The 43,834-nt window shown below is 69.0% G+C and carries 40 protein-coding genes; 19 read left to right on the plus strand and 21 right to left on the minus strand.

Features of this window, described 5'->3' with window-relative positions:
- The first annotated feature begins 130 nt into the window (after window positions 1–130).
- Window positions 131–1,129 (plus strand): small ribosomal subunit Rsm22 family protein, encoded by a 999-nt coding sequence (locus tag AB0I98_RS42205; RefSeq protein ID WP_362951230.1) that lies wholly within the window; start codon window positions 131–133, stop codon window positions 1,127–1,129.
- Between the two features lie 6 nt (window positions 1,130–1,135).
- On the opposite strand, the gene AB0I98_RS42210 is transcribed toward AB0I98_RS42205, so the two are convergent.
- Complete coding sequence (locus AB0I98_RS42210; protein WP_362951233.1) at window positions 1,136–2,479, minus strand: S28 family serine protease; 1,344 nt, start codon at window positions 2,477–2,479, stop codon at window positions 1,136–1,138.
- 106 nt (window positions 2,480–2,585) lie between these two features.
- Window positions 2,586–2,780, minus strand: a complete 195-nt coding sequence (locus tag AB0I98_RS42215) for a DUF6243 family protein (protein WP_362951234.1) — start codon at window positions 2,778–2,780, stop codon at window positions 2,586–2,588.
- 136 nt (window positions 2,781–2,916) lie between these two features.
- Between AB0I98_RS42215 and AB0I98_RS42220 the strand changes: the two genes are divergently transcribed.
- Together AB0I98_RS42220 and AB0I98_RS42225 are read left to right on the plus strand one after the other, a co-directional pair.
- On the plus strand, window positions 2,917–3,564 hold the full coding sequence (locus tag AB0I98_RS42220; protein WP_362951236.1) for a TetR/AcrR family transcriptional regulator: 648 nt from the start codon (window positions 2,917–2,919) through the stop codon (window positions 3,562–3,564).
- Between the two features lie 148 nt (window positions 3,565–3,712).
- Window positions 3,713–4,453, plus strand: coding sequence for a bifunctional DNA primase/polymerase (locus tag AB0I98_RS42225; protein ID WP_362951238.1), 741 nt, complete (start codon window positions 3,713–3,715; stop codon window positions 4,451–4,453).
- 36 nt (window positions 4,454–4,489) lie between these two features.
- Here AB0I98_RS42225 and AB0I98_RS42230 read toward each other — a convergent pair whose 3' ends face one another.
- From AB0I98_RS42230 to AB0I98_RS42255, 6 genes are all read right to left on the minus strand, one after another.
- A complete protein-coding gene (locus tag AB0I98_RS42230; RefSeq protein ID WP_362951240.1) occupies window positions 4,490–5,503 on the minus strand; it encodes a hypothetical protein in 1,014 nt (337 codons plus the stop codon).
- Window positions 5,445–6,335 carry an iron uptake transporter permease EfeU gene (gene efeU, locus AB0I98_RS42235; RefSeq protein WP_362951242.1) on the minus strand — a complete coding sequence of 297 codons (891 nt, stop codon included), beginning with the start codon at window positions 6,333–6,335 and terminating at the stop codon, window positions 5,445–5,447. Before efeU ends, AB0I98_RS42230 begins: the two co-directional genes overlap by 59 nt.
- Window positions 6,336–6,338: 3 nt before the next feature.
- Window positions 6,339–7,583 (minus strand): iron uptake transporter deferrochelatase/peroxidase subunit, encoded by a 1,245-nt coding sequence (gene efeB / locus AB0I98_RS42240; RefSeq protein ID WP_362951244.1) that lies wholly within the window; start codon window positions 7,581–7,583, stop codon window positions 6,339–6,341.
- A gap of 11 nt (window positions 7,584–7,594) precedes the next feature.
- Entirely contained in the window at window positions 7,595–8,749 is a 1,155-nt protein-coding gene (gene efeO, locus AB0I98_RS42245; RefSeq protein ID WP_362951246.1) for an iron uptake system protein EfeO, read from the minus strand.
- Between the two features lie 189 nt (window positions 8,750–8,938).
- On the minus strand, window positions 8,939–9,760 hold the full coding sequence (locus AB0I98_RS42250) for a heme ABC transporter ATP-binding protein (protein WP_362951248.1): 822 nt from the start codon (window positions 9,758–9,760) through the stop codon (window positions 8,939–8,941).
- 98 nt (window positions 9,761–9,858) lie between these two features.
- On the minus strand, window positions 9,859–10,944 hold the full coding sequence (locus AB0I98_RS42255; protein WP_362951250.1) for an iron ABC transporter permease: 1,086 nt from the start codon (window positions 10,942–10,944) through the stop codon (window positions 9,859–9,861).
- A 77-nt stretch (window positions 10,945–11,021) separates the two neighbouring features.
- Between AB0I98_RS42255 and AB0I98_RS42260 the strand changes: the two genes are divergently transcribed.
- Window positions 11,022–11,666 (plus strand): PhzF family phenazine biosynthesis protein, encoded by a 645-nt coding sequence (locus AB0I98_RS42260; protein ID WP_362951252.1) that lies wholly within the window; start codon window positions 11,022–11,024, stop codon window positions 11,664–11,666.
- A gap of 24 nt (window positions 11,667–11,690) precedes the next feature.
- Here AB0I98_RS42260 and AB0I98_RS42265 read toward each other — a convergent pair whose 3' ends face one another.
- Window positions 11,691–12,338, minus strand: coding sequence for a biliverdin-producing heme oxygenase (locus AB0I98_RS42265; RefSeq protein ID WP_362951254.1), 648 nt, complete (start codon window positions 12,336–12,338; stop codon window positions 11,691–11,693).
- Between the two features lie 136 nt (window positions 12,339–12,474).
- Entirely contained in the window at window positions 12,475–13,332 is an 858-nt protein-coding gene (map, locus tag AB0I98_RS42270) for a type I methionyl aminopeptidase (protein ID WP_210577701.1), read from the minus strand.
- Between the two features lie 58 nt (window positions 13,333–13,390).
- On the opposite strand from map, the gene AB0I98_RS42275 reads away from it, so the two are divergent.
- Window positions 13,391–13,621 (plus strand): hypothetical protein, encoded by a 231-nt coding sequence (locus tag AB0I98_RS42275; protein ID WP_362951256.1) that lies wholly within the window; start codon window positions 13,391–13,393, stop codon window positions 13,619–13,621.
- Between the two features lie 84 nt (window positions 13,622–13,705).
- Here the strand turns inward: AB0I98_RS42275 and AB0I98_RS42280 are convergent, their stop codons facing one another.
- Window positions 13,706–15,004, minus strand: coding sequence for an MFS transporter (locus AB0I98_RS42280; protein ID WP_362951258.1), 1,299 nt, complete (start codon window positions 15,002–15,004; stop codon window positions 13,706–13,708).
- Between the two features lie 42 nt (window positions 15,005–15,046).
- The gene (locus tag AB0I98_RS42285) at window positions 15,047–15,652 is read right to left on the minus strand and encodes a hypothetical protein (RefSeq protein WP_362951260.1); all 606 of its coding nucleotides are present in this window, start codon (window positions 15,650–15,652) and stop codon (window positions 15,047–15,049) included.
- Between the two features lie 111 nt (window positions 15,653–15,763).
- Between AB0I98_RS42285 and AB0I98_RS42290 the strand changes: the two genes are divergently transcribed.
- The 3 genes from AB0I98_RS42290 to AB0I98_RS42300 are packed head-to-tail and all read left to right on the plus strand — an operon-like array spanning window position 15,764 to window position 17,818.
- Window positions 15,764–16,831 carry a sialidase family protein gene (locus tag AB0I98_RS42290; protein ID WP_362951262.1) on the plus strand — a complete coding sequence of 356 codons (1,068 nt, stop codon included), beginning with the start codon at window positions 15,764–15,766 and terminating at the stop codon, window positions 16,829–16,831.
- 38 nt (window positions 16,832–16,869) lie between these two features.
- The gene (npdG, locus tag AB0I98_RS42295; RefSeq protein ID WP_301979512.1) at window positions 16,870–17,586 is read left to right on the plus strand and encodes an NADPH-dependent F420 reductase; all 717 of its coding nucleotides are present in this window, start codon (window positions 16,870–16,872) and stop codon (window positions 17,584–17,586) included.
- A gap of 4 nt (window positions 17,587–17,590) precedes the next feature.
- Window positions 17,591–17,818 (plus strand): hypothetical protein, encoded by a 228-nt coding sequence (locus AB0I98_RS42300; RefSeq protein WP_362951264.1) that lies wholly within the window; start codon window positions 17,591–17,593, stop codon window positions 17,816–17,818.
- A 2-nt stretch (window positions 17,819–17,820) separates the two neighbouring features.
- Here the strand turns inward: AB0I98_RS42300 and AB0I98_RS42305 are convergent, their stop codons facing one another.
- Window positions 17,821–18,621, minus strand: a complete 801-nt coding sequence (locus AB0I98_RS42305; RefSeq protein ID WP_362951266.1) for a site-2 protease family protein — start codon at window positions 18,619–18,621, stop codon at window positions 17,821–17,823.
- Between the two features lie 159 nt (window positions 18,622–18,780).
- Between AB0I98_RS42305 and AB0I98_RS42310 the strand changes: the two genes are divergently transcribed.
- Window positions 18,781–22,023, plus strand: coding sequence for a BTAD domain-containing putative transcriptional regulator (locus tag AB0I98_RS42310; protein ID WP_362951268.1), 3,243 nt, complete (start codon window positions 18,781–18,783; stop codon window positions 22,021–22,023).
- A gap of 19 nt (window positions 22,024–22,042) precedes the next feature.
- On the opposite strand, the gene AB0I98_RS42315 is transcribed toward AB0I98_RS42310, so the two are convergent.
- The 3 genes from AB0I98_RS42315 to panB all read right to left on the minus strand — a co-directional run bounded on the left by AB0I98_RS42315 (window position 22,043) and on the right by panB (window position 25,000).
- Window positions 22,043–22,858, minus strand: a complete 816-nt coding sequence (locus tag AB0I98_RS42315) for an ABC transporter permease (RefSeq protein WP_362951270.1) — start codon at window positions 22,856–22,858, stop codon at window positions 22,043–22,045.
- Window positions 22,855–23,871 (minus strand): ATP-binding cassette domain-containing protein, encoded by a 1,017-nt coding sequence (locus AB0I98_RS42320; protein ID WP_362951272.1) that lies wholly within the window; start codon window positions 23,869–23,871, stop codon window positions 22,855–22,857. The genes AB0I98_RS42315 and AB0I98_RS42320 overlap by 4 nt, the downstream gene beginning before the upstream one ends.
- Before the next feature lie 250 nt (window positions 23,872–24,121).
- The gene (gene panB, locus AB0I98_RS42325; protein ID WP_362951274.1) at window positions 24,122–25,000 is read right to left on the minus strand and encodes a 3-methyl-2-oxobutanoate hydroxymethyltransferase; all 879 of its coding nucleotides are present in this window, start codon (window positions 24,998–25,000) and stop codon (window positions 24,122–24,124) included.
- Between the two features lie 187 nt (window positions 25,001–25,187).
- Between panB and AB0I98_RS42330 the strand changes: the two genes are divergently transcribed.
- From AB0I98_RS42330 to AB0I98_RS42345, 4 genes are all read left to right on the plus strand, one after another.
- Window positions 25,188–26,777: an MFS transporter gene (locus AB0I98_RS42330; RefSeq protein WP_362951277.1), complete on the plus strand. Its 1,590-nt coding sequence runs from the start codon at window positions 25,188–25,190 to the stop codon at window positions 26,775–26,777.
- Between the two features lie 51 nt (window positions 26,778–26,828).
- The gene (locus tag AB0I98_RS42335) at window positions 26,829–27,461 is read left to right on the plus strand and encodes a TetR/AcrR family transcriptional regulator (RefSeq protein ID WP_362951279.1); all 633 of its coding nucleotides are present in this window, start codon (window positions 26,829–26,831) and stop codon (window positions 27,459–27,461) included.
- Between the two features lie 187 nt (window positions 27,462–27,648).
- Complete coding sequence (locus AB0I98_RS42340; RefSeq protein WP_362951281.1) at window positions 27,649–28,698, plus strand: endonuclease/exonuclease/phosphatase family protein; 1,050 nt, start codon at window positions 27,649–27,651, stop codon at window positions 28,696–28,698.
- 91 nt (window positions 28,699–28,789) lie between these two features.
- Window positions 28,790–30,007 carry an MFS transporter gene (locus AB0I98_RS42345; protein ID WP_362951283.1) on the plus strand — a complete coding sequence of 406 codons (1,218 nt, stop codon included), beginning with the start codon at window positions 28,790–28,792 and terminating at the stop codon, window positions 30,005–30,007.
- Window positions 30,008–30,025: 18 nt separating this feature from the next.
- Here AB0I98_RS42345 and AB0I98_RS42350 read toward each other — a convergent pair whose 3' ends face one another.
- Together AB0I98_RS42350 and AB0I98_RS42355 are read right to left on the minus strand one after the other, a co-directional pair.
- On the minus strand, window positions 30,026–31,627 hold the full coding sequence (locus tag AB0I98_RS42350; RefSeq protein WP_362951285.1) for a hypothetical protein: 1,602 nt from the start codon (window positions 31,625–31,627) through the stop codon (window positions 30,026–30,028).
- A gap of 314 nt (window positions 31,628–31,941) precedes the next feature.
- Entirely contained in the window at window positions 31,942–32,685 is a 744-nt protein-coding gene (locus tag AB0I98_RS42355; protein ID WP_362951287.1) for a methyltransferase domain-containing protein, read from the minus strand.
- 370 nt (window positions 32,686–33,055) lie between these two features.
- On the opposite strand from AB0I98_RS42355, the gene AB0I98_RS42360 reads away from it, so the two are divergent.
- Complete coding sequence (locus AB0I98_RS42360) at window positions 33,056–33,235, plus strand: hypothetical protein (protein ID WP_362951289.1); 180 nt, start codon at window positions 33,056–33,058, stop codon at window positions 33,233–33,235.
- A 523-nt stretch (window positions 33,236–33,758) separates the two neighbouring features.
- Here the strand turns inward: AB0I98_RS42360 and AB0I98_RS42365 are convergent.
- A complete protein-coding gene (locus tag AB0I98_RS42365) occupies window positions 33,759–34,568 on the minus strand; it encodes a hypothetical protein (protein ID WP_362951291.1) in 810 nt (269 codons plus the stop codon).
- Between the two features lie 1,201 nt (window positions 34,569–35,769).
- Between AB0I98_RS42365 and AB0I98_RS42370 the strand changes: the two genes are divergently transcribed.
- A complete protein-coding gene (locus tag AB0I98_RS42370; RefSeq protein ID WP_362951293.1) occupies window positions 35,770–39,786 on the plus strand; it encodes a hypothetical protein in 4,017 nt (1,338 codons plus the stop codon).
- Between the two features lie 344 nt (window positions 39,787–40,130).
- On the opposite strand, the gene AB0I98_RS42375 is transcribed toward AB0I98_RS42370, so the two are convergent.
- The gene (locus tag AB0I98_RS42375; protein ID WP_362951295.1) at window positions 40,131–40,796 is read right to left on the minus strand and encodes a YdcF family protein; all 666 of its coding nucleotides are present in this window, start codon (window positions 40,794–40,796) and stop codon (window positions 40,131–40,133) included.
- Complete coding sequence (locus AB0I98_RS42380; protein WP_362951298.1) at window positions 40,793–41,587, minus strand: GntR family transcriptional regulator; 795 nt, start codon at window positions 41,585–41,587, stop codon at window positions 40,793–40,795. Before AB0I98_RS42380 ends, AB0I98_RS42375 begins: the two co-directional genes overlap by 4 nt.
- Window positions 41,588–42,044: 457 nt before the next feature.
- On the opposite strand from AB0I98_RS42380, the gene AB0I98_RS42385 reads away from it, so the two are divergent.
- From AB0I98_RS42385 to AB0I98_RS42400, 4 genes are all read left to right on the plus strand, one after another.
- The gene (locus AB0I98_RS42385; RefSeq protein ID WP_362951300.1) at window positions 42,045–42,308 is read left to right on the plus strand and encodes a DUF6284 family protein; all 264 of its coding nucleotides are present in this window, start codon (window positions 42,045–42,047) and stop codon (window positions 42,306–42,308) included.
- Window positions 42,305–42,751 (plus strand): Pycsar system effector family protein, encoded by a 447-nt coding sequence (locus AB0I98_RS42390; protein WP_362951302.1) that lies wholly within the window; start codon window positions 42,305–42,307, stop codon window positions 42,749–42,751. Before AB0I98_RS42385 ends, AB0I98_RS42390 begins: the two co-directional genes overlap by 4 nt.
- A complete protein-coding gene (locus AB0I98_RS42395) occupies window positions 42,748–43,605 on the plus strand; it encodes a protein spdB (protein ID WP_362951303.1) in 858 nt (285 codons plus the stop codon). Before AB0I98_RS42390 ends, AB0I98_RS42395 begins: the two co-directional genes overlap by 4 nt.
- Window positions 43,602–43,834: DNA cytosine methyltransferase (locus tag AB0I98_RS42400; protein ID WP_362951305.1), on the plus strand; the 233-nt coding region annotated here is incomplete at its 3' end. The genes AB0I98_RS42395 and AB0I98_RS42400, both read left to right, overlap by 4 nt.

Raw genomic sequence — 43,834 nt, forward strand, 5'->3', positions numbered from 1 at the left:
GGGGTCCAGGGGGCGGAGCCCCCTGGCGGGGTTGAAGGGGCGGAGCCCCTGGGGGATGGGACGGGTAGGGGCGGCGGGGGCGAGGAAAGGCGTGGGCCGCAGGCGCGTCCGGCGCTCGTAGAATCGGTGGGTGAATGTCCCCGTGCGCCCGGCCGAGATCCTGCGTGACGCCCTCGCTGCTCTTCTGGCAGGCCTTCCGCCGCGCCAGGCCGGGCAGGCCGTCGACCGGCTGATCGCCAACTATCGCGGCGCGACGCCGACCGACACCCCGATCCTCCGGGACCGAGCCGACGTGGCGGCCTACGCGGCGTACCGCATGCCGGCGACCTTCGAGGCGACCCACTCCGCGCTGGAGGCGTTCGCGCAGGCGGTGCCGGAGTGGACACCCGGCAGCCACATCGACGTCGGCGGCGGGACCGGCGCGGCGACGTGGGCCGTCACCGCGACCTGGCCCGGCGAGCGCAGCGTCACCGTGCTGGACTGGGCCGAGCCCGCGCTCGCCCTCGGCAGGGAGATCGCCGCCGCCAACCCGGCGCTGCGGGACGTACGCTGGCAGCGCTCTCGTATCGGAGCGGCGCTCAAAATCGAGAGCACTGATCTCGTCACGGTCTCCTACGTCCTCAACGAACTCACCGCCCCCGACCGTGCCACCCTCATTGACGCCGCCGCCACCGCCGCCCAGGCCGTAGTGATCGTCGAACCCGGCACCCCCGACGGCTACACCCGCGTCATCGAGGCCCGCGACCGCCTCATCACCGCCGGATTCCACATCGCCGCCCCCTGCCCGCACAGCGCGGCCTGCCCCATCGTCCCCGGCACGGACTGGTGCCACTTCTCGGCACGGGTCAGCCGGTCCTCACTCCACCGCCAGGTCAAGGGCGGCTCCCTCGCCTACGAGGACGAGAAGTTCGCCTACGTCGCCGCCACCCGCCTCCCAGTCACCCCGGCCCCCTCCCGCGTCGTACGCAAACCACAGATCCGCAAGGGCCAGGTCCTCCTCGACCTCTGCGAGACCGACCCCGAACCCGCCCTCCGCCGGACCACGGTCACCAAGCGCCACGGGGACAAGTACAAGGCCGCCCGCGACGCCGACTGGGGTGACCCGTGGCCCCCGGACACCCAGGACTAGGACGGACTAGGACACGTCTGCCCAGCGGCGCAGGGTCGCGACGGCCGCCGCGTGGTCGGCGGGGGACAAGTCCTCCAGCCTGACGTGGTGGTTCGTGTCGGGCGCCCACAGGACGCATGAGTCGTGTGCGCCGGGACTGAAGGGCTCGGCGACCGCCGGGTCCATCGCGCCGTTGACGAACAGCAGCCGGCTCCCGCGTCGGCGGACCCAGCGGTCGATGTCCGGCATGGCGTCGGAGTCGAAGCGCAGTGGAATGTCACATGGCACGAAACTGCGGGGCTCGATGGCCCGCGGATAGCGCAGCAACCCGGCCAGGTGGGCGGTGGGGACGCTCAAGTACCCCATCTGCGTGCCGAGTTGGTACCAGTAGGGGATGTAGTGCGTCGCGATCTCGTCGGCGTACACGGGCAGCGCGGCGGTGCGCTCCAGCCACGCGTACAGCTCGTCGGTCGTGGCGGCCGGGCCGGGGATGGTGCTGCCGTCCCCCGTGCCGTTCTGCCAGAACATGAACAGCACGCGCAGGACGGCGATTTCGAGCGCCTTGTCCGCGCTGCCGACGATGCGGAAGCCGGTGCCGGTGGACGCCGCCCATGCCTCGTAGCGGGCGACCATGTCGGAACGGCGCAGCAGGATCTCCCGCTGGGCCGCCTTCAGCGCGTCGCGCGTCTCGGCGGAGCCGATGGTCTCCAGGAAGCGGAGATAGGCGGAGTCGTCCCGGTCGTCGACGTTGTTCGGCGCGGAGTAGGCGACGGTGCCGTCCACGTCGTACGGATGGAAGCGGCGGTGGTAGACGCTCGCGATGCCGCCCTTGCTGCCGCCGGTCGAGATCCACGCGCCGCCGTACAGGCGACGGAACAGGCGGACGACGCGGTGGTGGTCGTCAGCGGCCTGGCGGATCGTCAAGTGGGTGTAGTCGGGGGTCGGCGGGCGGGATGTGCCGAAGTAGCGGTGCTCGACCTGGAGTTGGTTGGCTTCGAGCAGGACGGTCGGCTCCGACCTGTATGGGGTGAGGGTCGCCTCGTAGCCCGTCGTGAACAGGACGGTCGGTCGGTCAGGCGAGGTGTGCAGCAGGGTGAGGCGCTGCTCGAAGGTACCGGCCTTGGGGTCCGTGTGGTCGACGGGCTGGCGCAGGCCGAGGACGAAGAAGCGGTACCCGGGCTCGGCGCCCGGCCGTTCCTCGATCACCCGCAGTCCGGGCAGGGCCCGTAAGGCGTCCAGTACGTCGTCGTTTCCGGCGCGGGTGCCGCCCGTTGCTGCCCGCGAGGGAACGGTGGTTGCGACGGCCAGGCCCGCTGCCGAGGCTGCCGAGGCCGTCGAGGTGAGCAGACGTCGTCTCGTCCACGTGCGCATCGTGATTCCTCCCCGGTGTCGCTGACCGCTTCAGTACAGCGGCTGGACACCGGGGGAGGATCCCGCGTGCAGGGGGGACGATCTCCCCCGGGCGGGGGAGCCGCGTTCACGACGAGGTGTCTGCGGTGCGTCCCTCCTCGCGTTTCTCCTGGAGCTTGCGCAGCAGCTCCCGCTTCTGAGCCTGGGGGTCGAGGGGACCGCCCACGCGGCGGCCCCGTGCGCCGCCGCGCAGCGCGTCGCGCCCGAGGTTCCTCCGCGTGCCGCCAACTCCGAGCATGCTTCCGGCTCCGCCTCGCGCCATGACGGGGGCCTCCCTTTCTCGATGACTCTTCGACGATTTCTCGACGACTGCATTGCACGATACGTCTCGTCTCGCTTCCAACATGGACCACTCTCCAACGAGACGTCTCGTCTTGTCAACCTGATAGATTCGATCCATGACCAAGAACTCCGCACTCGAGACGTCCGCCCCCGTCAAGTCCGCCCCCGACTCCACCCGCCGCAGCGAGAAGTCCCGTCGCGCCATCTACGACGCCGCGATCGAACTGGTCGCGGAGGTCGGCTACCCCAAGACCACCATCGAGGGCATCGCCGCCCGCGCCGGCGTCGGCAAGCAGACGATCTACCGGTGGTGGTCGTCGAAGGCGGACGTCCTGCTGGAGGCCTTCCTCGATCTGAGCGAGCAGGCGTCGCGGGAGGCGGGCGCGGAGGAGTCGTACGTCATTCCGGACACCGGCGACCTCGCCGCCGACCTCAAGACCGTGCTGCGGCTCACCGTCGACCAGCTCAAGGACCCCCGGTTCGAGGGCCCCTCCCGTGCCCTGGCCGCCGAAGGTGTGGTCGACGAGAAGCTGGGCCGGATCTTCATGGCCAAGCTCCTCGAACCGTCGCTCCAGCTGTACGTCGACCGGGTGCGGGCCGCCCAGGACGCCGGGCAGGTGCGTCAGGACGTCGACCCGCGCATCGCCCTCGAACTCTGGGTCTCCCCCCTCGCCCAGCGCTGGCTGCAGTACACGGGCCCGATCTCGTACGAGTACACGGACACCCTCGTCGACTACGCCCTGCACGGCATCGCGCCCCGGTAAATCCCCCCAAAGCAGTCGATGCCCCCCGATTCGGGAGCCGCACCCGCCTCGCCCCACCTACCCCGGATGTCAGCTCCGGCCCCCCGGAGCGCAGGATGGTGGGACCATAGGGCATGCTGTCCGCTACCACAGCGAGGCGAGGGGATAGATGAGCGCGGAGTTCGGCGGTCGTTCCGGCCGGCAGGGCAAACTCTCCCAGTGGCTGCGGGGACGCCGCCCGAAGGAGGCCGTCGGTGACGACGGCCGTGAGGCCCTGCTGCTCGCCGCCGCCGGGGCGGGCCTGCCGCTCGCGCCCGCCGCGTATCCGGCCGCCGGTTACGGCTGTTCCTGTGACCGCGTCGGCTGTCCCACCCCGGCCCGGCACCCGGTGTCGTTCGCGTGGCAGACGCAGTCCACGACCGACCGCGCACAGATCGAGCGCTGGGCCCGGCACCAGCCGCAGGCCAACTTCATCACCGCGACCGGCATGGTCCACGACGTCCTGGACGTCCCCCGGGAGGCGGGCCAGGAGGCCATGGAGCGGCTGCTGGCCTCCGGCATCGAGGTCGGCCCGGTCGCCGAGAGCGACGACGGCCGTCTGCTGTTCTTCACCCTCACCCGGGGCACCCCCGAGGAGGAGGACGAGTGGTGGCCCTGCGAGCTGGACTGCCACCCCGAGACGATGGACGAGCACCCCGGCCTGCGCTGGCACTGCCGCGGCTCGTACGTCCTGGTGCCGCCCGCCCGGCTCCCCGGCGACGACGGCCACACCGTCCACTGGCTGCGCGGCCCGGAGCATCCGCTCCCCGACCCGCTGAGCCTGCTGGAAGTCCTCACCGACGCCTGCGCCCGCTACGTCGGTGAAGACTCCAGCCACGTGACCGGGGCCGCCTGGCCCCTGCGCCACTGACCGGAGGGGCCGGAGGGGCCGGAGGGGCCGGAAGAGCTACTCGCCCTTCGCCGACGTAAGGCCCTGGATCCGCCCGAGGATCGTCACCTTGCCGGGCCCCTTCGGGTCCAGCGCCACCTCGTTGGAGACGAACTCCATCGTCAGCGACTGCTTGATCTCACCGGTCGTCAGCGCCAGCACGTCATCGCTCGGCGTCGGCACCGACGTACCTGCCGCGGCCGTCTCCTTCTCGTAGTGGCGGGTGGTGAAGAACACCAGCGCCCCGCCGTCCTTCGTGCGCACCGCCACCGGCGCGTAATCGCCGTCCGTCAGCGGCTCGTCGATGTACTGGGTGACCAGACCCGGCTTCTTGGCCTCCTGCTGCCGCTCCGTACGCCACCCGCTGGTGTGCGCGCCCGAAGCGAAGGCCGACTCCCCGCCGTTCTTGAGGTAGGTGGTGTACTCCTGGCCCAACTCGCCGGGCGCGGCGGCCAGTTCGGTGGAGTTCATGGGCACGGACTCGGCGAGACCGTCCTTGTCCTTCTTGAGCTCCGGTACGTCGCCGGGCGCGACCAGCGTCAGATAGGCCACCTCCCACGGCTCCTGGAGCCCGCCGCGGGTGAACACGAACAGCCAGCGCGCGCTGCCGCCCTTGTTTCCCGCCGCGTCGGCGATGAACCAGCGCGGCCAGCCCGCCTTCTTGACGATCGTGTACTTCACGTCCGACAGCTTCAGCGGCGCGTGGTTCGGATTGCCCTCGGGGCTGCGCGCCTGCCCGGCCTTGAGCCGTGCCGCGTCGATGTCACTGAGGGCGCCGGTCACATGGTCGGCGTCCAGGGAGCTGTCGTACGCCTTGTCGGCCGCGTTGTACGCGCTCGTGAACTGCTGGAGCGCCTTGGCGGCTTCGGCCCGGGTGGCGGCGGGGAGCACCTCGCGCTCCCCGTGCACCACCACGCACCCGCTCGCGGTCAGCGACAAAGCGGTCACGGAGGCTGCTAGCAGTGCGCTCCGGTCAATCCTGCGAAGACTGCGAAGGCTGAGCTGCCTTCGAAGGCCGCGATCCCTGCTCATCGGCTACCTTCACCTTCCCCTTCCCGGAGGCGAACCCTACCGGGGCGAAGAACAACGCGAGCGTCGGGATCAAGTACAGCAGCCACACCGTGACCTGGAGGACGGTGGGGTCCGGCTGGAAGTTGAAGACGCCCTTCAGGAGCGTGCCGTACCAGCTGTCCGGCGGGATCGTGCCGCTGATGTCGAAGGCCTTGCTGTTCAGGCCGGGCAGCCAGTCGGCCTCCTGGAGGTCGTGGAAGCCGTACGCCAGGACGCCCGCCGCCACGACGACCAGCATGGCGCCGGTCCAGGTGAAGAACTTGGCGAGGTTGATCCGCACCGCGCCCCGGTAGAACAGCCAGCCGAGCACGACCGCGGTGGCGATGCCCAGGGCCACGCCGACCAGCGGGCGCGGTGTGCCGTCGCCGGCCGCGCGCACCGACGCCCACACGAACAGGGCCGTTTCCAGGCCCTCACGGCCCACCGCCAGGAAGGCCGTCGCCACCAGCGCGCCCGTGCCCATCTGCAGGGCCGCGTCGAGCTTGCCGTGCAGGTCCGCCTTCAGATGCCGGGCGGTGCGCCGCATCCAGAAGACCATCCACGTCACCAGGCACACCGCGAGGATCGACAGCGAGCCGCCGAGCGCTTCCTGCGCCTCGAACGTCAGCTCCTGGGAGCCGAATTCGAGCGCGCAGCCGAAGCCGAGCGCGAGCGCCACCGCGACACCGATGCCGATCCAGATCGGCTTCAGCGCGTCCCTGCGGTCGGTCTTCACCAGGTAGGCGATGAGGATGCAGACGACGAGGCTGGCCTCCAGGCCCTCGCGCAGTCCGATCAGGTAGTTGGAGAACACGGGCTACGCCTCCTCGGAGAACAGCGCCCGGCCCCACCAGTCGTCCTTGTCACGGACGCCGGGCGGGATCGCGAAGATCGCCGAACCCACATGCTGGATGTACTCGTTGAGCGTGTCCGGCGCCAGGCTGCGCTGGATGGGGATGAAGCCCTTGCGGACGTCCCGCTGGTAGGCGAGGAAGAACAGGCCCGCGTCCAGGCGGCCCAGCCCGTCCGTGCCGTCGGTGAAGGAGTAGCCGCGGCGCAGGATCGTCGCCCCGTCGTTGGTGTCGGGGTGCGCGAGCCGGACATGCGCGTTGGGCAGCATCGCCTTCAGGAACGGCTCGTCGCGCTCCTTAGCCTTGCCGACCGGGGCGCCCTCGCCCTTGTCGCGGCCGATGATGTCCTCCTGCTCCTGCAGCGAGGTCCGGTCCCAGGTCTCGATGTGCATGCGGATACGCCGGGCGACGAGATACGAACCGCCGACCATCCACGCGGGACCGTCCGTGCCGGAGACCCACACGAACTTCTTCAGCCGGTCCGTCTCCGTCCCCGCGATGTTGCGGGTGCCGTCCTTGAAGCCCATGAGGTTGCGCGGGGTCTGCTCCTCGGGCGTCGTCGACGACGTCTTCCCGAAGCCGAGCTGGGACCACTTGATGACGACCTTGCCGAAGCCGATGCGGGCCAGGTTGCGGATGGCGTGCACGGCGACCTGCGGATCGTCCGCGCAGGCCTGGATGCACAGATCGCCGCCGCTGCGGTTCTTGTCGAGGTTGTCGCCGGAGAACTTCGGCAGATCGACGAGCGCCTCGGGACGGGCGTCCGCCAGCCCGAACTTCTCGAACAGGGAAGGCCCGAAGCCGATCGTCAGCGTCAGCCGCGACGGCTTGAGGCCCAGCGCCTCGCCGGTGTCGTCCGGCGGCGCCTCGGCCAGACCGCCGTACGCGCCCTCACCGACCGTCTGCCCGGCCGCCATCCGGCGCGCGGCGACCGTCCAGTCCTTCAGCATCTGGATGAACTGCGCGCGGTCGTCGGTCTTCACGTCGAACGCGGCGAAGTGCAGCCGGTCCTGCACCGGCGTGGCGATGCCCGCCTGGTGCGCGCCGTGAAAGGCGACCGCCGCGCCCGACGCGGCGCCGGCCGGGTCGACATCGTCGCCGGTGCGGGCCATCGCCACCGCACTCCCGGCCGCGGCGGCACCGAGCGCGAGCCCGGCACCGCCCCAGCCGATCAGCGCACGCCGGGACGGGGATCCCGAGGTCTCGGTCATGAGGGTGCCCCCTACTTCACGACGACTGCGGCGGCCAGCTTGGAGAGGGGCTCGGCGAGCGCGTTCACGGCGTCCGACAGCTCCTTGCGGTCGGCCTCGCCGACCTTGTCGTACGAGGTGAAGTCGTACGAGGTCTTGTCCGTCCGGTACTTGTCGAGCAGCCCGTTCAACGCGCTGAACTGCTTGTCGAGTTCGGTCACCAGGGCCGGGTTGTTCTCCTGGGCGACGGACTTCAGCAGTTCGTACGACTTCTCCGCGCCCTCCACGTTGGCCTTGAAGTCGACCAGGTCGGTGTGGGAGTAGCGCTCCTCCTCGCCGGTGACCTTGCCGGTGGCGACCTCGTCGAGGAGTTCCTTGGCGCCGTTGGCCATGGAGGTCGGGGTGATCTCGGCCTTGCCGACCCGCTTCTGCCAGTCCTTCAGGTCGGTGATGAGCTGGTCGGCGAGTGCGGAGTCGCGGGCGGTGAGCTTCTTGTCCTTCCAGAGCGAGCGCTCGATGCGGTGCCAGCCGGTCCAGTCCTTCTCCAGGTCCTGGCCCTCCTCCAGACCGTCCTCGCGCAGGTCGACCTTGGGGTCGATGTCGCCGAAGGACTCGGCGACCGGCTCGGTGCGCTCCCAGCCGATACGGGAGGGCGCGTAGGCCTTCTTCGCGGCCTCCATGTCGCCGTCCTTGACCGCCTTGGCGAACGTCTCGGCGAGCGGCACCGTCTCGTCGGCCTGGGTCTGCGCGTACTCGCGGTAGGCGGCTACGGCCTTGTCGAGACGCGGGTCGCGCTTGGCCGCCGTCCCGCCGGTGACCTTGATGTCCTGGCGGATGCCGTCGCCCTTCATGCCGGGCTTGCAGGCGATCTGGTAGTCGCCCGCCTTCACTTCGGCGGTGACGCGCTGCTTGGTGCCGGGGCCTATGTTCTCGCGCTCGGTCACCACCCGGTCGTCCGGGAAGAGGATGTAGACCTCGTTGACCTTGGAGCCCTTGTTCTCGATGGCGAGCTCGACATGCCCGGCCGGGACCTCGTTCTTCGACACCTCGCACTTGTCGTCCGTCGCGGTCACGTTGATCACGTTGTCGCCGCTGCCCGAACCGCCCTTCTCGGTGCAGCCGGTGAGAGCGGCCACCGCCGCCACGGTGGTGGCGGCGGTGATGACGGAGAGTCTGGCGGGGCGCATACAGGCTCCATGGGGGTGGCGAGAAATCGCTGACAGAGGGCACATAGCTTCGGCTAGGCTCGCCTAACTTAACCGAGCCTTACCTGCGTGATACCCGTCCGTACCGTGATTCAGCTCTCATGGACGGTGTATGAGCACGAGCCGATCACGGTGGCTCAAATCGGACCCCACGGAAGGGTCAAGGAAGCGTCAAAGGTCGCGCCTTGGGGTCACCAGGACCGCGCCCGTCCGGGGATGCGGCAGCACCTCGACCTCCTGGTCATAGACCTCCGAGAGCAGCCGGTCCGAGAACACCTCCCCGGGCGGCCCGTCCGCCACCACCTCCCCGGCACGCAGAATCGCCACCCGGTGCGCATACGCCGCCGCAAGCCCCAGATCGTGCAGCACGACCACCACCGCATCCCCGGCCCGCGCCCGCTCCCGGCACAGCCGCAGCACCAGCTCCTGATGCCTGAGATCCAGCGCCGCCGTCGGCTCGTCGAGCAGCAGCAGCGGCGCCCGCTGAGCAAGCACCCGAGCGAGCGCCACCCGAGCCCGCTCACCACCGCTGAGCGCGGAGAACGGCCGGGCGGCGAACGCGGTCACCTCGGCCCGCTCCATCGCCTCGGCCACGGCGGTGTCGTCGTCCTCGATCGCGGTTGCGGCCCAAGGTGCGCGCCCCATCCGCACCACCTCTTCGACCGTGAAGGGGAACGACAACGCCGCCGACTGCGGCAGCACGGCCCGACGCAGGGCAAGTTCAGGCGCGGACCACTCCGACGCCGGACGCCCCAGAATCCGTACGACCCCCTCCACGACCGGAAGATCAGCGGCGAGGGCACCCAACAGGGTGGACTTACCAGCCCCGTTGGGCCCGACGAGGGCAAGCACTTCACCGGCACGGGCGGCGACGGACACTCCGTGGAGGGCGACGCGAGAACCGAGCCGAACGTGGAGGGCCTGCGCTTCGGCGAGAACGTCGCCGGGCTGGGCGGGGGCGGGAGGGGCAGGACGGGGACGGAGGAGTCGCATAGGGAGGGGTCCTTATAGAGAAGGGTGACTGAAGAACGTTCAGGGGCGCGGGGAACTGCGCGACAAGCCCCCACACACCCGCAGACGGCATACGACCCCTAGGCCCAACCCCCTTGCCTGCGCCGCGTCCTGCGCAGTAGCCAGAAGAAGAACGGGCTGCCAAGAAGCGCAGTCAAGACCCCCAGCGGGAGCTCCGCGGGCGCGGCCAACGTCCGCGCAGCCAGATCCGCCCCCAGAAGCACCACCGCACCCCCCACCGCACTGCCCGGCACCAGGAAGTGGTGCCCGGGCCCCGCAGCCATCCTCAGCAGATGCGGCACGACCAGACCGACAAACCCGATGACCCCGGCGACACTCACCGCAGCCGCCGTCAACAACGCGACGACAAGGATCAACACGATCCGCAGCCGCTCCACCTCGACCCCCAGATGCCGCGCAGGCCGGTCGCCGAGCGCGAGCAGATCCAGCCGGCGCGAATACACCGGCGCCACCAGCAGCCCGATCGCCGCACACGGCAGTACCGCCAGCACCTTCGGCCAGGTCGCCTGGGAGAGGGAACCCAGCTGCCAGAAGGTGATCTGGTTCACCGCCGCGGTGTCGGCGAGAAAGATGAACAGCCCGACGAGCGCCCCGCAGAACGCGTTCACCGCGATCCCCGTGAGGATCAGCGTCACGACCTCCGTACGGCCGCCCGAGCGCGACATCCCGTACACCAGCAGCACGGTGCAGAGCCCGGCGACGAAGGCCATGGCCGGGAGCGTCCAGTTGCCGAAGAAGGACAGGCCGAGCGCGATCGAGGCCACCGCGCCGACCGCCGCGCCCAAGGAGACGCCGATCGTGCCCGGTTCGGCCAGCGGATTGCCGAACACGCCCTGCATCAGCGCGCCCGCACACCCCAGCGAGGCGCCGACGAGCAGCGCGAGCACGATCCGAGGGAAGCGGACGTTCCACAGCACCGACTCGGCGACCCGGTCCAACTCCCCGCCTCCGAGCCCGACTTTGTGCTGCACGGAGGCGAGAACGTCCCCCACCGGGATCGGGTACGCGCCGATCCCCGCGGCGACCGGAACGAGGACGAGGAGGCCGACGACCATGCCGACGGTCAGCAGCCAGCCGGTGGTGCGCCGTCTGCGGGGCGGCACGTCGGCCGCCACCTCCCGCTCCGCCTTCTCCAGTACGGTCATGCGGCTCTCCCTTTCAGTGATCGATGCTTAGGTTAGCCTTACCTCGCTCGCCACCGATGTGCTGCTTCAATGCCTCCGTGACTGATTACGACGTGCTGCGTGTCTTCTGCGGCGCCGCGGGCGGATACGGCAACGAGCTCGGCGTCGTTCGCGAGGGCTCGCTGATGCCGGAGCGGGATGAGCGGCAGGCGTTCGCGGCGAAGCTCGGGTTCAGCGAGACCGTGTTCGTGGATGACCCCGAGCGGGGAGTCATCGACATCTACACGCCCAGCACCCGGCTGCCCTTCGCCGGATATCCCTGCGTCGGTACGGCCTGGCTCCTCGACGTCCCCGAACTGGTCACGCCCGCCGGTGTCGTGGGCGCCCGGCTGGACGGGGAGTTCAGCTGGATCGAGGCGCGGGCGGAGTGGGTTCCGCCGCGCACTCTGCGCCAGTACGCCACGGCCGCCGAGGTCGACGCCCTGCCGGTGCCGTCGCCCGGCGAGTGGATCTACGCGTGGGCCTGGGAGGACGAGGCGGCGGGGCGGATCCGGGCCCGTGGCTTTCCCGGTCGCGGTGACGGTATCGAGGAGGACGAGGCGACCGGCGCGGCGGCCATGCTGCTCACGGACCGGCTGGGCAGGGCCCTCAACATCACGCAGGGGGCGGGGTCGCAGATCCTCACCGCTCCGCAGCCGGGCGGCTGGGTGGAGGTCGGAGGACGCGTGTTCCTCGAGCGCTGAACAGTCAGCGCTGATCGCTGAGTGCTACGCGCTCAGCGGAAACTCCTCGCCCAGTGCCCGGAACACCGCCGTGTTGAGTGTGAACGCCTTCTTGCACTCCGCGATGATGCGCTGCTTCTCCAGGTCGTCCGCGTGGACCCCGTCCAGCAGCTCCCGGTAACCCCGCTTGAACGCCGCCGGGTTGGCGATCTCCTCGAACACGTAGAAGCGGACGCCGTCGCCCTTCCTCGCGAAGCCCCAGGTCCGTTCCGCCTTGTCGCGGATGATCTGGCCGCCGGAGAGGTCGCCGAGGTAGCGGGTGTAGTGGTGGGCGATGTAGCCCGCCGGCCAGGTGTCGGCGCACTCGGCGATACGGCTCGCGTAGGCCTGGGTGGCCGGGAGTGCGGTGAGGGTGGCGCGCCAGTCGGGGCCGCGCAGGTGCTCCAGGTCCCGCTGCAGCGCGGGGAGCCGGAAGAGCTCGGGCTGGATGAAGGGGCCGGTCACCGGGTCCGACGCCAGCCGCTCGGTTCCGGTCTCCAGTGCCTCGTACACGAACCACAGTTGCTCGGTGTAGCGCGCGTACGCGTCGACGCCGAGCTTGCCGCCGAGCAGGTCGCTCATGAACGTCGAGGTCTCCGCCTCCACGTGCTGCTCGTGGGACGCGGTGCGGATGAGGGTCGAGAAGGAGTCCATGAGGCCTGATTTTCTATGGTTAGGCTTACCTAAGTCAACCACTTCCCGACCCCTTGTCGGGAAACTTGCCGACGTCCTGTCGGTAAAAGAGTACAAGAAAAGACCCGCCCCCAGCAGGGGACGGGTCGCGTGGGCGCTACGGCAGCGTCAGGATCTCCGCCCCCGTCTCCGTCACCACCAGCGTGTGCTCGAACTGGGCCGTCCGCCGGCGGTCCTTCGTGACGACCGTCCAGCCGTCGTCCCACATGTCGTACTCATGCGTGCCGAGCGTCAGCATCGGCTCGATCGTGAAGGTCATGCCGGGCTGCATGATCGTGGTGGCGTGCGGGCTGTCGTAGTGCGGGATGATCAGGCCCGAGTGGAAGGACGAGTTGATGCCGTGGCCCGTGAAGTCCCGGACGACTCCATAGCCGAAGCGTTTCGCGTACGACTCGATCACGCGGCCGATGACGTTGATCTGGCGGCCCGGCTTGACCGCCTTGATCGCGCGGTTCAGGGACTCGCGCGTGCGCTCCACCAGCAGGCGGCTCTCCTCGTCGACCTCGCCGACCAGGTACGTCGCGTTGTTGTCGCCGTGCACCCCGCCGATGTACGCCGTCACGTCGAGGTTGATGATGTCGCCGTCGCGCAGGACGGTGGAGTCGGGGATGCCGTGGCAGATGACCTCGTTGAGGGACGTGCACAGGGACTTGGGGAAGCCTCGGTAGCCGAGCGTCGACGGGTAGGCGCCGTGGTCGCACATGTAGTCGTGCGCCGCCTTGTCCAGCTCGTCCGTGGTCACCCCGGGGGCGATCAGCTTGGCCGCCTCCGCCATCGCCCGCGCGGCGATCCGCCCGGCGACGCGCATCGCCTCGATCGTCTCGGGCGTCTGCACCTCCGGGCCGGTGTACGGCGTCGGCGCGGGCTTGCCGACATACTCGGGGCGACGGATGTTTCCGGGCACGGGACGGGTGGGAGACAGCTCCCCTGGTACGAGCAGCGACTGGCCAGACATGCCAGCGAGTCTAGACGGCGGGCATGGGGGAACATGTCTGTGGTGAAAGGAGCCGGTCATGGCCCTGTTCAAGAAGCGGACCGTCGGAAAGCCGGGCGAGTGGTACTACTGCCTGGAGCACAAGAAGGTCGAGGAGGGCCCGGAGTGCCCCGCCAAGGACCGCTTCGGCCCGTACGCCAACCGCGCGGAGGCCGAGCAAGCGATGGCGACGGCACGCGAGCGCAACCTGGAGTGGGAGAACGACCCCAGGTGGCATGACACCCCAGCAGGCAAGACCGACGACGACTGACAAGCGCCCCGAAGGCTAGCGCCCCAAAGGGGCGCGGGGAACTGCGCGACCAGCCACGACGGCGCCGCAGCCGAACAACGGGCCTCAGGCCTCAGTCGGCGCAGCCAACCCCCGCTGCCGCACCGCGTGCTCGTTCGTGCGTTCGTCGTACGTCATCAGCTTCGGCAGACACAGCGCCAGGAGCCCCACCGCACCCACGCACAGCAGCCCGCCCGACCAGACCGACGCCCGTACGCCCCACAGCGCGGCGAAGCCGCCCGAACGGACCTGGCCGACGGTCGGGCCGACCGAGTACGACAGCAACTCGATCCCGGCGAGCCGACCCCGCAGCTCGTCCGGGATCGTCTGGTTCCACATGGCCGCCCGGAAGATCCCGCTGACCATGTCGCAGCCGCCCGCCACGGTCAGGAACAGCAGCACCAGCCATACGTCGCCGACGACTCCGGCGGCCGCGATCGCCAGGCCCCAGAGGGCCGCCGACACCACCACCATCCGGCCGTGGCGGTGGACCCGTGACGTCCAGCCGCTCGTCAGGCTCACCAGCATCGCGCCGAGCGGGACCGACGCGTACATCAGGCCCAGCGCCCACTCGGCGTCCAACTCGTCCGCGAGGAACGGCAGTACGGCCAGCGGCATCGCCAGGAACATCGCGGCGAGATCGACGGCATAGGTGCCCAGCAGCTCCTTGCGGCCCCACGCGTACCGGGCGCCCTCCGCGATGGCCTTCAGCGACGGCTTCGCCGCCTCGTGGGACGCGGGGGAGGACGCGATGCGGAGGGTCAGTACGACGGAGACGGCGAAGGTCGCGAGGTCGGCGCCGTACGCCCAGCCCAGGCCCGCATACGCGACGACCACGCCCGCCAGGGCCGGGCCCGCGACCCCGCCGAGCGTCCAGCGGAAGGCGTTCAGCGAGGCCGCCGCCGGCAGGTGCTCGTGGGCCACGATCCGGGGCCAGAGGGAGTCGAGGGCGGGCCGCTGCACGGAGAACAGGGCGGAGGACAGGGCTGCGACGACGTACAGCGGCCAGATGGCGGGGTGCGGGAGAAGCGCGTTGACCAGCAGGGCCGCGGTGAGCAGGCCTTGTCCGGCCTCGGTCCAGATGATCAGCTTGCGTTTGTCCCAGGCGTCCGCGAGCGCCCCGCCGTACAGCCCGAAGACCAGCAGCGGTATGAGTTCCACGGCCCCAATCGCGCCGACCGCCGCGGCCGATCCGGTCAGTTCCTTCAGCTGCACCGGCAGCGCTACGAAGGTGAGGAAGCTGCCGAAGTTCGAGATCAGCCCCGAGAACCACAGCCGCCGGAAGTCACGGGAGGCCCGCCAGGGTGCGAGGTCGGGTAACACTGCGCGAAGGCCGGAAGGGCGGTCGGGGGCGTCATCGGTCACGGAGGCTCATGGTTGGGGACGCCCGGAGGCGGGGCAACCGAATTACCAGGGGGTGGGGGGTGGTGCGGTCAGCTCGTCCGCCAGCCGCGACAGGCGGTCCCGAAGCCTCCGCCGTCCTCTCGGCACCGGCAGCGAACTCTCCCCGGCCGCCGCGCTGACCAGGTGCTGCACGGTGTCCAGGTCCAGCTCGGCCGACTCGGACACGGCCAGCCTCTCGTGCGCCATCGCCGCCAACTCGCCCTCGTCCGCGCCGAGCGCCAGCACCGTCGCCCCGGCCCGCCGTGCGTCGTGGACCCGCTCGAGGGTGGCGGGAGTGCAGGAGCCCGCCGGTGAGACCACCAGCAGCGTCTCGCCGCGCCGGGCCGCCGCGAGCCGGCCCAGACCCACGGCCAGGTGCGCCGGATCCGAGGGGCGCGCGTCATGTCGTACGAGAGTCGGTGACAGCTCCGGCGTGCCCGACCACGCGGCCTCGTCGACGAGATGGGCGGCGAGGTGCCAGGGCTCGTACTCCGGTGTGCCGACCAGCAGCAGGCCGCCGCCGTGCGACACGACCGAACCGCGCAGCACCCCCGCGAAGCGCCGCGTGGCGCCCAACCACTCGGTCCCGGCGAGCACTTCGCGCAGCAGCGCGACCCGTACGGCATCCATGCGACGGCATCCTGCCGCAACCCGCGACTTGTGATGTGGAGTTCACCACGAATTCGCCCATGATGGGCAGACGGCCGGATCGCCGCCGAACACGTCATGAGGAGTGCGCGCATGTCAGAGACCAGCGTCCCGTTCCGCGCGGGCGACGACGGCTACGCCAGCTACCGGATCCCGGCGGTCGTCGCCACCGCCTCCGGCACGCTGCTCGCCTTCTGTGAGGGCCGGGTCGACTCCGCGAGCGACTACGGGCACATCGACATCGTGCTGAAGCGGTCGACGGACGGCGGCCGCACCTGGGGGGCCTTGCAGGTCGCCGCCCGCAACGGCACCGACCTCGCGGGCAACCCCGCGCCCGTCGTCCTCGACACCGGCCGCGTGCTGCTCGTCCAGTGCCGTTCCGCCGCCGACGCGGCCGAGAGCGCGATCGCGCGCGGCGAGGTCAAGGACGAGGACGGGCGGCGGGTGTGGGTGCAGCACAGTGATGATGAGGGGGTGACCTGGTCGGCGGCCCGGGAGATCACCGGGCAGGTCAAGGAGGTCGGCTGGCGCTGGTACGCCACCGGGCCCGGCCACGCCCTCCAGCTGAGCACCGGCCGGGTCGTCGTCCCCGCCAACCACACCGTGCCGCCCACCGGCTCGGACGTCGGCAACGAGCCCCGGTACAACGGCGGCCACTGCCTGCTCAGCGACGACCGCGGCGAGACCTGGTACCTCGGCTATGTCGACGACAGCCCGACCGACTACCTCAACGCCAACGAGACCACCGCCGCCGAACTCCCCGACGGCCGCGTCTACTTCAACACCCGCACCGACTCCCGCTCGCCCGGCAACCGCGCCGACGCCCACTCCGAGGACGGCGGCCGGACCCTGGTGAAGCCGTTCCGCCCCCAGGCCGGACTGACCGCCCCCGTCTGCCAGGCGAGCCTCCTCCAGCTCCGCGACCCCGACCTGCTGCTGTACTCAGGGCCCGCCCACGGCCGCGCCCTGATGACCCTGCGCGCCTCCACCGACGGCGGCACCACCTGGCGCCCGGCGTTCACCGTCGACGGCCTCCCGGCCGGGTACTCCGACCTGGTCCGCGTCGACGCGTCCACCGTCGGACTGCTTTACGAGACGGGCGACTTCAACCCGTACGAGACGATCAGCTTCCGGCGCATCCCCGTGACGCAGCTCACCTGACCCGGTGAGGGTCGCGGGGGCGGACGTAAAGTCGGGCCATGACCTCTACCGACAGTGCTGCACAGAAGCCCGCGAAGGCCCCCGCCAAGGACCCCTGGGACCTGCCCGACGTCTCCGGTCTCGTCGTCGGCGTGCTCGGCGGGACCGGGCCGCAGGGCAAGGGCCTCGCCTACCGGCTCGCCCGGGCCGGCCAGAAGGTGATCATCGGCTCGCGGGCCGCCGAGCGCGCGCAGTCCGCCGCCGAGGAGCTGGGGTACGGCGTCGAGGGCGCCGACAACGCCGAGTGCGCGCGCCGCAGCGACATCGTGATCGTCGCCGTGCCCTGGGAGGGGCACGGCAAGACGCTCGAATCCTTGCGTGCCGAGCTGTCCGGCAAGCTCGTCGTCGACTGCGTCAACCCGCTCGGCTTCGACAAGAAGGGCGCGTACGCCCTGAAGCCGGAGGAGGGCAGCGCCGCCGAGCAGGCCGCCGCGCTGCTGCCGGACTCGCGGGTGACCGCAGCCTTCCACCATCTGTCGGCGGTGCTGCTGGAGGACCCGGAGGTCGAGGAGATCGACACCGATGTGATGGTGCTGGGGGAGGAGCGCGCCGATGTCGAGATCGTGCAGGCCCTCGCCGGCCGTATCCCCGGCATGCGCGGGATCTTCGCGGGGCGGCTGCGCAACGCCCACCAGGTCGAGTCGCTGGTGGCGAACCTGATCTCCGTGAACCGCCGCTACAAGGCACACGCGGGGCTCCGCATCACGGACGTATGAGGGGATGGGGGACACTGGAGGCCGCAATCCGCAGTGTCCCCCGACAGGAGCCGACCCCATGCCCCGCCTCGCCCTCTACGCCCTCACCGTCTGCGCCCTCGCCGTCGCCGCGGCCGTCGTCTCCTTCGTGCAGGGCAGCTGGCTGGGCGTCGTGTGGGTGCTGCTGGCGGGGCTGTCGTCGAACATGGCCTGGTACTACGTCAAGCGCGGCAAGGCCGGCCGAGAGGCCTGACGTCACTGGCCGATCTGGCAGTACTCGCTCGTGTCCTGCCAGAAGCGGTACAGGTCCTGACCGCAGTAGGTCTCCAGATCGGTGATCCCCATGGTGGACAGGATCGAGTCCACGGCGTCGAAGAACACGCCGTTGATCGACGGCACCCACAGCAGCGCGAACACGAACAGCAGGCCGAACGGCGCGAACGGCTCCACCTGCCGCTTCACGTTGTGCGACAGCCAGGGCTCGATGACCCCGTAGCCGTCCAGGCCCGGCACCGGCAGGAAGTTCAGGATCGCGGCCGTGACCTGGAGCAGTGCCAGGAACGCGAGCGCGTACTGGAAGTCGCGCGGCACTCCGTCCAGCGCGTCCAGCCAGAACGGCGCGGTGCACACGGCGGCGAAGAGGACGTTCGTCAGCGGGCCCGCCGCGGAGATCAGGCTGTGCCGCCAGCGGCCCCGGATCCGCCCCCGCTCGATGAAGACGGCACCGCCGGGCAGGCCGATCCCGCCCATGATCACGAAGAGCACGGGCAGGACGATGCTGAGCAGGGCGTGCGTGTACTTCAGCGGGTTGAGCGAGAGATAGCCCTTCGCGCCGACCGTGATGTCGCCGCTGTGCAGGGCCGTGCGCGCGTGCGCGTACTCATGCAGACACAGCGAGACGATCCACGCCGCCGTCACGAACAGGAACACGGCCACACCGGGCTGCTCCGCGAACCCGGTCCAGGTGGCCCATCCGGTGACCGCGGTGACGGCCATGATCCCGACGAAGACGGGACTGATCCGCCGGTCACTGTGGCGGGTGGTGGCGGTGGTCATCGGGCTCCCCTGGCTCATCTGCACTGCGCTGCGACTGCCCGACCGTACCGGGCCCAGGGGGAAAACGTCTCGCGGGCGGCTGTGGGTTCCGGCTGCGCACAGTTCATGCGCGGGTAAACCCGGAGGCAGCGTGGGGGCGGCAGCAGGGACAATGGGCCCGTGCGCTATCGCATCCTCGGCACGACTCAGGCCCTCCGCACCGACGGCACCACCGTCCCCGTCGGCGGGGCGCGGCTGCGTGCGCTGCTGACGGTGCTGGCCCTGCGGCCGGGACGGACCGTGCCGGTGAGTGTGCTGGTGGACGAGGTGTGGGACGGCGAGGCGCCCGCTGATGCGACGGGGGCGGTGCAGGCGCTGGTGGGGCGGCTGCGCCGGGCGCTGGGCGCGGAAGCCGTGGAGTCCGTGGAGGGCGGGTACCGGCTCGCCGCCTCGGGTGACGACATCGACCTGCATCGTTTCGAGCGGCTGGTCGGTGACGGGCTGCGCGCCCTCACCGACGGCGACCCCGCCAAGGCGGCCGTGGTCCTCGACGACGCCCTCGCGCTCTGGCGCGGCCCCGCCCTCGCCGACCTGCCCGACCGCACCGCGGACGCGGCCCGCTGCGAGACCCGGCGCCTCGACGCGCTCCGCGCCCGGCACGCCGCCGCCCTCGCGCTCGGCCAGGCCGAGCAGTCCCTGCCCGAGCTGACCGCCCTGTGCGACAGCCACCCCCTGGACGAGCCCCTCCAGGCCCTGCGTCTGCGCGCCCTGCGCGACACCGGGCGGGCCGCCGAGGCGCTGGCCGCCTACGACAACGTACGCCACCTGCTCGCGGACCGGCTCGGGTCCGATCCCGGGGCCGAACTACGGGCGCTGCACGGGGAGTTGCTCCGTCCGGCGGAGGCGCCGAGCCGGCCGGTCGGCAATCTCCGCGCCCGGCTCACCTCCTTCGTCGGCCGGGAGGCCGACATCGATGCCATCCGCGGGGACCTCGCCGCCGCCCGGCTGGTGACGCTGCTCGGGCCCGGCGGGGCGGGGAAGACGCGGCTGTCGCAGGAGGCCGCCGAGGCCGTGCGGGACGTGGCCCGGGACGGGGTGTGGCTGGCCGAGCTGGCACCCGTCGACGACCCGGCCGCCGTGCCGGAGGCCGTGCTCACGGCCGTGGGTGCGCGCGAGACCGTGCTCTACGGGGCCGGGGCGGAGGAGATACGGGCCGGGTTCGAGCGCCATGACGATCCCGTCGTACGGCTCGTCGAGCACTGCGGCCGGCGGCGGATGCTGATCGTGCTCGACAACTGCGAGCATGTCGTCGAGGGCGCCGCCCGCCTCGTGGAGCAGCTGCTGGAGCGGTGTCCCGGGCTCACCGTCCTGGCCACCAGCCGTGAACCCCTCGGTGTGCCGGGGGAGTTGGTGCGGCCCGTGGAGCCGCTGCCGGAGCCGGTCGCGCTGCGGCTCCTCGCGGACCGGGGTGCCGCCGCCAGGCCGGGCTTCCGTATCGAGGACGATCCCGAGGCCGCCGCCGAGATCTGCCTGCGGCTCGACGGACTGCCCCTCGCCATCGAGCTCGCGGCGGCCCGGCTACGGATGTTGACGCCCCGTCAGATCGCGGACCGGCTCGACGACCGCTTCCGGCTGCTCACCTCCGGCAGCCGTACCGTGCTGCCCCGCCAGCAGACCCTGCGGGCCGTCGTCGACTGGTCCTGGGACCTGCTCGACACCGACGAACGCGACGTCCTGCGCCGGCTGTCGGTGTTCGCGGGCGGCTGCGACCTCGCCGCCGCCGAGGCCGTCTGCGGACCGGCCGCCCTCGACGCGCTCGGCTCTCTCGTCGACAAGTCCCTTGTCGTGGCGGCCCCTTCGGGGGAGGGCGGCGAGATGCGCTACCGGCTCCTGGAGACCGTCGCCGAGTACGCGGGCGAACGGCTCGACGAGTCCGGCGGGCGCCCCGCCGCCGAGCGCGCGCATCTGACGTACTACCGCGAACTCGCCCGCACCACCGACCCGTTGCTGCGCGGCCCGCGGCAGCGTGCCGCCATCGAACGCCTGGAGCGCGAGTACGAGAATCTGCGCACCGCCCTGCGCCGCGCCGTCGCCCTCCGCGACGAGCAGGAAGCGCTGTGCCTGGTGCTGTCGCTGTCCTGGTACTGGCAGATGCGCGACCTGCGGATCGAGGCCCGCAACTGGTGCCGCGAGGTCAAGGACCTGGGCCCCGACCCCTTCACGGCGCCGGCCCGAGTGGCCGATCCGCTGTGGGAGCGCTGCACGGACGCGCCGCCGCCCTGGACGGGCCTGGTCCTCGACGAGGCGCGGCGCGGGGTCCATCTGGCCCATCTCGCCTGTATGGACACCGAGTTGGACGCCTGGCAGACCGACGAGGCGCAGGAGAGGCTGCGGACCATCGCCGCGAGCTACGAGCCCGGTCTGCCGCAGACCTGCCGGACACCGGGGATGTTCTGGTTCTACGCCGTGATGCTGACCGGCGACATGGGCCGGCTGCGCACGATCATCGACGCCTCCGTCGCCACCTGCCGGGACACCCCCGGCTACGAGTGGGAGCTCGCCGCCGGCCTCCAGATGCGCGCCAACTTCCTCGCCAACCGCGGCGACTGGGCCGGCGACGCCACCCGCGACGCCGACGAGGCGCTGGAGATCTACCGGCGCCTCGGCGACGCCTGGGGCATCGCGGAGGCGCTGTCGGCCCGTGCCGAGAGCCGCGAGCGCACCGGCGACCACCGCCTCGCCGTCGTCGACTACGAGGCGGCCGTCGAGCACGCCGAACGGCTCGGCGCCCGCGCCCATACGTCCGTGCTCCGGGCCCGGCTCGGCAGCGCGCTGCTGGAGATGGGCGAGGTCGAGCGCGGCGAACGCCTCCTGCGCGACGTCATCGCCGAGCGCGACGGCTCCCACAACGAGGCCATGCCCGCGGCCCGGCTCTTCCTCGCCGGCTGGCTCGGCATGACCGATCGCGTCCCGGAGGGCCGCGAGCAGCTCCGGCTGCTGCGCGAGGAGTTCGCCATCGCCCACTTCGTCGTCTTCGACGCCTTCATCCTGGGGCTGGCTGCCTGGCTGGACGCGGTCGACGGCTGCCACGAGGAGGCTCTCGAGAAGCTCCGGCAGGCACTGGTACGCGCCAGGGACCCGCTGTCCGAGGCCTTCACACCGCAGATGCGCTCGACCTATCTGACCACCGCCGCCCTCGCACTCGCCGGCCTCGACGGCGGCCGCCGGGCCCGCGACGCCGCCCGCTGCCTCGGCGCCGCCGACGCCCTGCTGCCGCCCCGCCATGTCCTGTCGACTCTGGAGCGCACCTGCCGCGAACGGGCCGAGCAGCCGCTCCGGCAGCTGCTCGGCGACGAGGAGTACGAGACGGCGTACGCGGAGGGCGGCGGCCTCTCCCCGGAGGAGGCCACCGCCCTGGTGTGAGCCGCACCTACTGCGAACCTCAGTTCTTGGTGCGGAACTTGTGGATCGCGTAGGGCGCCGCCACCGCGGTGATCGCCACCGACCAGCCGAGCGTCACCCACAGGTCGTGCGCGACCGGGCCGCCCACCATCAGTCCGCGCGACGCGTCTGCGAGCGTGGAGAGCGGGTTCCAGTCGGTGAAGGCCTGCAGCCAGCCCGGCATCGACGCGGTCGGTGCGAAGATCGACGAGCCGAACTGCAGCGGGAACAGCACCAGGAAGCCCATCGCCTGCACGGACTGCGCGTTCTTCAGCATCACGCCCAGGGTGAGGAACACCCACATGATCGACGAGGCGAACAACGCGGACAGGCCGACGGCCGCGAACAGGCCGGGCCAGTTGGTGATGTCGAAACCGACCAGCACAGAGACGATCATCAGCACGGTCGTCGCGAACAGCATCCGCAGCAGCTCGACCGAGATCTTCGCGAACAGCACCGAGCCGCGCCCGATCGGCAGGGACCGGAAGCGGTCCATGACACCGGAGTTGAAGTCCTGGCTGAAGCCGGTGCCGACGCCCTGGGACATCGTCATGGCCATCATCGCCAGCATGCCGGGGATCACGTACTGCACGTACGCGTCCTGCCCGCCGCCCAGCGCCTGCCCGATGGAGCCGCCGAAGACGTACACGAACAGCAGGGTGAAGACGACCGGCATCAGCAGGGCGTCGAACATCGACTCGGGGTCCTGTCGGATCCACAGCAGGTTGCGGCGGACCAGGGCGCCGGTGTGGCGCAGATGGCCACGCAGCGGGATATGGGCGTCGTCCTTGACGGGATTGATGGTTGCGGCGCTCATACGGCGACCTCCTCGCGGTCATCGGCGGGCACGGCGTCCTGCGGGGCGCTCGCGCGGTGGCCGGTCAGGGACAGGAACACCTCGTCCAGGCTGGGCAGTTCGGTGGTGATGGAGCTGATCGTGATACCCCGGGCGACGACCGCGCCGGTCACGGCGGTGAGCTGCTCGTCGCTGAGGATCGGCACCAGGACGGTGCCGCCCTCGGTGTCGACGGTGGTGGTGGCGAGGCCGGTGATGCCCAGCTCGTCGAGGTCGCGGGCCAGCGGGCGCAGTTGGAGCGGGTCGGCCGGCTTGATCCGCAGGGTGCGGCCGCCGACCTTCGCCTTCAGCTGCTCGATCTCGCCGCCCGCGATGACCTTGCCGCGGTCCACGACGGTCAGCTCGGAGGCCAGTTGCTCGGCCTCCTCCATGTACTGGGTGGTCAGCAGGACGGTCACTCCGTCCCCGACCATCCGCTTGACCTCGTCCCACACCTCGTTGCGGGTGCGCGGGTCGAGCCCGGTGGTGGGTTCGTCGAGGAACAGCACCTGCGGGCGGCCGATCATCGAGGCGGCGAGGTCGAGCCGGCGCCGCATACCGCCGGAGTAGGTGTTCGCCGGGCGCTTGGCGGCGTCCGTCAGCGAGAAGCGCTCCAGGAGCGCGTCGGCGCGGGCGCGTGCTTCCTTGCGCGGCAGGTCGAGCAGCCGCCCGATCATGTACAGGTTCTCCCAGCCGGGGAGCTTCTCGTCCACGGAGGCGTACTGCCCCGTGAGCCCGATCACCCGGCGCAGCATCCGGGGCTGCCGTACGACGTCGTACCCGGCGACGGTGGCCTGTCCGGAGTCCGGGGTGATCAGCGTGGACAGAATCCGTACGAGGGTGGTCTTGCCGGCCCCGTTCGGCCCGAGCACACCCATCACGGTGCCCTCCCGCACATCCAGGTCGACGCCGTCCAGCGCCTTGGTCTCCCCGTAGTGCTTGACCAGCCCCCGCACGCTCACTGCGACTGTGGCGTTCTTGTCGATTCGCGTCATGCCAGCGACAGTGCCAGCCCCCACCGACAAACCACCGACAGGCCGCCGACAAGCCACCCAGCCTGCGGGCATGCGTGCCGCCTGGGGCGATGGGGGTCCCCCCGCTCGAGCGAAGCCGAGAGTGGGGGAGGGTGGGCGCAGGCGGCACCCCGTCAGCGCCGGGCCGCGCGACCCACCCCGCCTCAGCCACGACAGGGGGCAGCCCGCCGACGGGGGAAGATCGGCGGGCTGCCCGTGGTGCGACGGTGGCTCAGTGGACGGAGTGCTCCTCCAACGGGAACGTTCCGCCGACGACATCCTCGGCGAACGCCTTCGCCGCGTTGCCCATGACCTCACGCAGATTGGCGTACTGCTTCACGAACTTCGGCATCCGGCCGCCGGTCAGCCCCAGCATGTCGGTCCACACCAGCACCTGCGCGTCCGTCTCCGGCCCGGCCCCGATCCCCACAGTCGGGATGTGCAGCGTGCGCGTCACCTCGGCCGCCAGCTCCGCCGGCACCAGCTCCAGCACCACCGCGAACGCCCCGGCGTCCTGGACGGCCTTGGCGTCCCGCAGCAGCTGCTGCGCCGCCTCCTCGCCACGCCCCTGCACGCGGTACCCCATCGCGTTCACGGACTGCGGCGTCAGCCCGATGTGCGCCATCACCGGAATCCCGGACTCGACCAGCAGCTCGATCTGCCGGTGCGACCGCTCGCCGCCCTCCAGCTTGACCGCCCCGACCCCGGCCTCCTTCACCAGCCGGGTCGCCGAGCGCAGCGCCTGCACCGGACCCTCCTGGTAGGACCCGAAGGGCAGGTCGCCGACGATGAGGGCGCGGGAGGTGCCCCGTACGACGGCGGCGGACAGCATGGTCATCTCGTCGAGCGTGACGGGCACGGTCGTGTCGTACCCGAGGTGGCAGTTGCCCGCCGAGTCGCCGACGAGCATGACCGGGATCCCGGCCTCGTCGAAGACGGACGCGGTCATCGCGTCGTAGGCGGTCAGCATGGGCCACTTCTCGCCGCGCTCCTTGGCGGCGGCGATGTCGCGAACGGTGATGCGTCGCGTGCTCTTGCCCCCGTACAGCGCCTTGCTGCCGTCGGAAGGTTTCTGCTGCTGCGCGGTCTGGGCAGCCGGAAGCTGCGTCATGGCACGGCTCCTTACGTCATCTCGAGGCACCCTGACGGCGTCCCCGGATCCCCTCCATGGTGGCACCTCGTGCCAGAGGACGGCTAGAGGACCCTCGTCACGTAGGAGCGGGGCCTCACGTAAGAGGTGGGTAAAACATTTTCAATACGAGACGGTCTCGTATCGTAAAGGGATTACGCTCGGCGGCATGACTACGCCTGCCGTCCCCGACAGCCCCCGGATACCGGAAGCCGTGCACCGGCGCCGCTGGGCGATCCTCAGCGTCCTGATGCTGAGCCTGCTGATCGTGGTGCTCGACAACTCCATCCTGAACGTCGCCATCAAGACGATCTCGACCCCCGCGCCGACCGGTCTGGGCGCCACCCAGAGCGAGCTGGAGTGGGCGATCAACTCCTACACCCTGGTCTTCGCCGGCCTGCTGTTCACGGCAGGTCTCCTCGGCGACCGGCTGGGCCGCAAGAAGGTCCTGCTCGGCGGGCTCGTCCTGTTCGGCATCGGCTCCGCCCTCGCCGCCTGGTCCGGCTCGCCCACCGAGCTGATCACCTTCCGTGCGGTGATGGGCTTCGGTGCCGCGTTCGTCATGCCGGCCACCCTCGCCGTCCTCATGAACGTCTTCGAGCGCGAGGAGCAGCCGAAGGCCATCGGCATCTGGGCGGGCGGCGTCGGTCTCGCCATCGCCATCGGCCCGATCACCGGCGGTGTGCTGCTGGACCACTTCTGGTGGGGCTCGGTCTTCCTCATCAACGTGCCGATCGTGCTCCTCGCGGTCGTCCTGATGGTGTGGCTGGTGCCCGACTCCCGTGACCCGAAGCCCGGCCGGATCGACCCGGTCGGCGTGGTCCTGTCGGTGGTCGGCCTGGTCCTGCTCGTCTACGGCATCATCAAGGGCGGCCAGCTCGCCGACTTCACCGACCCGCAGGTGCTGGCGACGATCGGCGCGGGGCTTGCCGTACTCGTCGGATTCGTCGTCTTCGAGGCGCGCAGCGACCATCCGTCCATCGACGTCAGGTACTTCAAGAACAAGGTCTTCTCGGCCGCGATCGCCGCCATCGCGCTGGTCTTCTTCGCGCTGATGGGCGTGACCTTCTTCTCCGTCTTCTACACCCAGAGCGTGCGCGGCTACTCGCCGCTGCAGACCGGCCTGCTGATGCTGCCGCTGGCCGCCGCCCAGCTGATCTTCGCGCCGCGGGCCCGGCTGATGGTCGACCGGTTCGGGAACCGGGCGACGACCACGGCCGGGATGCTGATCATCGCCGCGATGCTGGCCGCCTTCGCCACGCTGGAGGCGGACACACCCATCTGGATCCTCGAAGTGATCTTCTTCCTGATGGGCACCGGCATGGCGCACATCATGACCCCGACCAGCGTCGTCATCATGCAGGCCCTGCCCCGCGAGAAGGCCGGTTCCGCCTCCGCCCTCAGCAACACCTTCCGCCAGGTCGGCGGCGCCCTGGGCATCGCGGTCCTCGGCTCGGTCCTGTCGGCGGCCTACCGCACCGGCATCGAGGACAAGCTGGGCGTGCTCCCCGCCGACGTACGCCACACCGCGGGCGAGTCCATCGAGGCCACGCTCGGCGTCGCCGCGAAGCTCGGCCCCCAGGGCCAGTCGCTCATCGCCCCGGCCCACGACGCCTTCCTGCACGCCATGCACCTCACCGCGCTGTGCGGGGCGGGGGTCGCGGTGATCGGCGCCGTGGTGGTGGGCCTGTTCCTGCCGGGGAGGATGACGGCACCCCAGGAGAGCAAGGACGAGGCGGAGTTGGTGTCGGCCGAGTAGGGGCCGTACCTGGGGGAGAATCACCTCAGGCCACAGAAGGGACGGACCGACGTGAGCAGCCTCGCCGGCAGCGAACCCAAGCAGGAGGGCCCCGCACGGGGCCGCCCCCGCAGCGAAGCCGCGGAGCGCGCGATTGTCGAGGGCGTGGTGAGGCTCCTGGAGGAGGGCGTGCCGCTCGCGGAACTGTCCATCGAGCGCATCGCCCGCACCGCCGGCGTCGGCAAGGCCACCATCTACCGCCGCTGGAGCGGCAAGGAGGAGCTCTTCGTCGACGTCGTCCGCACGGCCGAGCCGCCGGATCCCGAACTCCCCGGCACCTCGATGCGCGACGACCTCGTGGCCCTCCTCGAACAGCTGCGCAGGCGTGGGCAGATGACCCGTTCCTCCGCGCTGCTGCACAACGTCTACGCCCAGATGAAGAGCAGCCCGAAGATCTGGGCCGCGTACCACGCGACCGTCGTCGAGCCGCGGCGCCGGCGCCAGATCGAGATCCTGCGCCGGGGACAGGCGGGCGGCGAACTCCGCACGGACATCGACGTCGAGCTGATGAACGACATGTTCGTCGCGCCCATACTCGTCCGCACCCTGATGCGCCGGGACGCCGACCTGCCGGAGGGCATGTCGGAGCAGCTCGTCGACGCGGTCCTCGACGGACTACGCCCCGTCAGTTCGCCACCCGCGTAACCCGCATGTGCGGGGTATGTCACAGAGCGCGCTTTCCACGCCCGGCACCGGAACTGCCCGTCCCGACTTGTACGTCCTCGTGCCCGTACGGCCGTCAGAAGACGGCGGGAACGGAGCCGATCATCCCCTAGGGTCTGTAGAACACAGGGGGACGGACGGTGTGCACGGCAGGTAGTGAGGCGACGGTATGGCGCAGCAGGCATACGTGACGGAGACGGACAAGGACGGCTCGGGGCCCGAGTCGCAAAGCTCCCGGTTCCGGCGCCTGCTCGGCAGACTGACCACCGGCTGGCGCGGTGACCCCCGGATCTGGCGCCGCGGCCTCGTCGTCGCCGTCCTGGCCCTGCTGCTCGCCCTGGTGATGGTGCTGCACTCGCGCATCCCGAACGCGGTCGGCAACCTCGGCAGCCTCATCGAGACCTTCCTGCCCTGGCTGGGGCTGTCCATCCCGGTGCTGCTCGTGCTGGCGCTGGTCCGCAAATCGGCGACCGCGCTGATCGCGGTGCTGGTCCCGGCGATCGTATGGCTGAACATGTTCGGCGGCCTGGTCACCGACAAGACCGGCGCCGACGGCGACCTCACGGTGGCCACGCACAACGTCAACGCCGACAACGCCGACCCGTCCGGCACCGCCCGTGACGTGGCCGCCTCCGGTGCCGACGTGGTCGCCCTGGAGGAGTTGAAGGGGGCGGTGGTGCCGACGTACGAGGACGCGCTGGCGTCGACGTACAAGTACCACTCCGTGGAAGGCACCGTCGGAGTGTGGAGCAAGTACCCGCTCTCCGGTGTCCGGCCCGTCGACATCAAGCTGGGCTGGACGCGTGCCATGCGCGCCACCGTGACCACGCCCGCCGGGCAGGTCGCGGTGTACGTCGCCCACCTCCCGTCGGTGCGGGTGAAGCTGGAGGCCGGGTTCACCGCCCGGCAGCGCGACAAGAGCGCCAACGCCCTCGGTGAGGCGATCGCCGACGAGAAGCTGCCGAGGGTCGTGCTGCTCGGCGACCTCAACGGCACGATGAACGACCGCGCGCTGAACGCCGTCACCGCCCAGATGCGCTCCACGCAGGGCGCGGCGGGCAGCGGGTTCGGGTTCAGCTGGCCGGCGTCGTTCCCGATGGCGCGGATCGACCAGATCATGGTGAAGGGCATCGAGCCCGTGACGTCGTGGACGCTGCCACAGACCGGGAGCGACCATTTGCCGGTGGCTGCGCGTGTGAAGGTCGACACGTCCTCTTAACCGAGAGGAATACCGGGCCTGAGAGAGTTTGTTCCGCAGCTGAACATAGACTGGCCGCAGAACTCCGCTCTTGAAAGGCACAGGCTCCCTCATGCCCCTGGCCCTACTCGCCCTCGCCGTGGGCGCCTTCGGCATCGGCACCACCGAGTTCGTGATGATGGGCCTGCTGCCCGACGTTGCGGACGACCTGCACATCTCCCTCCCCGCCGCCGGCCACCTGGTCTCCGCCTACGCCCTCGGCGTCGTCATCGGCGCCCCGCTGCTCGCCGCGGTCACCGCGCGCATGCCCCGGCGCGCGGTGCTGATCGGGCTGATGGCCCTGTTCGTGGCGGGCAACGCGCTCTCCGCCTTCGCCCCCGACTACGACTGGCTGCTCGCCGCCCGCTTCCTCAGCGGGCTGCCGCACGGCGCCTTCTTCGGCGTCGGCGCGGTCGTCGCGACGAACATGGCCGCTCCCGAGCGCAAGGCACGCGCGGTGTCGCTGATGTTCCTCGGCCTGACCGTCGCCAACATCGCCGGCGTGCCCGTGGCCACGCTCATGGGCCAGTCCCTGGGCTGGCGTTCGACCTTCCTCGGCGTCAGCGTCATCGGCGTCCTGGCCGTCGTCTCCCTGGCACTCCTCGTCCCCCGCGACGGCACGCACGCACCCAGCGCCGGACTGCGCGGCGAACTCGCGGCGCTGAAGTCACTGCCCGTGTGGCTCGCCCTCGGCACCACGGTCGCGGGCTTCGGCGCGCTGTTCGCCGCGTACAGCTACATCACGCCGATGCTCACCGACTCCGCCGGGTACGCCGACTCCAGCGTGACCCTGCTGCTCGCCCTGTTCGGCGTCGGCGCGACGGCCGGCAACCTGCTCGGCGGACGCCTCGCGGACCGCTCGATGCGGGCCACGCTCTTCGGCGGGCTGATCTCGCTGGCGGCGGTCCTGGCGCTGTTCCCGATCCTCATGCGCACGGCGTGGAGCGCACCCATCGCCGTCGTCCTGCTCGGCACGGCCGCCTTCGTCACCAGCTCCCCGCTCCTGCTGATGGTCATGGAGAAGGCGTCCTCGGCCCCGTCGCTGGCGTCCTCCGCCAACCAGGCGGCGTTCAACCTCGCCAACGCCGGGGGAGCGTGGATCGGCGGCCTGGCCCTTGCCGCGGGCTTCGGCGTGACGTCTCCGGCGCTCGCGGGCGCGCTGCTTGCCGTGCTGGGGCTGGGAGTTGCCGGGGTGGCGTACGGCGTGGACCGGCGGCGCGCTCCCCAGGCCGGGCGGGAACGGCTGGTCGCGGGGAACGTGCCGCGGCAGTCGGAGACGGTGCGTTCCTGACCGGGGCTTGCCTCGCTTTCAGGAGCCGGCGGGCTCGATCGGCTCGAGCTCCGGGAGCTCCGGCAGAGGGATGTCGGGATACCCCGGGTAGCTGCTCTCGGTCACGACGTAGGTGCAGTTGGTGTACGTGTATCCGGGATCGATGCGCATGCCGTCGGCCTGGTTCGTTACGTCCCCCGCGTCCGCGTCGGCGTACTTGACGAGCGTGTGGTAGTTGCCGGCGGGCAGGTTGAGCCAGCTGGTCGGGTAGTCGATGCCGCTGTTCTTGCAGGCCACGGTCTCGGCGGTCGACTCGCTGGAGTACTTGGTGCAGCCGGCGCACGCCGGGAGGTAGACGCTGCCGGTGACGGGGCCGGTGTAGAGGAACTCGACCGCGGTCGGGGCGTCGTTGCTGATCTCCATGGGCATCCGGGAGCCGCCCGGGTTGCGGGACGGCGGCAGCGTCCGGCCTGCCTGGGGCCGTTCCTCGGCGATCTCCGCGGCGATGGCGATCTGCCGGGCACGCTTGGCGTTCTTGTTGTCCTTGTACTTGTCGGCGAAGTCGCCCAGCGTCACGGCCGCGGCACCGAACTTGTCGTCCTCGAACTCGTCCACCCCGCAGGCGTAGGCGGCGGACTCCACCGCGCCCGCGGCTTTCGTGCGCAACCCGTCACCGGGGCTGCCGGCGGGCAGATCGACCACGGTCTGGCTGATGGCCTGCAACTGTTCGCCGGCCGGGCAGGGGTCGTTGCCCTTCAGGGCCTTGGACCGTTTCGCGATCTCCGCGCTCACGGCCGGTTCGACCTTGGCGGCCTGCGCCGACTCGGGGAACGTACGCAGGAGGTCGGCCAGTGCGCCGCCGCCGCTCGCGTCCGCTTCGGTCGCGGCGCTGGAGCCGAGGTTCGTGATGCCGCACTCGTAGAGCGAGGTGGCCAGGGGCTCCTCGGGCCAGTCGGCGAGGGAGCCGAGCCGCTTGCTGCCCATCGTGTCGGGCAGCTTCCACAGATACCGCAGCGGCTCCAGGGCCTCGCAGTACTCCTTCTCGCGGTACGGCGCGGCGACGGTGTCGTAGAACCGGCCCAGACGGTCGGGAACGCGCTGGGCCGCCCGGCTGCCGGGGTGGTCGTCGCCGAGCGCGCGGTAGGCCTTGAGCGCCCGCTGGTAGTCGTCCTTGCCCTCGGCGAAACTGGCTTGCCGCGAGGCGGTGGTGACCAGCCGGTCCGTCTCGGCGAGCCGGTCGAGGAGCATCTGCTGGTACGCCTCTTCCCGCGCCGCCTCGTACCCCACCGCCCCACCGGCCGGCACGACGAGCAGCACCAGGCCGAGCCCGGCCGCGACCGTCGACCGCCACGGCAACGTCAGCCGCGCACCGCGCGCCAGCCACGCCCCGTGCACCGCGGCGAGCACCAGCACGAGGCCGTACGCCCACACCACCCCGCCCGGCAGCCCGTCGGGGTCCGCGGGCAGCGCCGCCACCAGCAGCATGCCGGACGCGATCCAGCACAGGGCGGCCTGCGGCCAGCGCTGCAGCAGCACATACCCGAGCCCGAGCCCACTGAGATTGAACAACCCGGCCGCCGCGACCCGCCAAGGGTCCGCGGGCACGGGGTCCTCGGGCTCCTCCGGCAGCGTGTAGGTCAACCACGCGGAGGTCGGCGGACCATCAGGCAGCGGAGGGAAGGGCGGGGGAGGGGGCGACGACGGAGGAGGGGGCGACGATGGGGGCAGGGGCGACGACAGGGGCTCGGGCGGCGTGAACTCGCTTCCGCCCGACGGCGCTTCGGATCCACCCATACCGACTCACTCCCCCAACTGCCGTACGGACAGGACACCTTGCGCCTAATACAGGCCTGTCTCCATATTGCGGTAGGTGGGTGGGGAGGGGTCCCGACCGTACGGAAGAAAAGGCAAGAGGACCACGCCGGCGAGCGGGGTTGTCGCACTTCCGAGTTGCTTCAGAGGTCCGTCACCAGTAGTCGATAGCCGACATCGAGGGTGTCGAGTGCGATCAGGTCGGCGTGACGGTCGTGCCAGTGGCCGGTCGCGAGGTCGTCGGTGAGTTGTGCCAGGCCGGGAGCGAGGGCGTCTTCTCCGGTCTGGGCGAGCATGGAGATTCCGGCGCGTACCTGTGGGTCGAGGTAGGCGCGGGGGCGGCGCCAATACGCTGCGCCGAACCCGTCCGTGCAGTCGTGCGGGACATGGACGGGCTCCTGATGCGCCCCGCCGAGCAGCGTGGCCAGCCGGTCGGTCGGGATGGCACGGGTGTCGTCGAAGGCGGCGGCCTGCGGGAGGTACTCACGCACGAGCCAGAACCGCTCACGGAAGATCTGCTGGTCCCAGGTCAGGATGACGATGCGGCGGCGCGCGACCCGGCGGAGCTCGGCAATGCCGGCCGCAAGGTCACTCCAGTGATGGACGGTCAGCAGTGCCATGACGGCGTCGGCAGCGTCGTCACGCACCGGAAGATGCTCGGCGACCGCGCACACGGCGGGCGCGGAGCGGGGCGGACGCTGGGCGAGCATGATCTGGCTGGGCTCGACGGCGAGCACCGTCTGCGGTGGCTCGTAGGAGCCGGTGCCCGCTCCTACGTTGATCACGTCCGCGGCGTCGCCGAGCGCGGCGTGAATCTGAGCGGCGATCCGCGGATCCGGCTGCCGCGTCCGGCCGTACGTCGCGCCGAGGGTGTCGTAGATGGCCATGCATCTCAGTATGCGAAGAAGCCGCCATGCGGAACGTCCCGGCCGTGTGATCGATGCCGACGACTTCGGGAGCCGGATCGCGCCCGCTGGGTCAGGTCCAGTCGAGAATCCGCCGCACAACGCCGGTGACTGCCCGTCTGATCCAACCGAACAGTCCTGCCGCAACGGCCACATCGGCGCCCGACGCGGCCACGTCGGCCCGGGCCGACCCGGCGCTGCATCCGGGGCAGGAACGGGGCCAACGGCGCTTTCGCACGCCGCACTTCTTGCATATCGCCATGATCCGATTCTCCTCGAACGTCGCCGGTCTGATCAACGTCAGCTTGGTGGCTCGCGCGGGTGACCGCCCATCGCCGCCCGACTGCACCGCTTGAAGGGCAAACAAACCAAGGTCGAGCTCGCCGCCTCCATGATCCGGGTCCTGGCCGCCTGCCATGGGAGCCGGCGTATCGATGTGGTCGCCGACGCCGCCTACCACGGCCGTGCACTGCGTGACCGCTCTGCGCGCTCGCTCCGCCGCCGACCGGACGGCGCGGGCGGCCCTGCCTGAAGGACGGGCGGCTCGACACGCCGGCCGTGCCGGGCCCGGAAGGCTGTGGACAGCCTTCATCAGGGCACCGATCCGGCGCCGGACAGCTCAGAGACGGCCCACGAGTAGTGAGACACGGTGGGGCCGACGGTCCACCACCGTCGGCCCCACCGGCTGAATCAGCGAGAAACCCGCTTTGACCTGCGCTACAGAACCGGCAGGCTCTTCCGCAGCTCGAACGCCGTCACCTCGGAGCGGTACTCCTCCCACTCCTGCCGCTTGTTGCGCAGGAAGTGACGACGGCCCCGAGCGACCTCGCGCGATCGACGTCGGCGCAGCGCTGACCTGTGGTCAAACGGCCGTCATTGGTCGTTGTCGGTCGCTGTGGGCCACCCTTCGACGGCCCACAGACGGCCCGAAGGCGGCCTCGTTGCACGATGCCCGGCAGATTGCCTGCTGAGCGGGTTTCCCAAACGGCGGTGGGCAAGGGTGGACGCTCGCGGAACGCACAGCGACTGAGACCGCAAATGAAACCCGAGCCGCATCACGTGCGCGCGGACGCCCGCTCCTTGTAGAGGCCGAAGCCGTATTCGACCATCTGCACCGCTAGCGTGGTGACCCAGACCATGATCTTGTAGTCGGTGGAAAGCCTGGCGAGCGCGATGTTCCCTACCCGGCCCATCACTTCCCGCTCCAGGAAAGCCATGCTGTGGACGTCTCCATGAGCGAGGGCACTGCACGCACTCCAGACGGCCTCGGCCTGCTCTCCTCCCACGCCCGCTAGGTGATCACCAGCAGTGCAGACCATCTTCTTGTAGCCGAAGGCCAGTTCCTTCTTCACATCGCTCAGTGGGATCCCAGCACCAACGGCCAGATCCGTGATCTCCTTCGTACGTTCAATCTTGGTACGCCTCGGGGTCTTACTGAGCAGTTGGTGCATACGGTCCGAGTGGCCGTTGCTGTCCACCTGTAGAGCGAGCCGGCGCTGAATGCGTGTCAGCCGCTTGCCCGGCGCGAGCAACCAGACCGCCCGAGCACCGTTCTCGAACGCCCCGCGCAACAGTGTCGCCTGGGCATAGGTGTGCAACGTGACAGTGATCTCGTCGCCCCGCTGGTCGCCGACCAAGCTGCGGCGGAGACAGTGCAAGTGATCGCTTGCGACGGTGAGCGCCTGCCACGCCAGGTGAGATACCTGGTACGGGTTGGTTTTGGCGTCATCGCCCGCCAAGTCGCTGGCCGGCTGTACGTCCCAGGCTGACGAGGGCGTAGAGGTGAGCTCCTCGTAAGGCTTCGTCTGCTCCAGCTTCGCCAAGATCGCACGAAGGTACTGCTGCTCGTCGTCGCTCGTTGTCACGGGATGAGGCTATTGGCCGGCCCCGCCTACACACGAACGGTTTTCAAGAGCGTCGCGATGTCAAAGGTGACACCTGCCCTGCCCTGCACCGATGCTTCCATTGGCCGCGCTTACCGGTGCGTGGGCTCACACATGGCCCACGCCCGCGCTAATGGGGCCCACAGCTCAGCGCCCTACTGCCTTCACACGGCTGCTGTCTTTCGCTGCTCTGCACACGGCTCCGGAGGGCTTGCGCCGTTGCCGAGACGAAGGCCGTCTGACCTGCGGGTATCCCAAGTGGAGCCGAGCGCAGTCGCTGGACCACTCCCTGCTCACTCGCTTCGTCTCAGTCACGCTCTTGAAGCGGATCCGGAGGAGTGGACAATGAAGCAGCTCCGAACCACGCGCAGTGGGAACTACGCAGGTCGGACACGCGTGTTCTGAGGAGCAGACGCGAAGTCGCCAGAGGAAGGGCGTGGAGGATGAGGGTCTCGTCGAGACGGGCAAGGATCGCGCTTTGGGTGGGTGCGACTCTGGCTGCTGGCCTCGCGGTGACCCTTGCATGCGTGGCGTTTTGGGCTGACCTGGATACAGCCGACAAGGCGGCCAGTCTGGTTGGAGCAGTGCTGGCTGGCGCTGGGCTGGTGCTTTCCGGCTACGCCCTACTCGCGAGCCCCACAGGGCCACACGTGACAGGCGAGCGATCAGTCCAAGCTGGAGGCAGCGTTGGGCGTGCCGTCACGGGCGACAGGAATCGTATCGGTGGCGTAGCCCCGCGGCTAATTCCGCGAACTGAGGACGGGACAGCGCCCGTACTTCCTGCACTAGGTGACAGAGGAGTGTCTGCCGGGGGCCATCTCGGTGAAGGAATTACTGGGGACGGGAACCAGGTGCCGTGAGGTTCCGGAGAAAAAAGACGAGGCTGACCAGTTCTCAGGGAATTGAGAAGGTCGATCAATCCGAGCCAGTCATTGCAGACGCTGAGTTAGGTAACGGGACGTCCGGCGCCCAAAAAACCGCAGAGCATCCGCGTGCTCCAAGTCGATCGAAGCCAGCGCCAGAGGTGGAACGCCAAGACGTCGGCGTGACCGGAGGCGCAGAGCGATCCATGACCGCGGCGGGTAGCCTGGGCCTAGCCATCTCTGGGGATAGAAATCGGGTCAACGTCCACGGAGACATGCTTGTCGGATCCGCTCAGTCACGAATACCGAGATCGGGCTACATGCTCGAAGTGCAGGAGCTGAGCGCGCAAAGGTTCGAAGGGCGTGAAGCTGAACTGGCGGCGATGGCCGCATTCAGTTCTGCTCCGAGTGCTGCGACTACCAATTATTGGAGATGGCTAGCTCCGGCCTGGGCTGGCAAAACTGCCCTGATGGCTCACTTTGTCCTGCACCCGCCGCCGAACACAGATGTGTTGGCTTTCTTCGTTACAGCTCGCATGGCAGGTCGCGCCGACCGGACAGCTTTTCTGTCCGCCCTGGAAAGCCAGCTGGGCGAGTACCTCGATGATGGAGATGTGCGATGCCCGACCCAAGGGGCTTTCTTGGAGTCCTTGCAGCGCGCGGCAAATAAGGCGCGAAGTTCCGACCGGCAACTTCTTCTCGTTGTAGACGGTCTAGACGAAGACGCAGGTCTGGTAACCGCCAGCACCGGGTACAGCATCACCGCACTACTGCCACGCACCCCACCTTCCGGGCTCAGGTTGATTGTCGCTAGTCGCACTCATCCGCCGCTGCCTGGAGACGTTCCACGTAGTCATCCTCTCCGCGACCCAGCAAATAGTCATGAACTGCTGCCTGCGCCGGCGGCTTGGGCGGTGAAAGAGGACGCCGAACGAAATCTGGACGCCTTGATCGCCGCAGGGGGCCTGGGAGAGGAGCTTGTCGGTCTCACGGCGGCGGGCGGAGGCCTCGCTGCAGCCGACTTTGCCGAACTGACCGGGCAATCTCAGCGACGCATCGAATTGGTCTTGGGAGGCAGTATCGGGCGCGCGTTCCAGATCCGCCCGACCCGTTATGTGACTGATAGCGATGGAGTGCCGGTTTCGGTCTATTCCTTTGCGCACCAGGAGCTTCTCAGCAGCGCTCGCCAATTACTTTCGCCATCAGCCTTGGAACGGTATCGGGACCGACTGCATGCCTGGGTGGAGCGTGCCCGCGAAGCAGGATGGCCTCCAGAGACACCCGAGTGGGCCCTAACCGGGTATCCCCGAACTTTGGTTGAGTTGCAGGATGTAGACAGGCTTATCGCACTAGCTACCGATTCCAAGCGGCACGAGCGAATGTGGCAAATTACTGGTGCCGACCTCGACGCCTTGGCCGAGATAGCCGACGCTTTCAACGTCCACGGCACCCGTGTTCGTCCTGATCTTTCTGCCTGCGTCCGCTTGGCACATCAGCGTGAGTACCTCGTTGAAAAGACCAGAAACGCCCCCGACGGTCTTATTTATGTTTGGGCACGTATGGGCCACTTGCAACGGGCAGCAGCGCTTGCCATCCACGGCGCCGGCTCAAGGCGGCGCCTGAATTTTGCCAGCGACATGATAAGGGCAGCCGGCTCGACGCCTGAGGCCCTGGAGGCAGCAGCAGAGATAATCAAATCTCTTGACCCCTATGACAAGCCGTTCGCTCTTGCGTATCTAGGAGAGGCGCTTACAGATGCAGGAGATGCAGAGAAGGCGGCGGAAATAGCCAGCCAAGCTCGGCAGTGGGCTCTGGATATTCCCAATGCGTCTCGGCGAGACGAGGCAGCGATGGCTTGTGCGAATTTGATGGCACGATCCGGCAGGGAGGAGGAAGGTGCAGAACTAGCACGCAACTTGGTGGATGAAGGAATGCAAGGGGAGGCTCTTGGCAGTGTCGCGGAGGAATTGGCGCGTGTAGGGAAACATTCCGATGCTATCAACCTTGCACGCGAGGCCATCCTACGGGCTGATGCCTTCTCAGGGCCAGATCGGGCTGGGTATGCGCTCTGCCTGGCGAGTCGGGCTTTGGCTCGGGCGGGTCGGCATGATGAAGCTGCCGATATTGCCCGCCAGGCTGTCGACTTGGCTGCGAACCTTGAGAGCGACGAAGCCGAGTGGCTCTATCGAGGCGCATCAATGGCCCTAGCGCAGGCAGGGCATGCGTCAGGTGCCATGGATCTGATTCGGACATTTGATAGCGACTGGGAGAGGGTGCATGCTCTCGGTGCTGTCGCAGAAGAACTTGCCCAAACCGGAAAATTGCGGGAAGCAGCGCATTTCGCGCAAGAAGCGGAACGGGTAATTTTTGTCGCCAATAATACAGAAGATCACCAAGAAGCACTGATAGCCGTAGCTGGAAAAGCTTTAGCAATCTCGGGAAATGTACGACGCGCTTATGAAATCGGCCGGTCCCTCACCAGCTCTAGCGCGATTATTGCTATCGCTGATGCGTTAGCTGGTTGTAGCCAGTGCGATGAGGCAGTCGAACTCGCGCAACACGCAGTCGACGTTTCTGCCGCCATGCCGGACATCTATCGCCGGACCAAGGTCCTGGGACAAGTCTCTGCACTCCTGGCACGCTGCGGTCGAATGCAAGAGTCTTCTGAACTCGCTCAATATGTTGCGGACATCGCTCGCACGAAAACGAATCCGACTAATCATGCGGCAAGGCTTGTTGAAGTCTCAGATGCGCTTTCCTCTTGTGGGCAGGTTGGCGACGCTGTCAATCTCGCTGAGCAGGCTGTTAAAGTTGCTGACGCCATTGAGGACTCAATGGACAGGTGCGAGATTCTTGCCCGTTCGGCCCTGCTGCTTAGTCGGCTGGGAAGGGGCCTTGAGGCGACTGGCATAGCCAAAGACGTCATTCATTTGGCTGCCGCGAATCACAAAAGCGTCAGGTTGCCATCTCTGCTAGATGCTTTTGAGGTACTGACCGAAACCGAAGGCTTCGAGGAAGTAGCCGGTAATATCAAGACCCTAATTGATCCCCCCCAAAGAGCAGCGATCGATCTTGAGCTTTCGGTTCGATTGATTCGGAGGGGGAGGGTCGAGGAGGCGGCAGGGCTGGCTCGCGCAGCTGCTCGTTCCGTTCCGGAGCCTTCTCTGCCTTTCACAGCTATTGAATCACACCGGAGGATCGCTAGAGCGCTTGCTGAAGCTGGTCAGCTGAACGAGGCGACGACCTTCATTGAAGAGTTGCGCGAGGGCAACGGATACATCGAGCTAATGTCCCTCGCCAAACACCTCAAAAGCATTGGATGTGCAGACGACGCCATCAGCTGCGTTAGGATTGCAGTCAGCCGCGCCCGGGAAAGCAGCCGCAGCCTGCGAATTATCGGAGCCACCTACTCGGAAGATCAAACGCTAGTTGAGGCTGCAGAATTTCTTGCCAATTTTGGAGATTTTTACGAAGCAGTCGATTGCGCTTATGCCATATCTTCACCGAGATATCGGATTGCTGGACTTCTAGCGGTTGCGGATGCAGGCGTGGGTGCCGATCAGGTGAAGCGGTCGATCAATCTAATCAAGACCTCAACGTCTCTTGCCCTGGATATAGACGATGAGTACGTGAAGTGTCGCTCATTGCGATCCATTGTTGGGACAAAAGCGCGATGTGGACTTGCAGAGGAAGCCATTATTCTTGCGGATAAGATAAATGATTCTTGTCAACGGTCGCGAGGCATCAGTGCAGTTGCTTTAGCGTTGGCTGAAATGGGTCATGCGGAAAGGGCGACTGTCCTGGCCCGACAATCTATCGATCTTGTTTCCGGTGTTCATGATCCGGTTAAGCGCGCAAAAGCGATCCGTGATGCATGTCAAGTTCTAGCTCTGACTGTGGCGCCGAAAGAAGTTATTGATACTGCCCTATCCATAGAAGTACACGACCAGCGATGCGAAGCGCTGGTTGGCATCGCAAAATCGCTCGCTCGCTCCGAGAAGGCGCAAGGCGCGATTGATGCAGTCCTGCTTATTCCTGATGATGATGAGCAGGTTTTGACTTTCAGTGAAGTCGCGAAAATTCTTATCGCCAAAGGTAGAGTATCGGAACTTCTCCACTGCGCGAGAAAGTGCGCTGACCAGTTTTGGCTGGAGAGTACCTTGCCTCTTGCCGCTGAGTCTCTCCGGGGTTTGCCGGATGGGGACGTACTGCTAGCTGAAGCCTTGATGGTCAAATCTCCTACATCTCTGCTTTCGCTCATCTCTTCCTTTGATATCCAAGCCGTAAAAACATTTGCTGGCTGTCTAATGTCGTCGATGAAACCCGCTGCGCGGTAGTAGGTAGGTCTGGCACTGAATGCAGTTCGAAGAATTCCTCCTCAGCCATAGAGGGTGTCTCCCGCCTCACGTCCGGCAGCTCGCCAGCGCGCTGCCCGGGCACGGGCAGCCGGGGCGGAGACAGGGGCAGGCCGCGCCGCAGAGGCAGCTGCGCCCGCGCTGTGCGCAGGCCTTGATGAGGCAGGGCAAGTTTTACCGCGCTCGGACAGGGACGGTCCTCAAGAGCGTCGCGTGTACGGGTCCCGCACATGGGCTGATCTGGGAAAACACTGCACCAGCACGCTTTTCAACTTCCGTTGGCCCACGCATGGCCCACGAGCACCTGATCCGTAGGCGCGGGCCCATCAGGCACGTTCGGCCGTCTCCGGTACGAGTCGACTCGTAAACCCGTGATCGCGCAGACGCTCGTATGCGCCCTCGATGTCGCCGGGAATCTCTTGTTCGATCATGAAACCCTGTTGCGGGTAGATCATGAGGCGCTGCTGCGCGCCGACCAACATGTCGACCACAAGGCGCGCATCCCCGATCGAGTCGACGTAGTCGGCAAGCGTCATGGGGGTAGACGCGCACACCCACTCGACGTCAGGCCACAGCTTGCGGGCCGTCGCGTACGAGCGCCGTTCCTCGTAGGGTTTGCTGACCAGGAGCACAGACGAGACGGGCGTATTCCGCTCTTCGAGGAGGGCGCGCGAGAAGCGGATGTTCTCGCCGGTGTTCCGCGCGTTCGGCTCAACAAGGATGGCGCGCTCGGGAACCCCCAGCTCCATTGCGCGCTCGCGGTAGTGCTCAGCTTCACCGCGCGGCATCCGCTCATGCGTCGTGCGGCTGGTAGCCCCAGTGAAGACGATCAACGGAGCCATGCCCTGGTGGTAGAGGTCTGCCGTGGTGTCGGCCACCCCCAAGTCATGACTGCCGAGGCCGACTGCCACGGAGCACGGACGCGGCTCATGGCCCATTTGCTGGAAGTCCCAGAGCCGCTGAACGTCCGTCCACGCCTGAGCCGAGATCACTCGTTCTCACCCTCCGTCTTCGCCGAGTCGGGAACCTTGAAGTCGTATGACCATGCGAACCGCGTCGCCGCGTGCACGCCGATAGCGAACTCCACCACTGTGCCATCTGCCGTGTACGTGGTGCGGTGCAGCTCCACCACCCACTCACCCGGCGCGAGCTGGAGTAGCTGAGCCTCTTCCGTTGTGGGCACGCGCGCGAACAGTTCCTCCGTCATGTGGTCGATTTCATATCCGGCGTCGTACAGGACACGGAATCCGCCGCCCCGGCCAGCGGGGCCCGGAGTCGGGTCGACGATGCGGGTTCCTTCGACGTGTTCGGGCCGGTAGTAGCTGGTCAGGGTGTGGGTCGGCTGCGTGCCTTCTTTCACCACACGCGCCCGCGCGTACACGTCGGCCCCCTCCGGCAACCCATGGGCTGCGGCCACGGCCGGCGACGCTTTCACTCGGCTGACTGTCTGGGTCTGCTCGTTCCTGCGGTATGCGCGGCCAGACGCCACCCGGTCCGCGATGAACGCGACTTCGTCGCTGTCCCGCCACTTGGCCTTGTCGTACCGCCCGATGCCGAGCCGTTTGAGCGGCTGTTGCTGGCGCACAACAGTGCCGTGGCCGCGCGAGGACGTCACCAGCCCCTGGGCTTCCAGCTCCTTGTACGCCTTGTGAACGGTGTCCTTCGACCCCTCACCAGCCTTCACCAGGTCTCTGATCTGGGGCAACTGGGCGCCCGGCGCGTACTCACCGTTCCTGATCTGCTCCGCGAATCTGTCCGCCAGTTCGCGCCACTTCGGTGCCACGCAGACCCTCCTCTCGACATGTCCCAGTGAAGCACAGTCCCAGGACTGTTGACAGTCCTAGGACTGCGAGGCATGCTCATCTCAGGCCGCTCGCAGTCCTAGGACAGCGAACGGAAGGACCCCTCTTTGGGGCTGCTTCATCGCCATGCCGGTTTGGGATAGCTCGCTCCCACACGGAGCCCCTCGCTGGTCGTTGCTTCACAACTCCATAGGTGGGCCCCGTCTCCCCGAGTCGAAAAGACGGCCGCGCGGCTGTGATCGCGCATCTATCTCCGTTTCCGCAGCTCGACTGCTGCGGCCGGTTGCCTCCTCCGTCCGTCTGACCGCGCTTCGCGCGCTGGTCGTACGGGCGGGGTGGCAGGGAGCCGGATGTTCCGACTTCAACGGCGCGCGGCTCCCGGGGTGCCTCCCGGGAGCCGCTGTTCGGGCCGTTCACCTCTGGAAGGAACACGACCCTATGACCCCCATCGTCACTGTTCAGGACGCTGTTACTGCGTTCGCCGACTGGATCGAACCGACGAACGCAGAGCTGGACGCGGTCGAGCGGGAGATGCCCGCGATCCTCGCGGACGTCGACCTGATCGACGCGCAGATCATCACCCTCGACCGCACGCCGACCGAGCTGGACGCCCGGCGCATCCGCCGCGCCCGGCGCCGGGTGCTCGCCGAGCGGCGGGCCCTGGCCAACCGCACCTCCGGCGCCACCGGGGGTGCCGCGTGAGCACCCGCGAGCAGAACCTGACGGCCGCGCACGCCGAGGTGAAGACGGAGATCGCGCGGACCGACACCAAGACCGCCCTGCTGCTGGCATTCGTCGGCGCCGTCCTCGCCGGTACCTGGACGATCGCCCGTGACCTGCCGCTGTCCTGGCCCGCCCTGCTGGCCGGCTGCACCGGCATGGCCCTGATCGTCACGGCGGCCGGACTGCTGCTGCGGTCCGTGCGCCCCAACCTGAGCGGGCGGCACGGCTTCCCGCTGTGGGCCACCCTCACCCCCGACCAGATCACCGACACCGTCTCGCGTGACCTGGCCGCCGACATCGCCGGACTGTCCCGCCTCGCGGTCGCCAAGTTCACCGGCCTGCGCCGCGCCGTCGACCTCACCCTGACCGGCGGCGCCCTGCTCCTCCTCGCCGTCGTGATCGCGCTGGGAGGTGCGGCATGAACGCCAAGACCGTACTGCCCGCCGTCGCCATGACGGCCGTGTCCATGGTCCTCACACTGGCCGTCGTCGTGATGTGGCTCGGCACCGCGGTGCCGTGGCCCGTCGCGCTGGTGGTGGGTCTGGGCATCGACGGGGGATGGCTGGCCACCCTCGCCTACGAACGCCGTCTGGCCGCGCAGGGCGACCACAGCCGCATCGTGACCGCCGTCGGCTGGTCCTTCGGACTGCTCGCCGCCGGCGTGCTGGTCGCGCACGCGCTGACCGTCGACCACTCACCCGCCGCGTGGCTGGCCGTGTCCTGGCTGCCGATCGCGGCCAAGGCCCTGTGGCTGGTCCACGGACTGTGGAAGCGCACCGCCCTCACCCCCACCGCGCTGGACGCCATCCAGGGAATCCAGCAGGAGGCCCGCGACGAGGCGGCCGTGGCCCGTGCCCGGCTGCGCGCGGAAGCGGCCACCGAAGAGACCCGCCTCGCCGCCGTCACCCAGGCAGGCGCCCGCGTCGCCCGCGTCCAAGCGACCACCGCGCAGACCCTCTCCCGGGCCTGGTCGACGCTGGAGACCGCCCGTAAGGGCGAGGGCACGGGCAGGGCGCTGACCAGCGTGACGGCCCCCGTCACGCCCGGCGTCACGGCCCGCTGGGAACTCCCCACCTGGGGCCCCACAGAGCCGGTTGCCGCGCTGGAAGCCGGTCCCGCCCTCCCCGACGCGACCCTTGACGCGCTGGTCGACCAGATCCGCCACAGCCAGACCCCGCCCCTGTCGTACCGCGAGATGGCCACCCGCTTCCGCGCGGCCGGCCACTCCGCATCCGAGGTCCGCCTGAGGGCCGCGTGGAAGCGGGTCGCGGCATGACGTCCCTGCGGATCGGCTCGGTGTGCACCGGCTACGGCGGCCTGGACGAGGCCGTCCAGGCCGTATTCGGCGGCTCGCTGGCCTGGGTGGCGGACAACGACCCCGGCGCGAGCCGCATCCTGGCCCACCGCCACCCCGGGGTGCCCAACCTCGGGGACATCACCGCTGTCGGTTGGCATGACGTCGAGCCGGTCGACATCTACGTCGGGGGCTATCCGTGCCAGCCGTT

Origin of the sequence: Streptomyces sp. NPDC050211 (assembly GCF_040656035.1) — a bacterium.
Lineage (GTDB): Bacteria > Actinomycetota > Actinomycetes > Streptomycetales > Streptomycetaceae > Streptomyces.

What these genes read in the sequence shown, in the direction of transcription:
- efeB (WP_362951244.1), bottom strand. Translation starts at nt 7,583, where the DNA reads ATGACCGAGACCTCGGGATCCCCGTCCCGGCGTGCGCTGATCGGCTGG.
- AB0I98_RS42250 (WP_362951248.1), bottom strand. Translation starts at nt 9,760, where the DNA reads ATGCGACTCCTCCGTCCCCGTCCTGCCCCTCCCGCCCCCGCCCAGCCC.
- AB0I98_RS42315 (WP_362951270.1), bottom strand. Translation starts at nt 22,858, where the DNA reads ATGAGCGCCGCAACCATCAATCCCGTCAAGGACGACGCCCATATCCCG.
- AB0I98_RS42265 (WP_362951254.1), bottom strand. Translation starts at nt 12,338, where the DNA reads ATGGACTCCTTCTCGACCCTCATCCGCACCGCGTCCCACGAGCAGCAC.
- AB0I98_RS42230 (WP_362951240.1), bottom strand. Translation starts at nt 5,503, where the DNA reads ATGAGCAGGGATCGCGGCCTTCGAAGGCAGCTCAGCCTTCGCAGTCTT.
- AB0I98_RS42340 (WP_362951281.1), top strand. Translation starts at nt 27,649, where the DNA reads ATGGCGCAGCAGGCATACGTGACGGAGACGGACAAGGACGGCTCGGGG.
- AB0I98_RS42330 (WP_362951277.1), top strand. Translation starts at nt 25,188, where the DNA reads ATGACTACGCCTGCCGTCCCCGACAGCCCCCGGATACCGGAAGCCGTG.
- panB (WP_362951274.1), bottom strand. Translation starts at nt 25,000, where the DNA reads ATGACGCAGCTTCCGGCTGCCCAGACCGCGCAGCAGCAGAAACCTTCC.
- AB0I98_RS42285 (WP_362951260.1), bottom strand. Translation starts at nt 15,652, where the DNA reads ATGGATGCCGTACGGGTCGCGCTGCTGCGCGAAGTGCTCGCCGGGACC.
- AB0I98_RS42345 (WP_362951283.1), top strand. Translation starts at nt 28,790, where the DNA reads ATGCCCCTGGCCCTACTCGCCCTCGCCGTGGGCGCCTTCGGCATCGGC.
- AB0I98_RS42300 (WP_362951264.1), top strand. Translation starts at nt 17,591, where the DNA reads ATGGGGGACACTGGAGGCCGCAATCCGCAGTGTCCCCCGACAGGAGCC.
- AB0I98_RS42275 (WP_362951256.1), top strand. Translation starts at nt 13,391, where the DNA reads ATGGCCCTGTTCAAGAAGCGGACCGTCGGAAAGCCGGGCGAGTGGTAC.
- AB0I98_RS42355 (WP_362951287.1), bottom strand. Translation starts at nt 32,685, where the DNA reads ATGGCCATCTACGACACCCTCGGCGCGACGTACGGCCGGACGCGGCAG.
- npdG (WP_301979512.1), top strand. Translation starts at nt 16,870, where the DNA reads ATGACCTCTACCGACAGTGCTGCACAGAAGCCCGCGAAGGCCCCCGCC.
- AB0I98_RS42290 (WP_362951262.1), top strand. Translation starts at nt 15,764, where the DNA reads ATGTCAGAGACCAGCGTCCCGTTCCGCGCGGGCGACGACGGCTACGCC.
- AB0I98_RS42215 (WP_362951234.1), bottom strand. Translation starts at nt 2,780, where the DNA reads ATGGCGCGAGGCGGAGCCGGAAGCATGCTCGGAGTTGGCGGCACGCGG.
- AB0I98_RS42220 (WP_362951236.1), top strand. Translation starts at nt 2,917, where the DNA reads ATGACCAAGAACTCCGCACTCGAGACGTCCGCCCCCGTCAAGTCCGCC.
- AB0I98_RS42370 (WP_362951293.1), top strand. Translation starts at nt 35,770, where the DNA reads ATGCTCGAAGTGCAGGAGCTGAGCGCGCAAAGGTTCGAAGGGCGTGAA.
- AB0I98_RS42385 (WP_362951300.1), top strand. Translation starts at nt 42,045, where the DNA reads ATGACCCCCATCGTCACTGTTCAGGACGCTGTTACTGCGTTCGCCGAC.
- AB0I98_RS42210 (WP_362951233.1), bottom strand. Translation starts at nt 2,479, where the DNA reads ATGCGCACGTGGACGAGACGACGTCTGCTCACCTCGACGGCCTCGGCA.
- efeO (WP_362951246.1), bottom strand. Translation starts at nt 8,749, where the DNA reads ATGCGCCCCGCCAGACTCTCCGTCATCACCGCCGCCACCACCGTGGCG.
- AB0I98_RS42255 (WP_362951250.1), bottom strand. Translation starts at nt 10,944, where the DNA reads ATGACCGTACTGGAGAAGGCGGAGCGGGAGGTGGCGGCCGACGTGCCG.
- AB0I98_RS42320 (WP_362951272.1), bottom strand. Translation starts at nt 23,871, where the DNA reads ATGACGCGAATCGACAAGAACGCCACAGTCGCAGTGAGCGTGCGGGGG.
- AB0I98_RS42395 (WP_362951303.1), top strand. Translation starts at nt 42,748, where the DNA reads ATGAACGCCAAGACCGTACTGCCCGCCGTCGCCATGACGGCCGTGTCC.
- AB0I98_RS42305 (WP_362951266.1), bottom strand. Translation starts at nt 18,621, where the DNA reads ATGACCACCGCCACCACCCGCCACAGTGACCGGCGGATCAGTCCCGTC.
- map (WP_210577701.1), bottom strand. Translation starts at nt 13,332, where the DNA reads ATGTCTGGCCAGTCGCTGCTCGTACCAGGGGAGCTGTCTCCCACCCGT.
- AB0I98_RS42225 (WP_362951238.1), top strand. Translation starts at nt 3,713, where the DNA reads ATGAGCGCGGAGTTCGGCGGTCGTTCCGGCCGGCAGGGCAAACTCTCC.